The following is a 56,129-nucleotide window of genomic DNA, read 5'->3' on the forward strand; positions in this document are numbered from 1 at the left end:
TTCATTTAAAAAGGACAAGGATAATGTTTGATGTTCACGTTGTTTTAGATAATCAAATAGGACAATTAGCATTACTAGGAAAAACATTAGGTAATAAAGGTATTGGATTGGAAGGGGGAGGGATATTTACGGTTGGTGATGAATGCCATGCTCATTTTCTTGTTGAACAAGGAAAGGAAGCTAAAATAGCGCTAGAGCAAGCTGGACTGTTAGTACTTGCGATCCGGACACCATTAATTCGTAAGTTAAAACAGGAAAAACCGGGGGAACTTGGCGAAATAGCACGAGTATTGGCGGAGAATAACATTAATATTTTAGTGCAATACAGTGACCATGCTAACCAACTGATATTAATAACGGACAATGATAGTATGGCTGCATCTGTTACGCTCCCTTGGGCAATAAAGTGAACTTGCGATGGCTAATTTAATACGAAAAGAGGTTACCTTTGAGTCCTCAATAGCCGCGATAGGGGCGGCTATGTCTGACATTTCACGAGTTAAAATACTCAGTGCTTTGATGGATGGGCGAGCTTGGACGGCCACTGAGCTAAGTTCTGTGGCGAATATATCAGCTTCAACGGCGAGCAGTCATTTATCTAAATTATTAGATTGCCAGCTAATCACAGTAGTAGCTCAAGGCAAGCATCGTTATTTTCGGCTAGCAGGAAAAGATATTGCTGAATTGATGGAAAGTATGATGGGGATCTCCTTAAACCATGGCGTACATGCCAAAGTTTCCACGCCAGTGCATTTACGAAAAGCACGTACTTGCTATGATCATTTAGCTGGCGAAGTTGCCGTTAAGATCTATGATTCCCTTTGTCAACAGCAATGGATCACTGAAAATGGTTCAATGATCACATTAAGTGGTATTCAATATTTTCATGAAATGGGAATTGACGTTCCTTCCAAACATTCACGTAAAATCTGTTGTGCGTGTTTAGATTGGAGTGAACGCCGTTTCCATTTAGGTGGGTACGTTGGAGCCGCATTATTTTCGCTTTATGAATCTAAAGGGTGGTTAACTCGACATCTTGGTTACCGTGAAGTTACCATCACGGAAAAAGGTTATGCTGCTTTTAAGACCCACTTTCACATTTAAGTTGTTTTTCTAATCCGCATATGATCAATTCAAGGCCGAATAAGAAGGCTGGCTCTGCACCTTGGTGATCAAATAATTCGATAGCTTGTCGTAATAATGGCGGCATACTATCAGTAGTAGGTGTTTCCCTTTCTTCTTTAGCGACTTGATGCTCTTGATCTTCCAATACGCAACCTAAAGTAAAATGCCCCACAGCGCTGAGTGCATATAATGCATTCTCTAGTGAAAAACCTTGTTGGCATAAAAAGGCTAATTGATTTTCGAGAGTTTCATACTGTTTTTCTGTAGGCCGTGTACCTAAATGTACTTTTGCTCCATCGCGATGACTTAGTAAAGCACATCTAAAACTTTTAGCGTTATTACGTAAAAAATCTTGCCAGCTTTCCCCTTCTAAAGGGCAAAAGTGAGTATGGTGCCTATCTAACATCTCAATGGCTAAGGCGTCGAGCAAAGCCCGCTTATTTTTTACATGCCAATACAATGTAGGCTGCTCTACACCTAGCTTCTGGGCGAGTTTACGGGTTGTTAAACCTTCGATTCCGACCTCATTAAGCAGCTCTAATGCGCTGTTAATCACTTTACTTTTATCTAATCTAGACATCATTAATTCCTAATTTTTGTTGACACTCTATCATTGATAGAGTTATTTTACCACTCCCTATCAGTGATAGAGAAAAGTGAAATGAATAGTTCGACAAAGATCGCATTGGTAATTACGTTACTCGATGCCATGGGGATTGGCCTTATCATGCCAGTCTTGCCAACGTTATTACGTGAATTTATTGCTTCGGAAGATATCGCTAACCACTTTGGCGTATTGCTTGCACTTTATGCGTTAATGCAGGTTATCTTTGCTCCTTGGCTTGGAAAAATGTCTGACCGATTTGGTCGGCGCCCAGTGCTGTTGTTGTCATTAATAGGCGCATCGCTGGATTACTTATTGCTGGCTTTTTCAAGTGCGCTTTGGATGCTGTATTTAGGCCGTTTGCTTTCAGGGATCACAGGAGCTACTGGGGCTGTCGCGGCATCGGTCATTGCCGATACCACCTCAGCTTCTCAACGCGTGAAGTGGTTCGGTTGGTTAGGGGCAAGTTTTGGGCTTGGTTTAATAGCGGGGCCTATTATTGGTGGTTTTGCAGGAGAGATTTCACCGCATAGTCCCTTTTTTATCGCTGCGTTGCTAAATATTGTCACTTTCCTTGTGGTTATGTTTTGGTTCCGTGAAACCAAAAATACACGTGATAATACAGATACCGAAGTAGGGGTTGAGACGCAATCGAATTCGGTATACATCACTTTATTTAAAACGATGCCCATTTTGTTGATTATTTATTTTTCAGCGCAATTGATAGGCCAAATTCCCGCAACGGTGTGGGTGCTATTTACCGAAAATCGTTTTGGATGGAATAGCATGATGGTTGGCTTTTCATTAGCGGGTCTTGGTCTTTTACACTCAGTATTCCAAGCCTTTGTGGCAGGAAGAATAGCCACTAAATGGGGCGAAAAAACGGCAGTACTGCTCGGATTTATTGCAGATAGTAGTGCATTTGCCTTTTTAGCGTTTATATCTGAAGGTTGGTTAGTTTTCCCTGTTTTAATTTTATTGGCTGGTGGTGGGATCGCTTTACCTGCATTACAGGGAGTGATGTCTATCCAAACAAAGAGTCATCAGCAAGGTGCTTTACAGGGATTATTGGTGAGCCTTACCAATGCAACCGGTGTTATTGGCCCATTACTGTTTGCTGTTATTTATAATCATTCACTACCAATTTGGGATGGCTGGATTTGGATTATTGGTTTAGCGTTTTACTGTATTATTATCCTGCTATCGATGACCTTCATGTTAACCCCTCAAGCTCAGGGGAGTAAACAGGAGACAAGTGCTTAGTTATTTCGTCACCAAATGATGTTATTCCGCGAAATATAATGACCCTCTTGATAACCCAAGAGGGCATTTTTTACGATAAAGAAGATTTAGCTTCAAATAAAACCTATCTATTTTATTTATCTTTCAAGCTCAATAAAAAGCCGCGGTAAATAGCAATAAATTGGCCTTTTTTATCGGCAAGCTCTTTTAGGTTTTTCGCATGTATTGCGATATGCATAAACCAGCCATTGAGTAAGTTTTTAAGCACATCATCATCATAAGCTTTAAGTTGGTTCTCTTGGATCAATTTGCTGACAATGGCGTTTACCTTACCAGTAATGTATTCAAGGCTAATTTTTTCAAGTTCATTCCAACCAATGATAGGCATCACTTCTTGGATAGGGATAAGGTTTTTATTATTATCAATAATATAATCAAGATAATGTTCAAATATACTTTCTAAGGCAGACCAACCATTTGTTAAATCAGTTTTTGTTGTGATGTAGGCATCAATCATAATTAATTGCTGCTTATAACAGGCACTGAGTAATTGTTTTTTATTTTTAAAGTGATGATAAAAGGCACCTTTGGTCACCAACGCTTTTCCCGAGATCTCATCTATTGAAACAGCTTGATAGCCTTTTTCAACAAACAATATTCGTGCTGAGTTAACCAGTGATTGATAGGTACTCTTAAAATTTTCTTGTTGATGATTTTTATTTTCCATGATAGATTTAAAATAACATACCGTCAGTATGTTTATGGTATCATGATGATGTGGTCGTGACAATCTTAAGAACATTTAGGTTATTTTATGTATATTGAACAGCATTCTCGCTATCAAAATAAAGCTAATAACATCCAATTAAGATATGATGATAAGCAGTTTCATACAACGGTTATCAAAGATGTTCTATTATGGATTGAACATAATTTAGATCAGTCTTTACTGCTTGATGATGTGGCGAATAAAGCGGGTTATACCAAGTGGTATTTTCAGCGGCTGTTCAAAAAAGTAACAGGGGTCACACTGGCTAGCTATATTCGTGCTCGTCGTTTGACGAAAGCGGCTGTTGAGTTGAGGTTGACGAAAAAAACTATCCTTGAGATCGCATTAAAATATCAATTTGATTCCCAACAATCTTTTACACGTCGATTTAAGTACATTTTTAAGGTTACACCAAGTTATTATCGGCGTAATAAATTATGGGAATTGGAGGCAATGCACTGAGAGATCCCCTCATAATTTCCCCAAAGCGTAACCATGTGTGAATAAATTTTGAGCTAGTAGGGTTGCAGCCACGAGTAAGTCTTCCCTTGTTATTGTGTAGCCAGAATGCCGCAAAACTTCCATGCCTAAGCGAACTGTTGAGAGTACGTTTCGATTTCTGACTGTGTTAGCCTGGAAGTGCTTGTCCCAACCTTGTTTCTGAGCATGAACGCCCGCAAGCCAACATGTTAGTTGAAGCATCAGGGCGATTAGCAGCATGATATCAAAACGCTCTGAGCTGCTCGTTCGGCTATGGCGTAGGCCTAGTCCGTAGGCAGGACTTTTCAAGTCTCGGAAGGTTTCTTCAATCTGCATTCGCTTCGAATAGATATTAACAAGTTGTTTGGGTGTTCGAATTTCAACAGGTAAGTTAGTTGCTAGAACCCATGGCTCCTTTGCCGACGCTGAGTAGATTTTAGGTGACGGGTGGTGACAATGAGTCCGTGTCGAGCGCTGATTTTTTCGGCCTTTAGAGCGAGATTTATACAATAGAATTTGGCATGAGATTGGATTGCTTTTAGTCAGCCTCTTATAGCCTAAAGTCTTTGAGTGACTAGATGACATATCATGTAAGTTGCTGATAGGTTTCCAGTTTTCCGCTCCTAGGTCTGCATATTGTACTTTTCCTCTTACTCGACTTAACCAGTACCAACCCAGCTTCTCAACGGATTTATACCATGGCACTTTAAAGCCAGCATCACTGACAATGAGCGGTGTGGTGTTACTCGGTAGAATGCTCGCAAGGTCGGCTAGAAATTGGTCATGAGCTTTCTTTGAACATTGCTCTGAAAGCGGGAACGCTTTCTCATAAAGAGTAACAGAACGACCGTGTAGTGCGACTGAAGCTCGCAATACCATAAGTCGTTTTTGCTCACGAATATCAGACCAGTCAACAAGTACAATGGGCATCGTATTGCCCGAACAGATAAAGCTAGCATGCCAACGGTATACAGCGAGTCGCTCTTTGTGGAGGTGACGATTACCTAACAATCGGTCGATTCGTTTGATGTTATGTTTTGTTCTCGCTTTGGTTGGCAGGTTACGGCCAAGTTCGGTAAGAGTGAGAGTTTTACAGTCAAGTAATGCGTGGCAAGCCAACGTTAAGCTGTTGAGTCGTTTTAAGTGTAATTCGGGGCAGAATTGGTAAAGAGAGTCGTGTAAAATATCGAGTTCGCACATCTTGTTGTCTGATTATTGATTTTTCGCGAAACCATTTGATCATATGACAAGATGTGTATCCACCTTAACTTAATGATTTTTACCAAAATCATTAGGGGATTCATCAGCGCTTTGTCGGTATTGAGCGTGGCAGGCTTTTCCCAGTGCTTCAGGCCTCGCAGGGCCTTGCCCAGGAACCGCTTCGCTGCCTTGGCGCTGCGGGTCGGCGACAGGTAGAAATCGATCGTGTCGCCCCGCTTGTCGACTGCCCGGTACAGGTAGGTCCACTTGCCCCGCACCTTGACGTAGGTTTCATCCAGGCGCCAGCTCGGATCAAAGCCACGCCGCCAGAACCAGCGCAGCCGCTTCTCCATCTCCGGGGCGTAGCACTGGACCCAGCGATAGATCGTCGTATGGTCGACCGAAATGCCGCGTTCCGCCAGCATTTCCTCAAGGTCGCGATAGCTGATCGGGCACTGTTGCAAATAGTCGGTGGTGATAAACTTATCATCCCCTTTTGCTGATGGAGCTGCACATGAACCCATTCAAAGGCCGGCATTTTCAGCGTGACATCATTCTGTGGGCCGTACGCTGGTACTGCAAATACGGCATCAGTTACCGTGAGCTGCAGGAGATGCTGGCTGAACGCGGAGTGAATGTCGATCACTCCACGATTTACCGCTGGGTTCAGCGTTATGCGCCTGAAATGGAAAAACGGCTGCGCTGGTACTGGCGTAACCCTTCCGATCTTTGCCCGTGGCACATGGATGAAACCTACGTGAAGGTCAATGGCCGCTGGGCGTATCTGTACCGGGCCGTCGACAGCCGGGGCCGCACTGTCGATTTTTATCTCTCCTCCCGTCGTAACAGCAAAGCTGCATACCGGTTTCTGGGTAAAATCCTCAACAACGTGAAGAAGTGGCAGATCCCGCGATTCATCAACACGGATAAAGCGCCCGCCTATGGTCGCGCGCTTGCTCTGCTCAAACGCGAAGGCCGGTGCCCGTCTGACGTTGAACACCGACAGATTAAGTACCGGAACAACGTGATTGAATGCGATCATGGCAAACTGAAACGGATAATCGGCGCCACGCTGGGATTTAAATCCATGAAGACGGCTTACGCCACCATCAAAGGTATTGAGGTGATGCGTGCACTACGCAAAGGCCAGGCCTCAGCATTTTATTATGGTGATCCCCTGGGCGAAATGCGCCTGGTAAGCAGAGTTTTTGAAATGTAAGGCCTTTGAATAAGACAAAAGGCTGCCTCATCGCTAACTTTGCAACAGTGCCATGTGTACTACGCAGTTTTAGCTGTGGCTTTCACAGGAGCACGCTTACTTACGGCTTAGCGTGCTTTATTTTCCGTTTTCTGAGGCGATCCCTAGGAGCTCGGATCTCAGGACGAAGGTCTCCGCGAATGTCCGGTCGATCCGCGCGACGTCCCAGGCGGGCGTTCCCTTGGCGGACATCCACGCCGCAGCGTCGTGCATCAGCCGCACAACCTCGTCGATATCACCCGAGCAGGCGACCCGAACGTTCGGAGGCTCCTCGCTGTCCATTCGCTCCCCTGGCGCGGTATGAACCGCCGCCTCATAGTGCAGTTTGATCCTGACGAGCCCAGCATGTCTGCGCCCACCTTCGCGGAACCTGACCAGGGTCCGCTAGCGGGCGGCCGGAAGGTGAATGCTAGGCATGATCTAACCCTCGGTCTCTGGCGTCGCGACTGCGAAATTTCGCGAGGGTTTCCGAGAAGGTGATTGCGCTTCGCAGATCTCCAGGCGCGTGGGTGCGGACGTAGTCAGCGCCATTGCCGATCGCGTGAAGTTCCGCCGCAAGGCTCGCTGGACCCAGATCCTTTACAGGAAGGCCAACGGTGGCGCCCAAGAAGGATTTCCGCGACACCGAGACCAATAGCGGAAGCCCCAACGCCGACTTCAGCTTTTGAAGGTTCGACAGCACGTGCAGCGATGTTTCCGGTGCGGGGCTCAAGAAAAATCCCATCCCCGGATCGAGGATGAGCCGGTCGGCAGCGACCCCGCTCCGTCGCAAGGCGGAAACCCGCGCCTCGAAGAACCGCACAATCTCGTCGAGCGCGTCTTCGGGTCGAAGGTGACCGGTGCGGGTGGCGATGCCATCCCGCTGCGCTGAGTGCATAACCACCAGCCTGCAGTCCGCCTCAGCAATATCGGGATAGAGCGCAGGGTCAGGAAATCCTTGGATATCGTTCAGGTAGCCCACGCCGCGCTTGAGCGCATAGCGCTGGGTTTCCGGTTGGAAGCTGTCGATTGAAACACGGTGCATCTGATCGGACAGGGCGTCTAAGAGCGGCGCAATACGTCTGATCTCATCGGCCGGCGATACAGGCCTCGCGTCCGGATGGCTGGCGGCCGGTCCGACATCCACGACGTCTGATCCGACTCGCAGCATTTCGATCGCCGCGGTGACAGCGCCGGCGGGGTCTAGCCGCCGGCTCTCATCGAAGAAGGAGTCCTCGGTGAGATTCAGAATGCCGAACACCGTCACCATGGCGTCGGCCTCCGCAGCGACTTCCACGATGGGGATCGGGCGAGCAAAAAGGCAGCAATTATGAGCCCCATACCTACAAAGCCCCACGCATCAAGCTTTTGCCCATGAAGCAACCAGGCAATGGCTGTAATTATGACGACGCCGAGTCCCGACCAGACTGCATAAGCAACACCGACAGGGATGGATTTCAGAACCAGAGAAAGAAAATAAAATGCGATGCCATAACCGATTATGACAACGGCGGAAGGGGCAAGCTTAGTAAAGCCCTCGCTAGATTTTAATGCGGATGTTGCGATTACTTCGCCAACTATTGCGATAACAAGAAAAAGCCAGCCTTTCATGATATATCTCCCAATTTGTGTAGGGCTTATTATGCACGCTTAAAAATAATAAAAGCAGACTTGACCTGATAGTTTGGCTGTGAGCAATTATGTGCTTAGTGCATCTAACGCCGCCATAAACGGCGACAGGGTGGCGCGCCTATTGCGCATAAAATGGCGAAGCCATGCGCAACAGGCGCGGAATCTCTGGCGTCCGGTTTGATGGCTTTGTTATGCAAAGGACTAGTCTTCAATGACGTGTAAACCACGGCGCTTTAAGTCCTCCAACGAATCCAACATTCCCCTTATTAATTCAACAGGATGCCCCTCCCAGTCTTCAACAACGCCAACAATTCTCAAGGGTTCGCAGGTTCTATAGGACTGTGTTGGATTACCGGGAAATCTTTTGTTCGTAAGATTCGGATCGTCTTCGAACGGTCCTGTTGGCTCAACTATGTATATGTAGCCGCGACCCTCGAGGCCAGACAGTGACATAGCAAGTTCAGCTCCCCAAACTGCTGGCTCCATCAAGGCTGAAAAGTAGATGTGCTTAAGAATACGACCGTCCTCGAAATGAGAGATGAACCCTGTGGTTAGCAAGTCACCAATCGCCAAATTGGCTTTGGTTCCATGATAGAACGGTCCTTGCACCTGCTTGTAATTATCATGAGAGATGGGAATCCAATCTTTTACCATTTTAAGACCCTTAATTGTTGGGATTTGGCTGCATAACGCCTGAAATAAGCCGTGCCGCGAAGCGGCATCGGCTTGATTGAATTGTTAGACGGCAAACTCGAGCCAATACTTGTGCAGGCCAACAATATTAGACGAGCACAGCATGGGCATTGCCGCTTTGATCTTCTCCAGTGACCAATTCCACCACTCCATCTCCAGAAGCAATGAAATTTCCTCATCGGTGAAGCGTTTCTTAATCTTCTTAGCGGGATTGCCGCCAACGATAGCGTAAGGCTCCACATCTTTTGTCACCAACGAGCGGCTGCCTATCACCGCACCGTGCCCGATCTTGATTCCGGGCATGACCATTGCCTCAGAGCCGATCCAAACGTCATTGCCAATGACAGTATTACCTGCTTTTTGGAAGGCATCGAGTGCGCTTGAGAATGCAGGTTCTTCCTGCATATAAAAGAACGGGAAAGATGATGCCCAGTCGTACCGATGCCCCTGATTGCCAGCCATGATAAAGGAAGCCCCACTCCCGATAGAGCAGAAACTACCGATGATCAACTTATCAACGTCATCACGGTCCGGAAACAGATACCGTGCGCAGTCATCGAATGAGTGCCCATGATAGTAGCCAGAGTAATAGCTGTACCGCCCAACTTTGATATTGGGGTTCTTCACTTGCTCAGAAAGCAGCTTGCCTTTGAAGGGGCTATCAAAGTAGTTGGTCATAAGAGATCCCGCGGTCTGTGACTTTGCCGTCTAACGTTTGAAATAAGGGGCGCCGAGCGCCAGCGAGGGGAGCCAAAAGCTTGCTTTTGGCCGTCCCGACTTGATTGAAGGGTTGGGCGATTTTGCCATTAGATTTTTTATAAATTTAGTGTGTTTAGAATGGTGATCGCATTTTTCTTGGCTTTTATGCTTGATGTTAAATTCGACCCCAAGTTTCCTGTAAGTGCGGACACAAAAACATATTTATGTCCTGATTTGCTTATAATAAACCCTTCAAACCATCCGTTTTGTAAGGTTCTATTTGCTGTGAATCCTGCACCAGTTTTCCCATACAGTTTTGTACTATTATCCAGATCTTGTAGATACATGTTCTCTATGGTGTTTTCTATGGCTGAGTTTTTAACTGGGAGATTGTGATTAATAATTTTACGCAGGAATTGAATTTGTTCTTCTGGTGAAATTTTTAAGCTACTTTCGAGCCATGCTTCTGTTAATCCGTTGTTTCTTTCTTTATCTCCAGAGAAGTCTTGATTTCCATAATCAAAATCTTTGAGATAATTCTTGATTTTATTTAATCCAATTTTTTGGGTTATTTCTTGCGAAACCCAAACAACAGAAAATTGCATCCACGTCTTTGGTGTATGATTGCTGTTCCAGATCTCCATTCCTTTGGGGGTTTTATCCCATTTGAATATGGTTTTCTGATCTATTATTTCCGCATCAAATGCCATAAGTGATAATGCGATCTTGAAAGTTGAATCTGGTGCCATTTGCGTTGCACACTTTGCTTTATTGAATTGAGCAATTTCAGCGTTTGTGGATGCATCGTAAAGTAAAAAACAACCTTCAGTTCCTTCAAATAATGGAGATGCAACAGTAGAGATATCTGTTGATGCACTGGCGCTGCTGTAGATAATATTTGCAATTATTAAAAAAATAGCGAAGTTGATATGTATTGTGTTTTTCATAATAAGTATTGGTTTGGTAAAGGGCTTAATTTTAACGGCTAACAATTAATGAGGCTCCGGGTTCGCCCAACGTTTGACATGAGGGGCGGCCAAGGGCGCCAGCCCTTGGACGTCCCCCTCGATGGAAGGGTTAGGCATCACTGCGTGTTCGCTCGAATGCCTGGCGTGTTTGAACCATGTACACGGCTGGACCATATGGGGTGGTTACGGTACCTTGCCTCTCAAACCCCGCTTTCTCGTAGCATCGGATCGCTCGCAAGTTGCTCGGCGACGGGTCCGTTTGGATCTTGGTGACCTCGGGATCATTGAACAGCAACTCAACCAGAGCTCGAACCAGCTTGGTTCCCAAGCCTTTGCCCAGTTGTGATGCATTCGCCAGTAACTGGTCTATTCCGCGTACTCCTGGATCGGTTTCTTCTTCCCACCGTCCGTCCCCGCTTCCAAGAGCAACGTACGACTGGGCATACCCAATCGGCTCTCCATTCAGCATTGCAATGTATGGAGTGACGGACTCTTGCGCTAAAACGCTTGGCAAGTACTGTTCCTGTACGTCAGCAAGTGTCGGGCGTGCTTCTTCTCCGCCCCACCACTCGACGATATGAGATCGATTTAGCCACTCATAGAGCATCGCAAGGTCATGCTCAGTCATGAGGCGCAGTGTGACGGAATCGTTGCTGTTGGTCACGATGCTGTACTTTGTGATGCCTAACTTTGTTTTTGCGTTGCTCATGATGTCTAACTCCCAATTTGTGTAGGGCTTATTATGCACGCTTAAAGGCACTGTTGCAAAGTTAGCGATGAGGCAGCCTTTTGTCTTATTCAAAGGCCTTACATTTCAAAAACTCTGCTTACCAGGCGCATTTCGCCCAGGGGATCACCATAATAAAATGCTGAGGCCTGGCCTTTGCGTAGTGCACGCATCACCTCAATACCTTTGATGGTGGCGTAAGCCGTCTTCATGGATTTAAATCCCAGCGTGGCGCCGATTATCCGTTTCAGTTTGCCATGATCGCATTCAATCACGTTGTTCCGGTACTTAATCTGTCGGTGTTCAACGTCAGACGGGCACCGGCCTTCGCGTTTGAGCAGAGCAAGCGCGCGACCATAGGCGGGCGCTTTATCCGTGTTGATGAATCGCGGGATCTGCCACTTCTTCACGTTGTTGAGGATTTTACCCAGAAACCGGTATGCAGCTTTGCTGTTACGACGGGAGGAGAGATAAAAATCGACAGTGCGGCCCCGGCTGTCGACGGCCCGGTACAGATACGCCCAGCGGCCATTGACCTTCACGTAGGTTTCATCCATGTGCCACGGGCAAAGATCGGAAGGGTTACGCCAGTACCAGCGCAGCCGTTTTTCCATTTCAGGCGCATAACGCTGAACCCAGCGGTAAATCGTGGAGTGATCGACATTCACTCCGCGTTCAGCCAGCATCTCCTGCAGCTCACGGTAACTGATGCCGTATTTGCAGTACCAGCGTACGGCCCACAGAATGATGTCACGCTGAAAATGCCGGCCTTTGAATGGGTTCATGTGCAGCTCCATCAGCAAAAGGGGATGATAAGTTTATCACCACCGACTATTTGCAACAGTGCCGATAGTTTGGCTGTGAGCAATTATGTGCTTAGTGCATCTAACGCATAGTTGAGCGGCGGGCGCAGCCCGTCCGCTTGAACGCCGAGTTAGGCATCAGATGCCCTCGGCGCGGGTCGATGCACTTTTCGCACATGCCGCTCAACGCAAGATTCTCTCAATCGTTGCTTTGGCATATCGAACGAACGCGGCCGTCTCTTCGACGCGCATTGCTAGGTCGTCGTCCTCGCTACCCAGGTACGCCGCGCGTGCCTTGCAGATGAGGGGCCGATGCTCGGCAGGCAAACGCTCCGATACCCATGCGGCAGCAACGTCCTTAGGAGCAATGAGACCAGTTGAAGCGCTGTACCAAATGCGAGCAAGAGCAAGAACGACGTTCCGCTCGTCACCCTTCCAATCCGACTCTGCATTCCACTGGGCAATAGTGTCGAAAAGCGCCTTGGAGAAATGCTCCTTCGGCACCGGCTCGAAAAACGTGGCTGCGGATGGGCCTAGAAGCGCAAGGCTGTGTTGCCTCGCCTTGGTCAGCAAAATCGCAAGATCGTGATCCAGAACGGCAGGCTCGAACGTTCCGGAAAGGATGTCGTGGCGGAGCCACTCACCGAACTGAAGCTCACGCCGCGCCGGATAGCGCCAAGGCACTACTTCGCTTCGAGCGACAACAGTTAGCTCCAGCGGTCGCCATGTTCCGCCATCGCCTGGCGGTGATGAGACTTTCAGCAAATCGAGCATTAGCGCCTGCCGGAGCGAATCGTTAGGTGCGGCGCTGACGGTCACGAGCAAGTCTATGTCGCTGTCCGGCTTCAGCCCTCCATCGATCGCAGATCCGAACAGGTGGATTGTGTCCAGTGTCGCAGCCAGATGGCGCTCGATCACCGCGCGAGCGTGGGACAGCTGCTTGAAAACTTGTGCAGGGAAAAATTCACCCATGATGCCTAACGTTAAGTTCAGCGGCAGCTTTTAAGTTGCGGCTTTGTGGAATACTTTTGCGCAGCAAAACCACAAAGACGCGACTTAAAAGCTGTCCAAGGAGCGAAGCGACTGGTGCTGCAACGCATTGTTAGCCTTTTTTCCAAATCTGGTATGTATAATTTATATTAGACATAAAAAACTGTTCAAAAACCAAATTGAAATTCTCAGGCATTATAGGGAATTTGATATCACCTTCGACTTCAACGTGAACAGTAGACAAATGAATTATATCTGCTTTTTCAATAAGGCTATTATAGATTTGACCCCCGCCAGAGACATATACATGATCTGTAACTTTTGATAGCTCTTTCAAAGCATTTTCTATTGAAGGAAAAACTAGGACGTTTTCATTTGAGCTTGAAATTCCGTTCTTTGACACTACTGCATATTTGCGATTTGGAAGAACACCCATAGAGTCAAATGTTTTTCTTCCGACAAGGAGCCATTGATTATATGTGAGCGCTTTAAAGAGTAGTTGCTCACCTTTTACTGACCACGGGATATCAGGACCACTACCGATTACGCCATTTTCTGACACTGCAGAAATCAATGATATTTTCAATTTAACTCCCTTAATGGCTAACTTTGTTTTAGGGCGACTGCCCTGCTGCGTAACATCGTTGCTGCTCCATAACATCAAACATCGACCCACGGCGTAACGCGCTTGCTGCTTGGATGCCCGAGGCATAGACTGTACAAAAAAACAGTCATAACAAGCCATGAAAACCGCCACTGCGCCGTTACCACCGCTGCGTTCGGTCAAGGTTCTGGACCAGTTGCGTGAGCGCATACGCTACTTGCATTACAGTTTACGAACCGAACAGGCTTATGTCCACTGGGTTCGTGCCTTCATCCGTTTCCACGGTGTGCGTCACCCGGCAACCTTGGGCAGCAGCGAAGTCGAGGCATTTCTGTCCTGGCTGGCGAACGAGCGCAAGGTTTCGGTCTCCACGCATCGTCAGGCATTGGCGGCCTTGCTGTTCTTCTACGGCAAGGTGCTGTGCACGGATCTGCCCTGGCTTCAGGAGATCGGAAGACCTCGGCCGTCGCGGCGCTTGCCGGTGGTGCTGACCCCGGATGAAGTGGTTCGCATCCTCGGTTTTCTGGAAGGCGAGCATCGTTTGTTCGCCCAGCTTCTGTATGGAACGGGCATGCGGATCAGTGAGGGTTTGCAACTGCGGGTCAAGGATCTGGATTTCGATCACGGCACGATCATCGTGCGGGAGGGCAAGGGCTCCAAGGATCGGGCCTTGATGTTACCCGAGAGCTTGGCACCCAGCCTGCGCGAGCAGCTGTCGCGTGCACGGGCATGGTGGCTGAAGGACCAGGCCGAGGGCCGCAGCGGCGTTGCGCTTCCCGACGCCCTTGAGCGGAAGTATCCGCGCGCCGGGCATTCCTGGCCGTGGTTCTGGGTTTTTGCGCAGCACACGCATTCGACCGATCCACGGAGCGGTGTCGTGCGTCGCCATCACATGTATGACCAGACCTTTCAGCGCGCCTTCAAACGTGCCGTAGAACAAGCAGGCATCACGAAGCCCGCCACACCGCACACCCTCCGCCACTCGTTCGCGACGGCCTTGCTCCGCAGCGGTTACGACATTCGAACCGTGCAGGATCTGCTCGGCCATTCCGACGTCTCTACGACGATGATTTACACGCATGTGCTGAAAGTTGGCGGTGCCGGAGTGCGCTCACCGCTTGATGCGCTGCCGCCCCTCACTAGTGAGAGGTAGGGCAGCGCAAGTCAATCCTGGCGGATTCACTACCCCTGCGCGAAGGCCATCGGTGCCGCATCGAACGGCCGGTTGCGGAAAGTCCTCCCTGCGTCCGCTGATGGCCGGCAGCAGCCCGTCGTTGCCTGATGGATCCAACCCCTCCGCTGCTATAGTGCAGTCGGCTTCTGACGTTCAGTGCAGCCGTCTTCTGAAAACGACAATGGAGGTGGTAGCCGAGGGTGTGGAAACACCCGACTGCCTTGCGTGGTTGCGGCAGGCGGGTTGCGACACGGTGCAGGGTTTCCTGTTCGCCAGGCCGATGCCGGCGGCGGCCTTCGTCGGCTTCGTCAACCAATGGAGGAACACCACCATGAACGCCAATGAACCGAGCACCAGTTGCTGCGTGTGCTGCAAGGAAATCCCGCTCGATGCCGCCTTCACGCCGGAAGGGGCCGAGTACGTGGAGCATTTCTGCGGGCTGGAGTGCTATCAGCGCTTCCAGGCGCGGGCCAGCACTGCGACCGAAACCAGCGTCAAACCGGACGCTTGTGATTCGCCGCCGTCAGGTTGAGGCATACCCTAACCTGATGTCAGATGCCATGTGTAAATTGCGTCAGGATAGGATTGAATTTTGAATTTATTGACATATCTCGTTGAAGGTCATAGAGTCTTCCCTGACATTTTGCAGGGAATTCCATGACTGGACAGCGCATTGGGTATATCAGGGTCAGCACCTTCGACCAGAACCCGGAACGGCAACTGGAAGGCGTCAAGGTTGATCGCGCTTTTAGCGACAAGGCATCCGGCAAGGATGTCAAGCGTCCGCAACTGGAAGCGCTGATAAGCTTCGCCCGCACCGGCGACACCGTGGTGGTGCATAGCATGGATCGCCTGGCGCGCAATCTCGATGATTTGCGCCGGATCGTGCAAACGCTGACACAACGCGGCGTGCATATCGAATTCGTCAAGGAACACCTCAGTTTTACTGGCGAAGACTCTCCGATGGCGAACCTGATGCTCTCGGTGATGGGCGCGTTCGCCGAGTTCGAGCGCGCCCTGATCCGCGAGCGTCAGCGCGAGGGTATTGCGCTCGCCAAGCAACGCGGGGCTTACCGTGGCAGGAAGAAATCCCTGTCGTCTGAGCGTATTGCCGAACTGCGCCAACGTGTCGAGGCTGGCGAGCAAAAGACCAAGCTTGCTCGTGAATTCGGAATCAGTCGCGAAACCCTGTATCAATACTTGAGAACGGATCAGTAAATATGCCACGTCGTTCCATCCTGTCCGCCGCCGAGCGGGAAAGCCTGCTGGCGTTGCCGGACTCCAAGGACGACCTGATCCGACATTACACATTCAACGATACCGACCTCTCGATCATCCGACAGCGGCGCGGGCCAGCCAATCGGCTGGGCTTCGCGGTGCAGCTCTGTTACCTGCGCTTTCCCGGCGTCATCCTGGGCGTCGATGAACTACCGTTCCCGCCCTTGTTGAAGCTGGTCGCCGACCAGCTCAAGGTCGGCGTCGAAAGCTGGAACGAGTACGGCCAGCGGGAGCAGACCCGGCGCGAGCACCTGAGCGAGCTGCAAACCGTGTTCGGTTTCCGGCCCTTCACCATGAGCCATTACCGGCAGGCCGTCCAGATGCTGACCGAGCTGGCGATGCAAACCGACAAAGGCATCGTGCTGGCCAGCGCCTTGATCGGGCACCTGCGGCGGCAGTCGGTCATTCTGCCCGCCCTCAACGCCGTCGAGCGGGCGAGTGCCGAGGCGATCACCCGTGCTAACCGGCGCATCTACGACGCCTTGGCCGAACCACTGGCGGACGCGCATCGCCGCCGCCTCGACGATCTGCTCAAGCGCCGGGACAACGGCAAGACGACCTGGTTGGCTTGGTTGCGCCAGTCTCCGGCCAAGCCAAATTCGCGGCATATGCTGGAACACATCGAACGCCTCAAGGCATGGCAGGCACTCGATCTGCCTACCGGCATCGAGCGGCTGGTTCACCAGAACCGCCTGCTCAAGATTGCCCGCGAGGGCGGCCAGATGACACCCGCCGACCTGGCCAAATTCGAGCCGCAACGGCGCTACGCCACTCTCGTGGCGCTGGCCACCGTCACCGACGAAATCATCGACCTGCACGACCGCATCCTGGGTAAGCTGTTTAACGCTGCCAAGAATAAGCATCAGCAGCAGTTCCAGGCGTCAGGCAAGGCCATCAACGCCAAGGTACGTCTGTACGGGCGCATCGGTCAGGCGCTGATCGACGCCAAGCAATCAGGCCGCGATGCGTTTGCCGCCATCGAGGCCGTCATGTCCTGGGATTCCTTTGCCGAGAGCGTCACCGAGGCGCAGAAGCTCGCGCAACCCGATGACTTCGATTTCCTGCATCGCATCGGCGAGAGCTACGCCACCCTGCGCCGCTATGCACCGGAATTCCTTGCCGTGCTCAAGCTGCGGGCCGCGCCCGCCGCCAAAAACGTGCTTGATGCCATTGAGGTGCTGCGCGGCATGAACACCGACAACGCCCGCAAGCTGCCAGCCGATGCACCGACCGGCTTCATCAAGCCGCGCTGGCAGAAACTGGTGATGACCGACGCCGGCATCGACCGGCGCTACTACGAACTGTGCGCGCTGTCCGAGTTGAAGAACTCCCTGCGCTCGGGCGACATCTGGGTGCAGGGTTCACGCCAGTTCAAGGACTTCGAGGACTACCTGGTACCGCCCGAGAAGTTCACCAGCCTCAAGCAGTCCAGCGAATTGCCGCTGGCCGTGGCCACCGACTGCGAACAATATCTGCATGAGCGGCTGACGCTGCTGGAAGCACAACTTGCCACCGTCAACCGCATGGCGGCAGCCAACGACCTGCCGGATGCCATCATCACCGAGTCGGGCTTGAAGATCACGCCGCTGGATGCGGCGGTGCCCGACACCGCGCAGGCGCTGATAGACCAGACAGCCATGGTCCTGCCGCACGTCAAGATCACCGAACTGCTGCTCGAAGTCGATGAGTGGACGGGCTTCACCCGGCACTTCACGCACTTGAAATCGGGCGATCTGGCCAAGGACAAGAACCTGTTGTTGACCACGATCCTGGCCGACGCGATCAACCTGGGCCTGACCAAGATGGCCGAGTCCTGCCCCGGCACGACCTACGCGAAGCTCGCTTGGCTGCAAGCCTGGCATACCCGCGACGAAACGTACTCGACAGCGTTGGCTGAACTGGTCAACGCTCAGTTTCGGCATCCCTTTGCCGGGCACTGGGGCGATGGCACCACATCATCATCGGACGGACAGAATTTCCGAACCGCTAGCAAGGCAAAGAGCACGGGGCACATCAACCCAAAATATGGCAGCAGCCCAGGACGGACTTTCTACACCCACATCTCCGACCAATACGCGCCATTCCACACCAAGGTGGTCAATGTCGGCCTGCGCGACTCAACCTACGTGCTCGACGGCCTGCTGTACCACGAATCCGACCTGCGGATCGAGGAGCACTACACCGACACGGCGGGCTTCACCGATCACGTCTTCGCCCTGATGCACCTCTTGGGCTTCCGCTTCGCGCCGCGCATCCGCGACCTGGGCGACACCAAGCTCTACATCCCGAAGGGCGATGCCGCCTATGACGCGCTCAAGCCGATGATCGGCGGCACGCTCAACATCAAGCACGTCCGCGCCCATTGGGACGAAATCCTGCGGCTGGCCACCTCGATCAAGCAGGGCACGGTGACGGCCTCGCTGATGCTCAGGAAACTCGGCAGCTACCCGCGCCAGAACGGCTTGGCCGTCGCGCTGCGCGAGTTGGGCCGCATCGAGCGCACGCTGTTCATCCTCGACTGGCTGCAAAGCGTCGAGCTACGCCGCCGCGTGCATGCCGGGCTGAACAAGGGCGAGGCGCGCAATGCGCTGGCCCGTGCCGTGTTCTTCAACCGCCTTGGTGAAATCCGTGACCGCAGTTTCGAGCAGCAGCGCTACCGGGCCAGCGGCCTCAACCTGGTGACGGCGGCCATCGTGCTGTGGAACACGGTCTACCTGGAGCGTGCGGCGCATGCGTTGCGCGGCAATGGTCATGCCGTCGATGACTCGCTATTGCAGTACCTGTCGCCACTCGGCTGGGAGCACATCAACCTGACCGGTGATTACCTATGGCGCAGCAGCGCCAAGATCGGCGCGGGGAAGTTCAGGCCGCTACGGCCTCTGCAACCGGCTTAGCGTGCTTTATTTTCCGTTTTCTGAGACGACCCCTAGTTGTTTGCGGTCTTGCGTGGCAGGGAGCAGGCATCTTTAACTTGCCTTTCACAGTGATGCTATGGACTATCATTAGATTAATTATCGTGGTATCGCTTGTATTTATTACTGGAAAATTCGGTCTATCAAGAGAGTTTACTTTCCCCGCAGCAGCAGTAGGTTTAGCTTTTAGTTTATTCCCTGTCCTTGATCATATTGCGTTAGGTTATTCTGCTAAAAATTTCTATGAAACCACTAATTTTATGGGGCAAACGGTTCGGGAATTTGGTGCCAGTAAAATTACGGTCTGGTGGGGTTCGATTTATGCCAAAATAGCCTATGCTAGCCTTGCAGGTTTAATTGGATATGGTGTTAAGGTCGCCACTGATGATTAAAAAAGAAAAACCAACTTGAAGTTGGTTTTTTTGGCACTGTTGCAAATAGAGATTTGAGTCGATGATGTTCCCTTTAAAAAGTACTTAGAGACCGAAAACCCTGTTGATTAGACACACTTCACCCTGAGGCTGACCATAATAAAATGACGATGCTTGTCCTTTACGTAGTGCACGCATGACTTCAATACCTTTAATTGTGGCATAAGCCGTCTTCATAGATTTGAATCCTAATGTGGCCCTGATGATCCGCTTTAGCTTGCCATGATCACATTCAATCACGTTATTTTTATACTTAATCTGCCTGTGCTCAAGGTCTGGTGGACATTTACCTTCCCGTTTTAACCGTGATAAAGCACGTCCATATGTGGGTGCTTTATCCGTGTTGATCACTTGTGGAATTTGCCACTTCTTCACATTATTTAAAATTTTTCCAAGAAAACAATATGCTGATTTGGTATTACGTCTAGAAGAAAGATAAAAATCAATGGTATCGCCACGTTGATCGACTGCACGATACAGATAAGACCATCGTCCATTCACTTTTACATAGGTTTCATCAATATGCCACGAGCTCAGATCTGTAGGATTACGCCAATACCAGCGTAAACGTTTTTCTATTTCAGGAGCATAACGTTGAACCCAACGGTAAATAGTCGTGTGATCAACATTCACACCCCGTTCGGCCAGCATTTCCTGCAGTTCACGATAGCTAATGCCATATTTACAATACCAGCGCACAGCCCAAAGAATGATTTCGCCCTGAAAATGCCGACCATGGAAAGGATTCATATGCTGCACCTTTAGCTAAAACAGTCTTCAGCTTACCATTCGTGGTTATTTGCAACAGTGCCGCTGACGCACACCATCGCCCACCGGGTGGGTCGCTATCTGGAACGGCAAGGCCTGCTGGAACGGGATGTCGAAAACAGCTATCTGGCCTCGGATGCGGTGGATGACGACCCGATGACACCCCTGCTGGGGCACTCGATCACTTACCGTATCGCTGTCGGTTCACAGGCGGGGCGAAAGGTGTTCACTTTGCAAACTCTGCCGACCAGTGGTGATCCGTTCGGTGACGGGATTGGCAAGGTAGCCGGGTCCAGCCTGCACGCCGGCGTGGCGGCCAGGGCCGATGAACGCAAGAAGCTCGAACGGCTGTGCCGGTACATCAGCCGCCCGGCGGTATCCGAGAAGCGGCTGTCGTTAACACGAGGCGGCAACGTGCGCTACCAGCTCAAGACGCCGTACCGGGACGGCACCACGCACGTCATTTTCGAACCATTGGATTTCATTGCAAGGCTGGCCGCCCTGGTACCGAAGCCCAGAGTCAACCTAACCCGCTTCCACGGGGTGTTCGCACCCAACAGTCGGCACCGGGCGTTGGTCACGCCGGCAAAACGGGGCAGGGGCAACAAGGTCAGGGTGGCTGATGAACCGGCAACACCAGCACAACGGCGAGCGTCGATGACATGGGCGCAACGGCTCAAGCGTGTTTTCAATATCGACATCGAGACCTGCAGCGGCTGCGGCGGCGCCATGAAAGTCATCGCCTGCATTGAAGACCCTATAGTGATCAAGCAGATCCTTGATCACCTGAAGCACAAAGCCGAAACCAGCGGGACCAGGGCGTTACCCGAAAGCCGGGCGCCACCGGCTGAGCTGCTCCTGGGTCTGTTTGACTGACGAGCCTGAAGGCCAACGATACCAATCAAAATGCTGCGTTCACAGCGCCGCGGCAGGGATCCGCCGTGCTGGTTGTCGGAAAAGGAGCCGCTAGTGGGAAAGAGGAGGGTAAATTTTCAGCGTTGCTGGCTCCCCGTCAGCCGGATTGGGTTGCATCGCAGGGGTGTCGAAAGAGTCAACTGCGGTCCAAAGCTGTTGGACTTGGGTGAAAAGGGCGTTTATTCTTCCTATACGTGCCGCGTTCCAGGCGGCGACTATGAGGGCTATGTCGATGCCCATGTGCGCCGGCTGGAGGCGCTACGCCGGGCCGGTATCGTCGAGCGGATCGACGCCGACCAATGGCGCATCCCCGATGATCTGGTCAGCCGTGCCGCCGCCCATGACGCCGGCCGAGACAGTCAGGCCAGCGTTCGCGTCCTTTCCCCGGTCGATCTGAACAAACAGATCGGATCGGACGGCGCGACCTGGCTGGACCGGCGGCTGATCCACGGCGAGACGGCCGACCTTGCGCCAACCGGCTTCGGGCAACAAGTCCGCGAAGCCATGGACCAGCGCCGCGAGCACCATATCGAACAGGGCGACGCCACCCGCAGCCGGGACAGCCGCGTCTTCTACCGGCGCAACCTTCTCGCCATCCTGCGGGAGCGCGAGGTAGCCGGCGTCGGATCGGATATGGCTTTGAGTAAGGGCCTGCCGTTCCGCGCCGCCACGGACGGCGAGAGCGTCAGCGGCAAGTTTACCGGAACCGTGCATCTATCGAGCGGCAAGTTCGCCGTGGTCGAGAAATCCCATGAGTTCACCCTTGTCCCGTGGCGGCCGATCATCGACCGCCAACTCGGCCGCGAGGTTATGGGCATCGTGCAGGGCGGGTCGGTGTCGTGGCAGTTAGGGCGGCAGAGGGGGCTGGAACGCTGAGTGCGCCCATGCCGCATTGCGAAGCAAAAGATAATCTGATAAAATGTAGCAATTCATATTCGTAAGCGTGGAGTAATCAGATGGGAAATTCCAAGTCAGCAGACAAGTAAGCCGCAACAACCAGTATTGTTGTTGCGGCGCTCTGTAAGGCTAGTCTCATCTGATTGCTGACGAGCAGACGTCGCCCGGTATTCCTTAATCGAGGGTTGATTCGTCATGACCACCACACGCCCCGCGTGGGCCTATACGCTGCCGGCAGCACTGCTGCTGATGGCTCCTTTCGACATCCTCGCTTCACTGGCGATGGATATTTATCTCCCTGTCGTTCCAGCGATGCCCGGCATCCTGAACACGACGCCCGCTATGATCCAACTCACGTTGAGCCTCTATATGGTGATGCTCGGCGTGGGCCAGGTGATTTTTGGTCCGCTCTCAGACAGAATCGGGCGACGGCCAATTCTACTTGCGGGCGCAACGGCTTTCGTCATTGCGTCTCTGGGAGCAGCTTGGTCTTCAACTGCACCGGCCTTTGTCGCTTTCCGTCTACTTCAAGCAGTGGGCGCGTCGGCCATGCTGGTGGCGACGTTCGCGACGGTTCGCGACGTTTATGCCAACCGTCCTGAGGGTGTCGTCATCTACGGCCTTTTCAGTTCGATGCTGGCGTTCGTGCCTGCGCTCGGCCCTATCGCCGGAGCATTGATCGGCGAGTTCTTGGGATGGCAGGCGATATTCATTACTTTGGCTATACTGGCGATGCTCGCACTCCTAAATGCGGGTTTCAGGTGGCACGAAACCCGCCCTCTGGATCAAGTCAAGACGCGCCGATCTGTCTTGCCGATCTTCGCGAGTCCGGCTTTTTGGGTTTACACTGTCGGCTTTAGCGCCGGTATGGGCACCTTCTTCGTCTTCTTCTCGACGGCTCCCCGTGTGCTCATAGGCCAAGCGGAATATTCCGAGATCGGATTCAGCTTTGCCTTCGCCACTGTCGCGCTTGTAATGATCGTGACAACCCGTTTCGCGAAGTCCTTTGTCGCCAGATGGGGCATCGCAGGATGCGTGGCGCGTGGGATGGCGTTGCTTGTTTGCGGAGCGGTCCTGTTGGGGATCGGCGAACTTTACGGCTCGCCGTCATTCCTCACCTTCATCCTACCGATGTGGGTTGTCGCGGTCGGTATTGTCTTCACGGTGTCCGTTACCGCGAACGGCGCTTTGGCAGAGTTCGACGACATCGCGGGATCAGCGGTCGCGTTCTACTTCTGCGTTCAAAGCCTGATAGTCAGCATTGTCGGGACATTGGCGGTGGCACTTTTAAACGGTGACACAGCGTGGCCCGTGATCTGTTACGCCACGGCGATGGCGGTACTGGTTTCGTTGGGGCTGGTGCTCCTTCGGCTCCGTGGGGCTGCCACCGAGAAGTCGCCAGTCGTCTAACCGACGACTGGTAGCAGGCCCGCTCCGATGCGGCGCACTAACCATCGAAACCTCGTGAATGTCGGTATCCTGTCTGGCAGGATACCGCTCATTTCCCTTGTTCAGTTCATCGCCGTCGCCGAGCATCTGAATTTTCGGCATGCGGCCAAGGCACTTGGTATCAGCCAGTCGAGCGTCAGCGCGCGTGTGAAAGCGCTGGAGGATAACCTTGGTGTCCTGCTATTTGAGCGCCATGCGCGGGGCGTTCGGCTAACAGACGCAGGCAGGCACTTCATGGAGCGTGTCACGGCGGGTGTCGATCAACTCGATCACGCAGTGAAGACCGCGGAGTGACGGGCACTGGCTGGCAATGTCTAGCAACGGCAGGCATTTCGGCTGAGGGTAAAAGAACTTTCCGCTAAGCGATAGACTGTATGTAAACACAGTATTGCAAGGACGCGGAACATGCCTCATGTGGCGGCCAGGACGGCCAGCCGGGATCGGGATACTGGTCGTTACCAGAGCCACCGACCCGAGCAAACCCTTCTCTATCAGATCGTTGACGAGTATTACCCGGCATTCGCTGCGCTTATGGCAGAGCAGGGAAAGGAATTGCCGGGCTATGTGCAACGGGAATTTGAAGAATTTCTCCAATGCGGGCGGCTGGAGCATGGCTTTCTACGGGTTCGCTGCGAGTCTTGCCACGCCGAGCACCTGGTCGCTTTCAGCTGTAAGCGTCGCGGTTTCTGCCCGAGCTGTGGGGCGCGGCGGATGGCCGAAAGTGCCGCCTTGCTGGTTGATGAAGTACTGCCTGAACAACCCATGCGTCAGTGGGTGTTGAGCTTCCCGTTTCAGCTGCGTTTCCTGTTTGCCAGCCGGCCCGAGATCATGGGGTGGGTGCTGGGCATCGTTTACCGCGTCATTGCCACGCACCTGGTCAAGAAAGCGGGCCATACCCACCAAGTGGCCAAGACGGGCGCGGTCACCCTGATCCAGCGTTTTGGATCGGCGCTCAATCTGAATGTTCACTTCCACATGCTGTTTCTCGACGGTGTGTATGTCGAGCAATCCCACGGCTCAGCGCGTTTCCGCTGGGTCAAGGCGCCGACCAGCCCAGAGCTCACCCAGCTGACGCACACCATCGCCCACCGGGTGGGTCGCTATCTGGAACGGCAAGGCCTGCTGGAACGGGATGTCGAAAACAGCTATCTGGCCTCGGATGCGGTGGATGACGACCCGATGACACCCCTGCTGGGGCACTCGATCACTTACCGTATCGCTGTCGGTTCACAGGCGGGGCGAAAGGTGTTCACTTTGCAAACTCTGCCGACCAGTGGTGATCCGTTCGGTGACGGGATTGGCAAGGTAGCCGGGTCCAGCCTGCACGCCGGCGTGGCGGCCAGGGCCGATGAACGCAAGAAGCTCGAACGGCTGTGCCGGTACATCAGCCGCCCGGCGGTATCCGAGAAGCGGCTGTCGTTAACACGAGGCGGCAACGTGCGCTACCAGCTCAAGACGCCGTACCGGGACGGCACCACGCACGTCATTTTCGAACCATTGGATTTCATTGCAAGGCTGGCCGCCCTGGTACCGAAGCCCAGAGTCAACCTAACCCGCTTCCACGGGGTGTTCGCACCCAACAGTCGGCACCGGGCGTTGGTCACGCCGGCAAAACGGGGCAGGGGCAACAAGGTCAGGGTGGCTGATGAACCGGCAACACCAGCACAACGGCGAGCGTCGATGACATGGGCGCAACGGCTCAAGCGTGTTTTCAATATCGACATCGAGACCTGCAGCGGCTGCGGCGGCGCCATGAAAGTCATCGCCTGCATTGAAGACCCTATAGTGATCAAGCAGATCCTTGATCACCTGAAGCACAAAGCCGAAACCAGCGGGACCAGGGCGTTACCCGAAAGCCGGGCGCCACCGGCTGAGCTGCTCCTGGGTCTGTTTGACTGACGAGCCTGAAGGCCAACGATACCAATCAAAATGCTGCGTTCACAGCGCCGCGGCAGGGATCCGCCGTGCTGGTTGTCGGAAAAGGAGCCGCTAGTGGGAAAGAGGAGGGTAAATTTTCAGCGTTGCTGGCTCCCCGTCAGCCGGATTGGGTTGCATCGCAGGGGTGTCGAAAGAGTCAACTGCGGTCCAAAGCTGTTGGACTTGGGTGAAAAGGGCGTTTATTCTTCCTATACGTTGTCGGCAGCGGGCCAAAAAGGAATACGTCCATGCCCATCGAGGTGAAACCGGCTGTGAGCGCGGGTTCAAGCATATAGCCCGACAGGCGCGTATCCTTGCCGATCACGACACGATGGCGGTGGTCACCGCGACGAAAGACACGGCCAGCCGCCATGCCGACGCGCAAGGCGGTTTCCGCCGTCATCGCGCCTTCGTTGGCTTTGCCACGAATACCGTCTGTGCCGAAATATTTGCGCACCATAAGGTCGATTATCCTGTCGTCGGGTCGCCCTCAAAGGGGACATGCCTGCTGAACCGCGAATATAGAGAAATATCCCGAATGTGCAGTTAACGAATTCTTGCGGTTTCTTTCAGCGCCGCCAATACCGCCAGCCCGTCGCGCAAGGGGCGCGGCTCGTGTGTGCGGATGAAGTCAGCTCCACCTGCGGCGGCGGCAAGCTCTGCAGCGAGTGTCGCGGCCCCGACATCCCCCGGACCACGGCCTGTGAGCGCGCGCAGAAAGGATTTGCGCGAAACAGACAGAAGCACCGGCAAATCGAAGCGCAGCCGCAATTCATCGAACCGCGCCAGCACCGAGAGCGAGGTTTCGGGAGCAGCCCCCAGAAAAAACCCCATGCCGGGATCAAGGACAAGGCGGTTGCGTTTGATACCGGCACCCGTCAGCGCCGCGATGCGCGCGTCAAAGAACGCCGCAATGTGATCCATGATGTCGCCAGCGGGTGCCTCGCGCCGATCTGCCTGCCCGTCTTGCACCGAATGCATAACGACGAGTTTGGCAGATGATTTCGCCAATTGCGGATAGAACGCAGCGTCTGGAAAACCGCGAATATCATTGAGATAGGCCACACCACGCGACAAGGCATAGGCTTGCGTCGCGGGTTGATAACTGTCGAGCGAGACGGGAATGCCATCTGCCTTGAGCGCGTCCAGCACCGGCGCGATACGCGCGATTTCTGTGTCGGACGAAACAGGCGCGGCGTCGGGATTGCTGGATGCCGGACCGAGGTCGATCACATCTGCCCCCTCGGCCATCAGCTTACGCGCCTGCGCAATGGCTGCGTCTGGCGCCAGATACCGGCCTCCATCGGAGAAACTGTCCGAGGTTATGTTGACGATGCCGAAAATGATGAGCGATTTATTCATGGGGGCTTCTATAATAATCTCTGTACACGACAAAAATAGATAACTCATTGAAATAATGTCACAATAATTGTTTTCTAACGACGAATACTATGACACATCTCAATGAGTTATATCTTATCTTAAACAAATCTCTAAAATGGAACAAGTCACATTTAAAGTGCTTTGCGCTCATCATGCTTGTGATTATTTTAAAGCAAACATGTAATCTTTCTTCTGCATCTAAAGCCTTGCCCATCAAGTGTTTACCACAATCATTTTATCGACGTATGCAGCGCTTCTTTGCAGGTCAGTATTTTGATTATCGTCAAATTTCTCAGTTGATTTTCAATATGTTTTCATTCGACCAAGTGCAACTGACTTTAGATAGAACCAATTGGAAATGGGGAAAACGAAATATTAATATCCTGATGCTCGCAATCGTTTATCGTGGAATAGCGATACCTATCCTTTGGACATTGCTTAATAAACGTGGAAATTCAGATACGAAAGAGCGTATTGCTTTGATTCAACGCTTTATAGCCATTTTTGGTAAAGACCGTATTGTGAATGTGTTCGCAGACAGAGAGTTTATCGGTGAGCAGTGGTTTACATGGTTAATTGAACAAGACATCAACTTCTGCATTCGTGTTAAAAAAACTTCATTGTCACCAATCATTTAGGAAAGAATCATAAAATTAGTGATTTATTTCGCCATCTTAAAGTTGGTCAAATTGAATGTCGTAAACGACGGATTTTGGTTGGTCGGGTGAAACTATATATAAGTGCACTACAGTTAGAAAATGGAGAGCTTTTACTCGTCGTTTCTCCTCAGTTTAATGCCAATGCTATTCAGGATTATGCATTACGCTGGGAAATTGAAACCTTATTCAGTTGTCTCAAAGGACGCGGGTTTAATCTTGAAAATACGCGCTTGACAGACCCTAGACGAGTGAAAAAATTGATTGCGGTGTTAGCTATAAGCTTCTGTTGGTGTTACTTAACGGGTGAATGGCAACATAATCAAAAAAAAGCGATAAAAATAAAGAAGCATGGACGACTCTCAATGAGTTTATTTCGCTATGGTTTAGACTATGTTCAAATGGCGATTCAGCGTTTAATTGGTTTTGGGAAAAAAGAAGAGTTTAAGGAAATTTTGGCAATTTTAAGAAAGCAGAATCCTGATAGGATAAGGGTTCTGTGAAATTTGTCGTGTACAGAGTATAATAATAATAATCGAGCATGAGTCTCATACGGATGCTCGGGTCGAAAGGGAATCCCCAGGCGAGTAACCTGTTTGCGGTGATCCATTAGCTGCAGGAGCAGAAGAGCATACATCTGGAAGCAAAGCCAGGAAAGCGGCCTATGGAGCTGTGCGGCAGCGCTCAGTAGGCAATTTTTCAAAATATTGTTAAGCCTTTTCTGAGCATGGTATTTTTCATGGTATTACCAATTAGCAGGAAAATAAGCCATTGAATATAAAAGATAAAAATGTCTTGTTTACAATAAAGTGGGAGTAGTAATTTCGTTACTTTGTTTAGAATTTCTTCAGAAATATTTCTTAATAAATCGTGTTTTTCAACAAGCGTAAAATTACTTTCTAAAATCTCTTGTTGTTTAGCTCGAGTTTGGGTATAAGCCCCATAATAAAATTGACGAGGATCTTTAAGCACGTACCAATCTTTCATTTGGATTACAGTACGGCCCTTATCGTAAAGATCAAATTCAGGCTGCCATAAAGGTTTGTAATGAAAATTAATTTCTTCCTGAATATCGTAGGTCGCTTCTTGATAACGTGAAGCTGGTTTATCACCAAATCTTTTTTCAATATAAGCATAAGTATTTCTTAAAGGCTTAACTGAAGATGTTTTAATATCAATTTGCATATAAATCTTCCTGATTTTTTAATAAAGACTAGAGTTTTTATTCTCTAATACCGGCCTGTCCAAATCGCCACTTCATGCGGTCATATTCAATCTTTGCAAAATCATCCGTACTTAGGTGCTGTACTTGATGGTGTGCGCAGAATTCTTCAAAAGCCTTGACTGGCATAATCATTTCTACAGCTAACTCTGGATGGGGTCGTTTGCGGGAGGGGGCGGAATCCTACGCTAAGGCTTTGGCCAGCGATATTCTCCGGTGAGATTGATGTGTTCCCATCCGAGCGGCGAAACATGGGCCAAGAGATCGGGCGATAGCAGCTTTCCATCGCGTTTCTGGTTTGCAACGACCTCGCCGAGCTTCATGGTGTTCCAGAAGATGATGATGGCGGCGAGCAGATTCATGCCGGCGATGCGGTAATGCTGGCCTTCGGCGGAACGGTCGCGGATTTCACCGCGGCGGTGGAAGCTGATTGCCCGCTTCAGCGCATGATGAGCTTCGCCTTTGTTGAGCCCGATCTGGGCACGCCGTTGGAGTTCGGCATCCAGAATCCAGTCGATCATGAACAGGGTGCGCTCGACGCGACCGACTTCCCGCAGGGCTGTCGCGAGCTCGTTCTGCCGCGGATAGGAGGCGAGTTTCCGCAGAATCTGGCTTGGCGCGACGGTCCCGGCAGCAATGGTGGCGGCGATGCGCAGGATGTCGGGCCAATTGCGCTCGATCATGGCTTGGTTGACCTTTCCGCCGATCAACGCTCGCAGGTGCGCCGGGGCGGCCGACGGATTGAACGCGTAGAGCCGTTTGGATGGCAGGTCGCGGATGCGCGGAGCGAACCGGTAGCCGAGAATGGCACATGCGGCAAAGACGTGATCGGTGAAGCCGCCCGTGTCGGTGAACTGCTCGCGGATATGGCGTCCAGCATCGTTCATCAGCAGGCCATCGAGGATGTAAGGCGCTTCGCTTGCCGTTGCAGGAATCACCTGGGTTGCGAACGGCGCATATTGGTCGGAGACGTGGCTATAGGCTTTCAGGCCCGGGGTATTGCCATATTTCGCGTTGACCAGGTTCATGGCCTCACCTTGCTCTGTAGCGACGAAGAACTGTCCGTCGCTCGAAGCCGACGTGCCCATGCCCCAGAACCGGGCCATGGGTAACGCTGCCTGTGCCTCGACCACCATGGCCAGCGCCCGGTCATAGGCTTCGCCCTCGACATGCCACCGTCCAATGCGGATCAATTCCCAGAAGGTGTGGGTGTTTGTCGCATCCGCCATTTTGCGCAAGCCGAGGTTGATCCCTTCCGCCAAGATAACGTTCATTAGCCCGATCCGGTCAGCGCAGGGTGCTCCTGTGCGCAGATGGGTGAACGCTTCGGTGAAGCCGGTCGCCGCATCCACCTCCAGCAGGAGATCGGTGATGCGCGTGGGCGGGATCTGCTTGTAGAGATCGAGCACCAGATCTTCGGCGCCTGTCGGCGCGGCGGCTTCGAGTTTCTCGATATGCAGAACGCCGTTTTCAATCGACCCGCCCGGGATCGTGCCTGCGCGAGCGGCACGGCCAAGCTCGCGCAACCGCATGTCGAGGCGAGCTTGCCGGTCTGCCAGCCATTCCTCCGGCCGCAATGGCACAGCGAGACGACCGCCTTCCGCGATGGATTGTGCCGGAACGAGTGCGTGTTTCAGATCGCCATAGCGCCGGGACCTAGTAAGCCAGACATCTCCGGAGCGGAACGCATGGCCTTGTCGCAAATTCTTCAGGTTAACTCGATGTTGACCATGGGGAGAGAAGTTGCCGCTCCTGATATTGCGGAGCGAGCCGATGATTTTGAATACCATTGCCGAAAAGCTGAAGCGCCAGTCGAAGGATGATTTCAAGGGCAGGCATTTCGAGGCCTGGCTGATTGTACAGGCGGTTGCCTGGTACTTGCGCTACCCGCTCAGCTATCGTGACTTGGAAGAGATGTTTCGCGAGCGGGGCTTCGAGGTCGATCATAGCACGATCAACCGCTGGGTATTGGCTTATGCACCTGTCATCGAGAAACGGCTGCGGCAGTTTCGTCGACCCCATTGCGGCTCGGTCCGGATTGATGAGACCTATGTCAAGATCCGCGGCAAATGGCGCTATCTGTACCGAGCCATCGATAAGCATGGCAATCCGGTGGATTTCCTGCTGACCGCTAAGCGCGATCTCGACGCTGCCAAGCGGTTCTTCCGAAAGATGCTTAAAGATGAACCCTTGTTGTCGCCGAACAGGATTGGGACGGACGGGGCCAACACCTTCCCGTCAACGATCAAAACGTCGGTTGATGATGGGCTTCTCCATCCCGATCCCGTGCATTATGTGACCAAACATCTCCAGCAGGGGATTGAGAGCGACCATTTCCGGGTGAAGAAGAACATGCCGAAGATCGGCGGTTTCCAATCCTTTAACACGGCGCGGCGAACCATCGCGGGTTTCGAGGCGATGCTGTGGCTGCGGAAGGGCTTTGGCTTTTCAGGCGGCTGGACCGTCAATGACCAGAATGATTTGCTTGCGCGCCTCTTCGGACTGCAAAAGGTTAACAAAGCATGAAAATACCGGCCTTGGCTGGGTGATAGCTGCCTCCAAAAGTGTTTGCGACACGCCCGGAACAATTCAGCCACTGCACCCATGTTCCGAGTTGGTGTGGTTTGCGGATCGTATGCCGGCATCTCGTTGCGCAAGATCTGCACCCAATCGGCAGGCACGGGCGGCGATCTCCAATCTGCGGGATCAGTCAGATCACCCGAGTGCGTGGGCATGACAATCGTGCCCTGGGGACCAACACAATCCAGAAGGGCCTGAATCACTGCGACCGGCCCTCCCGCGACCCAGCCGAGCGAGCTTAGCGAACTGTGGACGAGAACTGTGCCACCAAGCGTAAGGCCGTTCTCTCGCATTTGCCTTGCTAGGCTCGCGCGAGTTGCTGGCTGAGGCGTTCTCGAAATCAGCTCTTGTTCGGTCGGCATCTACTCTATTCCTTTGCCCTCGGACGAGTGCTGGGGCGTCGGTTTCCACTATCGGCGAGTACTTCTACACAGCCATCGGTCCAGACGGCCGCGCTTCTGCGGGCGATTTGTGTACGCCCGACAGTCCCGGCTCCGGATCGGACGATTGCGTCGCATCGACCCTGCGCCCAAGCTGCATCATCGAAATTGCCGTCAACCAAGCTCTGATAGAGTTGGTCAAGACCAATGCGGAGCATATACGCCCGGAGCCGCGGCGATCCTGCAAGCTCCGGATGCCTCCGCTCGAAGTAGCGCGTCTGCTGCTCCATACAAGCCAACCACGGCCTCCAGAAGAAGATGTTGGCGACCTCGTATTGGGAATCCCCGAACATCGCCTCGCTCCAGTCAATGACCGCTGTTATGCGGCTATTGTCCGTCAGGACATTGTTGGAGCCGAAATCCGCGTGCACGAGGTGCCGGACTTCGGGGCAGTCCTCGGCCCAAAGCATCAGCTCATCGAGAGCCTGCGCGACGGACGCACTGACGGTGTCGTCCATCACAGTTTGCCAGTGATACACATGGGGATCAGCAATCGCGCATATGAAATCACGCCATGTAGTGTATTGACCGATTCCTTGCGGTCCGAATGGGCCGAACCCGCTCGTCTGGCTAAGATCGGCCGCAGCGATCGCATCCATGGCCTCCGCGACCGGCTGCAGAACAGCGGGCAGTTCGGTTTCAGGCAGGTCTTGCAACGTGACACCCTGTGCACGGCGGGAGATGCAATAGGTCAGGCTCTCGCTGAATTCCCCAATGTCAAGCACTTCCGGAATCGGGAGCGCGGCCGATGCAAAGTGCCGATAAACATAACGATCTTTGTAGAAACCATCGGCGCAGCTATTTACCCGCAGGACATATCCACGCCCTCCTACATCGAAGCTGAAAGCACGAGATTCTTCGCCCTCCGAGAGCTGCATCAGGTCGGAGACGCTGTCGAACTTTTCGATCAGAAACTTCTCGACAGACGTCGCGGTGAGTTCAGGCTTTTTCATATCTCATTGCCCCCGGACGAGCGTCTGCTCCGCCATTCGCCGTCCGCCGTGCCAATCGGATCAGCCGTCCAAATGCGGGATTTTCGTTAGTCGGAGGCCAAACGGCATTGAGCGTCAGCATATCATCAGCGAGCTGAAGAAAGACAATCCCCGATCCGCTCCACGTGTTGCCCCAGCAATCAGCGCGACCTTGCCCCTCCAACGTCATCTCGTTCTCCGCTCATGAGCTCAGCCAATCGACTGGCGAGCGGCATCGCATTCTTCGCATCCCGCCTCTGGCGGATGCAGGAAGATCAACGGATCTCGGCCCAGTTGACCCAGGGCTGTCGCCACAATGTCGCGGGAGCGAATCAACCGAGCAAAGGCATGACCGACTGGACCTTCCTTCTGAAGGCTCTTCTCCTTGAGCCACCTGTCCGCCAAGGCAAAGCGCTCACAGCAGTGGTCATTCTCGAGATAATCGACGCGTACCAACTTGCCATCCTGAAGAATGGTGCAGTGTCTCGGCACCCCATAGGGAACCTTTGCCATCAACTCGGCAAGATGCAGCGTCGTGTTGGCATCGTGTCCCACGCCGAGGAGAAGTACCTGCCCATCGAGTTCATGGACACGGGCGACCGGGCTTGCAGGCGAGTGAGGTGGCAGGGGCAATGGATCAGAGATGATCTGCTCTGCCTGTGGCCCCGCTGCCGCAAAGGCAAATGGATGGGCGCTGCGCTTTACATTTGGCAGGCGCCAGAATGTGTCAGAGACAACTCCAAGGTCCGGTGTAACGGGCGACGTGGCAGGATCGAACGGCTCGTCGTCCAGACCTGACCACGAGGGCATGACGAGCGTCCCTCCCGGACCCAGCGCAGCACGCAGGGCCTCGATCAGTCCAAGTGGCCCATCTTCGAGGGGCCGGACGCTACGGAAGGAGCTGTGGACCAGCAGCACACCGCCGGGGGTAACCCCAAGGTTGAGAAGCTGACCGATGAGCTCGGCTTTTCGCCATTCGTATTGCACGACATTGCACTCCACCGCTGATGACATCAGTCGATCATAGCACGATCAACGGCACTGTTGCAAATAGTCGGTGGTGATAAACTTATCATCCCCTTTTGCTGATGGAGCTGCACATGAACCCATTCAAAGGCCGGCATTTTCAGCGTGACATCATTCTGTGGGCCGTACGCTGGTACTGCAAATACGGCATCAGTTACCGTGAGCTGCAGGAGATGCTGGCTGAACGCGGAGTGAATGTCGATCACTCCACGATTTACCGCTGGGTTCAGCGTTATGCGCCTGAAATGGAAAAACGGCTGCGCTGGTACTGGCGTAACCCTTCCGATCTTTGCCCGTGGCACATGGATGAAACCTACGTGAAGGTCAATGGCCGCTGGGCGTATCTGTACCGGGCCGTCGACAGCCGGGGCCGCACTGTCGATTTTTATCTCTCCTCCCGTCGTAACAGCAAAGCTGCATACCGGTTTCTGGGTAAAATCCTCAACAACGTGAAGAAGTGGCAGATCCCGCGATTCATCAACACGGATAAAGCGCCCGCCTATGGTCGCGCGCTTGCTCTGCTCAAACGCGAAGGCCGGTGCCCGTCTGACGTTGAACACCGACAGATTAAGTACCGGAACAACGTGATTGAATGCGATCATGGCAAACTGAAACGGATAATCGGCGCCACGCTGGGATTTAAATCCATGAAGACGGCTTACGCCACCATCAAAGGTATTGAGGTGATGCGTGCACTACGCAAAGGCCAGGCCTCAGCATTTTATTATGGTGATCCCCTGGGCGAAATGCGCCTGGTAAGCAGAGTTTTTGAAATGTAAGGCCTTTGAATAAGACAAAAGGCTGCCTCATCGCTAACTTTGCAACAGTGCCCACCAAAGCGAGGTGAGCATGGCGACGGAGGCTCTGTTGCAAAGATTGGCGGCAGTCAGAGGTAGGCTGTCGCTCTGCGCCGATCAGGCGGCTGCTGCGAAATGGTGGTTGAGCATGCCCATGGCCTCCGTCAGCGCCGAGGGCCCAATGCCAAAAGCTCTCTCCACAAGGCGCACCTCGCCCCTGATGCCGGGCTGCAGGCACCAGGGGCGAGCCTGTCCTTTGCGCAGGGCTCGCATGACTTCGAATCCCTTGATCGTGGCATAGGCCGTGGGGATCGATTTGAAACCGCGCACCGGCTTGATCAGTATCTTGAGCTTTCCGTGATCGGCCTCGATCACGTTATTGAGATACTTCACCTGCCGGTGGGCCGTCTCCCGGTCCAGCTTTCCTTCGCGCTTCAATTCGGTGATCGCTGCACCATAGCTCGGCGCTTTGTCGGTATTGAGCGTGGCAGGCTTTTCCCAGTGCTTCAGGCCTCGCAGGGCCTTGCCCAGGAACCGCTTCGCTGCCTTGGCGCTGCGGGTCGGCGACAGGTAGAAATCGATCGTGTCGCCCCGCTTGTCGACTGCCCGGTACAGGTAGGTCCACTTGCCCCGCACCTTGACGTAGGTTTCATCCAGGCGCCAGCTCGGATCAAAGCCACGCCGCCAGAACCAGCGCAGCCGCTTCTCCATCTCCGGGGCGTAGCACTGGACCCAGCGATAGATCGTCGTATGGTCGACCGAAATGCCGCGTTCCGCCAGCATTTCCTCAAGGTCGCGATAGCTGATCGGATAGCGACAATACCAGCGCACCGCCCACAGGATCACATCACCCTGGAAATGGCGCCACTTGAAATCCGTCATCGTTCCGTCCGTCCAATCTCCGCCAAGCATGCTCAAGCTTCACGATTTTTGCAACAGAGCCCACACGAGTATTGAGCATAGTCGAGATTGGTGCAGATCACTTCTGATATTGAACTGTCAGGAGCTGGCTGCACAACAGCCATTACGCCCAATCAACTGGTGCAGTCGTCTTCTGAAAATGACATTTGGTATCTCTCATAAACGGATGTTTTTGAGAGAACTATCTTCGGCCTTCACACGCACGAAAGGCGGCGAAGCTCCGCCGTTAATCCGTCCGCCGGAGATCTCGCCCAGGCAGGCTGAAGGCCGAGCAAGCCTGACAGGCCCGAAAAGCCCGGCACGGGCGTCGGCGGCGATGACGGCGGCGGCATTATCCAGGGTTGATGATGGAAGTGGAGGATATCGACAACCTCTCGCGCAACCAAGACATCGCGGTCGGACTGCAAGTGATCTTGAAGCCACGGGCCCGTCCCACCCCGACATGGACCTCGATGCCCGAACGGACGTTAGATTTCGAGTTCTAGGCGTTCTGCGATGAAGGTTGGATCCCAGCCGGGATTGAAAGTGTCGACGTGGGTGAATCCGAGCCGCTCGTATAGGCCACGCAGGTTCGGGTGGCAGTCGAGCCGCAGCTTGGCGCACCCCTGCGTTCGCGCGGCATGGCGGCAAGCCTCGATCAGCGCGGAGCTGACACCCCGGCCCGCATGTGTCCGTCGCACCGCGAGCTTGCGCAGATATGCGGCCTCCCCCTTGAGGGCGTCGGGCCAGAACTCGGGATCCTCGGCCGACAAGGTGCAACAGCCGACGATGCCGTCGCTGCAACTCGCGACTAGGAGCTCGGATCTCAGGACGAAGGTCTCCGCGAATGTCCGGTCGATCCGCGCGACGTCCCAGGCGGGCGTTCCCTTGGCGGACATCCACGCCGCAGCGTCGTGCATCAGCCGCACAACCTCGTCGATATCACCCGAGCAGGCGACCCGAACGTTCGGAGGCTCCTCGCTGTCCATTCGCTCCCCTGGCGCGGTATGAACCGCCGCCTCATAGTGCAGTTTGATCCTGACGAGCCCAGCATGTCTGCGCCCACCTTCGCGGAACCTGACCAGGGTCCGCTAGCGGGCGGCCGGAAGGTGAATGCTAGGCATGATCTAACCCTCGGTCTCTGGCGTCGCGACTGCGAAATTTCGCGAGGGTTTCCGAGAAGGTGATTGCGCTTCGCAGATCTCCAGGCGCGTGGGTGCGGACGTAGTCAGCGCCATTGCCGATCGCGTGAAGTTCCGCCGCAAGGCTCGCTGGACCCAGATCCTTTACAGGAAGGCCAACGGTGGCGCCCAAGAAGGATTTCCGCGACACCGAGACCAATAGCGGAAGCCCCAACGCCGACTTCAGCTTTTGAAGGTTCGACAGCACGTGCAGCGATGTTTCCGGTGCGGGGCTCAAGAAAAATCCCATCCCCGGATCGAGGATGAGCCGGTCGGCAGCGACCCCGCTCCGTCGCAAGGCGGAAACCCGCGCCTCGAAGAACCGCACAATCTCGTCGAGCGCGTCTTCGGGTCGAAGGTGACCGGTGCGGGTGGCGATGCCATCCCGCTGCGCTGAGTGCATAACCACCAGCCTGCAGTCCGCCTCAGCAATATCGGGATAGAGCGCAGGGTCAGGAAATCCTTGGATATCGTTCAGGTAGCCCACGCCGCGCTTGAGCGCATAGCGCTGGGTTTCCGGTTGGAAGCTGTCGATTGAAACACGGTGCATCTGATCGGACAGGGCGTCTAAGAGCGGCGCAATACGTCTGATCTCATCGGCCGGCGATACAGGCCTCGCGTCCGGATGGCTGGCGGCCGGTCCGACATCCACGACGTCTGATCCGACTCGCAGCATTTCGATCGCCGCGGTGACAGCGCCGGCGGGGTCTAGCCGCCGGCTCTCATCGAAGAAGGAGTCCTCGGTGAGATTCAGAATGCCGAACACCGTCACCATGGCGTCGGCCTCCGCAGCGACTTCCACGATGGGGATCGGGCGAGCAAAAAGGCAGCAATTATGAGCCCCATACCTACAAAGCCCCACGCATCAAGCTTTTGCCCATGAAGCAACCAGGCAATGGCTGTAATTATGACGACGCCGAGTCCCGACCAGACTGCATAAGCAACACCGACAGGGATGGATTTCAGAACCAGAGAAAGAAAATAAAATGCGATGCCATAACCGATTATGACAACGGCGGAAGGGGCAAGCTTAGTAAAGCCCTCGCTAGATTTTAATGCGGATGTTGCGATTACTTCGCCAACTATTGCGATAACAAGAAAAAGCCAGCCTTTCATGATATATCTCCCAATTTGTGTAGGGCTTATTATGCACGCTTAAAAATAATAAAAGCAGACTTGACCTGATAGTTTGGCTGTGAGCAATTATGTGCTTAGTGCATCTAACGCCGGAGTTAAGCCGCCGCGCGTAGCGCGGTCGGCTTGAACGAATTGTTAGACATCATTTACCAACTGACTTGATGATCTCGCCTTTCACAAAGCGAATAAATTCTTCCAAGTGATCTGCGCGTGAGGCCAAGTGATCTTCTTTTTGTCCCAGATAAGCTTGCTTAGCTTCAAGTAAGACGGGCTGATACTGGGCAGGTAGGCGTTTTATTGCCCAGTCGGCAGCGACATCCTTCGGCGCGATTTTGCCGGTTATTGCGCTGTACCAAATGCGGGACAACGTAAGCACTACATTTCGCTCATCGCCGGCCCAGTCGGGCTGCGAGTTCCATAGCTTCAAGGTTTCCCTCAGCGCCTCGAATAGATCCTGTTCAGGAACCGGGTCAAAGAATTCCTCCGCTGCCGGACCTACCAAGGCAACGCTATGTTCTCTTGCTTTTGTAAGCAGGATAGCTAGATCAATGTCGATCATGGCTGGCTCGAAGATACCCGCAAGAATGTCATTGCGCTGCCATTCTCCAAATTGCAGCTCGCGCTTAGCCGGATAACGCCACGGGATGATGTCGTCATGCACGACAAGGGTGACTTCTATAGCGCGGAGCGTCTCGCTCTCGCCAGGGAAAGCCGAAGCCTCCATAAGGTCATTGAGCAATGCTCGCCGCGTCGTTTCATCAAGCTTTACGGCCACAGTAACCAACAAATCAATATCGCTGTATGGCTTCAGGCCGCCATCCACTGCGGAGCCGTACAAATGCACGGCCAGCAACGTTGATTCCAGATGGCGCTCAATGACGCTTAGCACCTCTGATAGTTGGTTCGAAATTTCGATGGTCACCGCTACCCTCATGATGTCTAACTTTGTTTTAGGGCGACTGCCCTGCTGCGTAACATCGTTGCTGCTCCATAACATCAAACATCGACCCACGGCGTAACGCGCTTGCTGCTTGGATGCCCGAGGCATAGACTGTACAAAAAAACAGTCATAACAAGCCATGAAAACCGCCACTGCGCCGTTACCACCGCTGCGTTCGGTCAAGGTTCTGGACCAGTTGCGTGAGCGCATACGCTACTTGCATTACAGCTTACCAACCGAACAGGCTTATGTCCACTGGGTTCGTGCCTTCATCCGTTTCCACGGTGTGCGTCACCCGGCAACCTTGGGCAGCAGCGAAGTCGAGGCATTTCTGTCCTGGCTGGCGAACGAGCGCAAGGTTTCGGTCTCCACGCATCGTCAGGCATTGGCGGCCTTGCTGTTCTTCTACGGCAAGGTGCTGTGCACGGATCTGCCCTGGCTTCAGGAGATCGGAAGACCTCGGCCGTCGCGGCGCTTGCCGGTGGTGCTGACCCCGGATGAAGTGGTTCGCATCCTCGGTTTTCTGGAAGGCGAGCATCGTTTGTTCGCCCAGCTTCTGTATGGAACGGGCATGCGGATCAGTGAGGGTTTGCAACTGCGGGTCAAGGATCTGGATTTCGATCACGGCACGATCATCGTGCGGGAGGGCAAGGGCTCCAAGGATCGGGCCTTGATGTTACCCGAGAGCTTGGCACCCAGCCTGCGCGAGCAGCTGTCGCGTGCACGGGCATGGTGGCTGAAGGACCAGGCCGAGGGCCGCAGCGGCGTTGCGCTTCCCGACGCCCTTGAGCGGAAGTATCCGCGCGCCGGGCATTCCTGGCCGTGGTTCTGGGTTTTTGCGCAGCACACGCATTCGACCGATCCACGGAGCGGTGTCGTGCGTCGCCATCACATGTATGACCAGACCTTTCAGCGCGCCTTCAAACGTGCCGTAGAACAAGCAGGCATCACGAAGCCCGCCACACCGCACACCCTCCGCCACTCGTTCGCGACGGCCTTGCTCCGCAGCGGTTACGACATTCGAACCGTGCAGGATCTGCTCGGCCATTCCGACGTCTCTACGACGATGATTTACACGCATGTGCTGAAAGTTGGCGGTGCCGGAGTGCGCTCACCGCTTGATGCGCTGCCGCCCCTCACTAGTGAGAGGTAGGGCAGCGCAAGTCAATCCTGGCGGATTCACTACCCCTGCGCGAAGGCCATCGGTGCCGCATCGAACGGCCGGTTGCGGAAAGTCCTCCCTGCGTCCGCTGATGGCCGGCAGCAGCCCGTCGTTGCCTGATGGATCCAACCCCTCCGCTGCTATAGTGCAGTCGGCTTCTGACGTTCAGTGCAGCCGTCTTCTGAAAACGACAAACGATGTCAGAATAGAGTTAAATTTCCTATTGATTGACATATTCCGTCAAAGGTAATAGATTTCATCCTGACACTTTTGCCTTTGGAGGCATCTTGCAAGGTCAACGCATCGGCTATGTCCGCGTCAGCAGCTTCGACCAGAACCCGGAACGGCAATTGGAGGGTGTTCAGGTGGCGCGGGTGTTCACCGACAAGGCTTCTGGCAAGGACACCCAGCGTCCCGAGCTGGAAAGGCTGCTGGCCTTCGTCCGCGAGGGCGACACCGTGGTGGTGCATAGCATGGACAGGCTGGCACGCAACCTTGATGACCTGCGCCGCATCGTCCAAGGGCTGACACAACGGGGCGTGCGCATGGAGTTCGTCAAAGAAGGGCTGAAGTTCACCGGCGAGGACTCACCGATGGCCAATCTGATGCTGTCGGTCATGGGAGCCTTCGCTGAGTTCGAGCGCGCCCTGATCCGCGAACGTCAGCGCGAGGGAATCGTGCTGGCCAAGCAGCGCGGTGCCTACCGGGGACGAAAGAAATCGCTGAACAGCGAACAAATTGCCGAGTTGAAACGGCGAGTTGCGGCAGGCGACCAAAAAACCTTGGTGGCCCGTGACTTCGGCATCAGCCGCGAAACCTTGTACCAGTACCTGCGGGAAGACTGACCATGCCACGCCGCTCAATCCTGTCCGCCACCGAGCGCGAAAGCCTGCTGGCACTGCCAGATGCCAAAGACGAACTGATACGGCACTACACGTTCAACGAAACCGACCTGTCGGTGATCCGTCAGCGTCGCGGCGCCGCGAATCGATTGGGCTTCGCTGTGCAGCTTTGCTACTTGCGATTCCCTGGCACCTTTTTGGGCGTCGATGAGCCTCCGTTTCCGCCCCTGTTGCGCATGGTGGCCGCGCAACTCAAGATGCCAGTGGAAAGTTGGAGCGAGTACGGCCAGCGCGAACAGACACGGCGGGAGCACTTGGTCGAGCTGCAAACGGTTTTTGGGTTCAAGCCCTTCACCATGAGCCACTATCGGCAAGCCGTGCATACATTGACCGAGCTGGCCTTGCAGACCGACAAAGGCATCGTGCTGGCGAGCGCACTTGTCGAGAATCTGCGGCGGCAGAGCATTATCCTGCCCGCCATGAATGCCATCGAGCGCGCAAGCGCCGAGGCCATCACCCGTGCCAACCGACGCATTTACGCGGCGCTGACCGATTCTTTGTTATCACCCCACCGTCAGCGCCTGGACGAACTTCTCAAGCGCAAGGACGGCAGTAAAGTGACGTGGCTGGCATGGCTGCGCCAGTCGCCTGCCAAACCGAACTCTCGCCACATGCTCGAACATATTGAGCGCCTGAAATCCTGGCAAGCACTTGATCTGCCCGCAGGCATCGAGCGGCAGGTTCACCAGAACCGCCTGCTCAAAATCGCTCGTGAAGGTGGCCAGATGACGCCTGCTGATCTGGCAAAGTTCGAGGTGCAACGACGCTATGCCACGCTGGTAGCGCTGGCCATCGAAGGCATGGCCACCGTCACCGATGAAATCATCGACCTTCACGATCGCATCATCGGCAAGCTGTTCAACGCGGCCAAGAACAAGCATCAGCAGCAGTTCCAGGCTTCCGGCAAGGCGATCAACGACAAGGTGCGGATGTATGGGCGCATCGGTCAAGCGTTGATTGAGGCCAAGCAAAGCGGCAGCGATCCGTTCGCCGCCATCGAGGCCGTTATGCCCTGGGACACCTTCGCCGCCAGCGTCACCGAAGCGCAAACATTGGCGCGGCCTGCCGACTTTGATTTCCTGCACCACATCGGTGAAAGCTATGCCACGCTACGCCGCTACGCGCCGCAGTTCCTGGGCGTGCTCAAATTGCGGGCTGCGCCCGCCGCCAAGGGTGTGCTCGATGCCATCGACATGCTGCGCGGCATGAACAGCGACAGCGCGCGCAAGGTGCCCGCCGATGCGCCAACCGCATTCATCAAGCCGCGCTGGGCAAAGCTGGTTCTGACCGACGACGGCATCGACCGGCGTTACTACGAGTTATGCGCCCTGTCGGAGCTGAAGAACGCGCTGCGCTCCGGTGATGTCTGGGTGCAGGGTTCTCGCCAGTTCAAGGACTTCGACGAATACCTGGTGCCGGTCGAGAAGTTCGCCACTTTGAAGCTGGCCAGCGAATTGCCGCTGGCAGTGGCCACCGACTGCGACCAATACCTGCATGACCGGTTGGAATTGTTGGAGGCGCAACTCGCCACAGTCAACCGCATGGCTGCGGCCAACGACTTACCGGATGCCATCATCACCACCGCGTCAGGCCTGAAGATCACGCCGCTGGACGCGGCAGTACCAGACGCCGCGCAAGCCATGATCGACCAGACAGCTATGCTGCTGCCGCACCTCAAAATCACCGAGTTGCTGATGGAGGTCGATGAATGGACGGGCTTCACCCGCCACTTCACACACCTGAAGACCAGCGACACGGCCAAGGACAAAACCTTGCTGTTGACGACGATCCTGGCCGACGCGATCAACCTGGGTCTGACCAAAATGGCCGAGTCCTGCCCTGGCACCACCTACGCCAAGCTGTCTTGGCTGCAAGCCTGGCACATCCGCGATGAAACCTATTCGACGGCGCTGGCCGAGCTGGTGAATGCGCAGTTTCGGCAACCCTTCGCCGGCAACTGGGGTGACGGCACCACGTCATCGTCGGACGGCCAGAACTTCAGAACCGGCAGCAAAGCAGAAAGCACTGGTCATATCAACCCGAAGTATGGAAGCAGTCCAGGACGGACTTTCTACACCCATATCTCCGACCAGTACGCGCCCTTCAGTGCCAAGGTGGTCAACGTGGGCATTCGTGATTCAACTTACGTGCTTGATGGCCTGCTGTACCACGAGTCGGACTTGCGCATCGAGGAACACTACACCGACACGGCAGGCTTCACCGATCACGTGTTTGGCTTGATGCATTTGCTGGGATTTCGCTTCGCGCCGCGTATCCGTGACTTGGGCGAAACCAAGCTATTCATCCCCAAGGGCGATGCCGCCTATGACGCGCTCAAGCCGATGATTAGCAGCGACAGGCTGAACATCAAGCAAATACGCGCCCATTGGGATGAAATTCTGCGGCTGGCCACCTCCATCAAGCAAGGCACGGTAACGGCTTCGCTGATGCTGCGCAAACTCGGCAGCTACCCGCGCCAGAACGGCTTGGCCGTGGCGTTGCGCGAGCTGGGGCGCATCGAGCGCACGCTGTTCATTTTGGATTGGCTGCAAAGCGTGGAGCTGCGCCGCCGCGTCCATGCGGGGCTGAATAAGGGCGAGGCGCGCAACGCGCTGGCCAGGGCGGTCTTCTTCTACCGATTGGGTGAAATCCGCGACCGCAGTTTTGAGCAGCAGCGCTACCGGGCCAGCGGCCTCAATCTGGTGACGGCGGCCATCGTGTTGTGGAACACGGTATATCTGGAGCGTGCCACCAGTGCTTTGCGTGGCAACGGCACGGCGCTGGACGACACATTGTTGCAATATCTGTCGCCGCTGGGGTGGGAGCACATCAACCTGACCGGCGATTACCTATGGCGCAGCAGCGCCAAGGTCGGTGCGGGGAAGTTTAGGCCATTGCGACCGCTGCCACCGGCTTAGCGTGCTTTATTTTCCGTTTTCTGAGACGACCCCATAAAGGCGTGTTCAAAAATCTCATCAGAGATTCGAAAGAATGAAGTAGATGTTCAATATCCAGACTAAAAAGGCCGCATACGCGGCCTGTATGAGTTAGCCAATGTTGCGATGGTCAATGAGGTATTTCACTCTGTCATGGTGAGTGTTTCTGGCACTGTTGCAAATAGAATCGTGAAGCTGAGCTTTTCCGCTCAAAGTGGATTAAAGTCCGAATACTCTATTCACGAGGCGCACTTCTCCTAACGGTTGGCCATAGTAAAAATGTTCTGCTTGACCTTTGCGAAGCGCACGCATCACCTCAATTCCTTTAATGGTCGCATGTGCTGTTTTAATTGATTTAAACCCTAAGGTGGGATTTATCACGCGCTTCAATTTTCCATGATCACATTCAATGACATTATTGTGAAATTTGATTTGTCGATGTTCTACATGTGTAGGGCATTTTCCTTCTTCTTTGAGAAGGTTAAGCGCTCGGCCATAAGGTGCGGCTTTATCTGTATTGATAACCCTGGGGATTTGCCATTTTTTAACGCGATTGAATATTTTTCTTAAAAATCGATAAGCTGCCTTGGTATTACGACGAGGCGAGAGATAAAATTCAATGGTGTACCCTCGACTATCGACAGCTCGGTAAAGGTACGTCCATTTCCCATTCACTTTGATATAAGTTTCGTCTAAATGCCAATTGTTGAGGTCGGAGGGATTACACCAATACCAACGTAACCGCTTTTCTATTTCTGGTGCATAACGTTGAACCCAGCGATAGATTGTCGTGTGATCTACATTTACACCGCGCTCAGCCAACATTTCCTGAAGTTCTCGGTAACTGATACCGTATTTGCAGTACCAACGTACAGCCCAAAGAATGATAATACCAGTGAAATGACGACCTTTAAATGCATTCACCAAACGGACCTCAGTAATGAAATAGTTAATTTAGCATACCGGCTACTTAAACTTTGCAACAGTGCCCTACCCACTCACTCATACCATCACCTTTGCCAGATTCTCCGCAATCGCCTGATTAAGCTTTGCCTCTTCTTCTAATTGTGCTTCAAACTCGGCTTTTAGTAGGGTAAAACGCTCTTTAAAATCAAAATCATCCTCTTCATCAGCAAGACCTACATAACGACCTGGTGTGAGCACATAATCCAGTTCAGCCACTTTTTCGATAGCGACAGAGGCACAAAAACCCGCGACATCTTCATATTCGCCATTTTTATTACGCCAATTATGATAGGTATCTGAAATCAGTTTAATATCTTCATCCGATAACACTTTAGTGCGGCGGTTAATTAAATGACCCAGATTTCGTGCATCAATAAACAAAATTTCATCACTACGATCTTGATACACCGAAGAGTTATTACGATCACGGCGCATAAACCATAGCGCAGCAGGAATTTGCGTATTTAGGAACAACTTAGCGGGCAAGTTAACTATGCAATCAATCACATTCGCATCTTTCACTAATGCGGCTCGAATATCGCCTTCACCCGATGTTTTCGAAGTTAGCGCCCCTTTAGCCAGTACCACACCCGCTTGCCCTTTCGGTGACAAGTGATATAAAAAGTGCTGCATCCACGCAAAGTTTGCATTCCCTGCTGGTGGCGCACCGTATTGCCAGCGGGCATCTTTACGTAATTGTTCACCAGACCAATCAGAGACGTTGAACGGCGGGTTCGCAATAATAAAATCCGCACGTAAATCTTTATGGGCATCATTTAAAAACGAGCCTTCATTGTTCCATTTTACTTGCTCAGAGTTAATACCCCGAATAGCCAAGTTCATTTTCGCCAAACGCCATGTGGTTTGGTTAGACTCTTGACCATAAATGGAAATGTTATCAATATTCCCTTGGTGGGATTCAACAAATTTTTCTGATTGAACAAACATACCGCCAGAGCCACAGCACGGGTCAAAAATACGTCCTTCATAAGGCTCTAGCATGTTAACCAGTAAGGAAACAATTGATTTCGGTGTATAGAACTGACCGCCTTGTTTACCTTCTGCTAACGCAAACTCACCTAAGAAATATTCAAAAACATGACCTAGTACATCCGCAGAGCGTGATTTAGCATCACCTAAAGCGATATCACCCACAAGGTCAATTAACTCGCCAAGTACCGTTGCATCAAGGTTTTGACGTGCATAAACTTTTGGCAATACCCCTTTTAATTGTGGGTTATCTTCTTCGATGGCTTCCATAGCGTCATCGACTAATTTACCGATATTGGGCTGTTTTGCATTATTGAGTAAATTTGTCCAACGTGCTTTTTCAGGCACAAAAAACACATTGTAAGCAAGGTATTCATCGCTATCTTCGGGATCTGCCCCTGCAAACTCGCCTTGTCCCGCTTTAAGCTTTTCATAGTGAGACTCAAACGAATCAGAAATATACTTTAAGAATATTAATCCCAGCACAACATGCTTGTATTCTGCTGCATCAATATTCTTACGCAATTTATCAGCGGCTTTCCACAGGATAACTTCTAACGGTTCAGATTTGGTTTCTTTCGGTTTTTTAGCCATTATTCCATTACTTACATCAGTAAAAATAATGGAACTATTGTTACCTATTTATAGCCAAAAATCTAATAGAACAGGCTGATAACTTGTGATAATTATCAAAAGGATGGATTATCAGTAAATGTCATATTTAATACTTCAACACTGCTTTCAAATTATGAGTATTAGATATAATTGGAGCAGTCCTAGATAACTAAGATCATCTAGGATAGTTCCATGAGAAAAAGTAGACTCAGTCAATACAAACAAGAACGGTTACTTGAACTGTTTATTGCAGGCGCCACTGCTCGTATTGCCGCATAGTTGATTGGTGTCCACAGAAATACAGCCGCTTACTATTATTATTAATTCACAGTTTAATATATCATACCAAACTCCCCATATGATCCGCCCACTTCTGCAACCACACTTTGCATTCACTCTCATAACCATATAAATCATACGTTCCTTCGATACCACTACGTGAATGCCCAAGTATCGCCTCCCCCACTTCATTGGGGCAACCTAGTTTAGCTAGCCCAGTACGTACTGTTCGACGTAAATCATGAGGTGACCAATCAGGGATATCTAGCATCTTGCCTTCTTTGCGTAAACGCCACGCACATTCTGTTAGATATTTTTGTTGAATCGGCAACTTGGTTACTTGAGATGGGAAAAGATATTTATCGGAGTTCATGCGCATTGATTTCAAGTAGGTGACTGCTTGCTCGGGTAATTGCACGTATCGTTCAATTCCTGTCTTGGTTTCTTTCAAATGAATAGTTCCTTTTTCAAGATCCACATCATCCCAAGCCATTGCGCACACTTCACCAGTTCGGCAACCCGTCCAAAGCGTCAGACGGAAAACATTTTTCACAACATTGGTATAAGCAGAACTAGGTAACCATGCTAAAAATTTTTTGAGTTCATTATCATCTAGATAACGAGTACCTTTATTACTGGTTAGCTTAAACTTAGCTTGCTGCAAGCTCGATTTTGCCAATAAAGCGGGGTTAGCAAAATTATCATCAAAATACTCTAGACCGATTGCAAACTCATAGGCTGCTGACAATTCACGTAATACATTACCTGCTTGAACCTTAGCACCTCGCCCATTAATTTCACGTACAAGCTCTATCACATCTTTTCGGGTCACCTCATGCGCCATAAGCTCACCTAAAACACGTACAACATCGGCTTCAAGCATGCGACGAACTTCCTTTTGCCCTTTCTTCTTTCTTGAACCAGAAATAATTTTACCGTCTTTGCCTTTACGATCTTCGATATGATCAACTAAATAAAGCTCAACAAGTTCTTTTACTGTTAACTGTGTTTTTTGCGGCTGGAGTTGTTCTTGTTTTTTATATTGCTTTTCTTCTTTTAGCTCAGTGACAGGGCATCGACCTAATTGACGTAACTGTTTCAACTCTTGTAACTTAACTCTCGCTTCACTTAATGAAGTTTGAGGAAAATTACCGATCTTTAGCTGTACAAGTTTGTGTGTAACTGGGCTAGTATAACGGTAGAAAAATGTCTTAATGCCTGTTGCGCCACAAAATACACGTAAACCTGTATTTTCACCTGTATCAGACCTATCTTTACTGTTAGGTTTCATTGCCTCAATGGCTTTCGTTGATAAGGGTTTTGCTGGCTGCTTTTGGCTCATAAGTGTTACCTTGTTTAGCGCTGACTATAAGATAATTAAAGATTTTTAGTGAAAAGTGTAGGTTATCAGTTTTGTTATGCCCATTATACCATATCACCACTAACAACCTACACTTTAACCTACACTTATATATGGGATTCTGTGGTATTTTATAAGATATAATGAGATCTTATGAGACAATGAAAAAACATAGAATCAAGTTAATTCAATAAGTTAATATAGATAACCCCATGACTGACAGCCAAAATTTCGAATCCCACACACCAATGATGCAGCAGTACTTAAAACTCAAAGCACAACATCCCGATATTTTGCTGTTTTATCGTATGGGGGATTTTTACGAACTGTTCTTTGATGATGCTAAAAAAGCGTCTCAGTTATTGGATATTTCTCTCACCAAGCGTGGTCAATCTGCCGGTCAACCTATCCCGATGGCAGGCGTTCCTCACCATGCAGCTGAAAACTATTTAGCACGGTTGGTACAGATGGGAGAATCTGTCGCCATTTGCGAACAAATTGGAGATCCTGCCACCAGCAAAGGCCCTGTTGAACGCCAAGTGGTACGTATTGTGACACCGGGTACTATTACCGATGAAGCATTACTCAATGAACGCCAAGACAACTTACTGGCAGCGGTATGGCAAGAGTCTCAAGGCTATGGTTTTGCGACCTTAGATATCGCATCGGGTCGTTTTATCATCAGTGAAATTGATGATGAAGAATCATTAAAAGCCGAGCTTCAGCGTACCCGTCCAGCGGAATTACTCTATCCTGAGGATTTCGCTAGCATGTCATTGATTGAACTTAATAAAGGCTTACGCCGCCGCCCATTATGGGAATATGAATTAGACACGGCAAAACAGCAATTAAACCTGCAATTTGGTACCAAAGATTTAATCGGTTTTGGCGTTGAAAATGCGCACAAAGCCTTACGCGCAGCGGGTTGTTTGCTGCAATATGTGAAAGATACTCAACGAACTGCGTTACCGCATATTCGTAGCATTATCATGGAAAAACAACAAGATAATGTAATTTTAGATGCGGCAACTCGCCGCAATTTAGAACTAACCCAAAACCTTGCAGGGGGCACCGAAAATACCCTTGCCGCGATTCTAGACAAATGTGTCACCCCAATGGGGAGCCGTATGCTAAAACGCTGGCTTCATACCCCATTGCGTAACCTCACTGTGCTAAACAACCGCCAGCAAGCCATTGGCGCACTGCAACAATACGGCTTTGAGCTACAGCCGTTCCTTCGCCAAATCGGTGACTTAGAGCGAGTACTCGCTCGTCTTGCATTACGCTCAGCGCGTCCTCGCGACTTAACCCGCATGCGCCATGCATTCCAGCAATATCATGATATTCACCAAATTCTAGCGCAATCAGATTGCGGCTACCTCGGTGCGCTAACGCAACGTATTGGTCAATTCGATGAACTGCAAAGCTTGCTCGAAAAGGCGATTGTTGATGCCCCTCCAGTTTTAGTTCGTGATGGTGGCGTCATTGCCACTGGTTACAACAGCGAACTCGATGAATGGAGAGCACTAGCGGATGGTGCAACAGATTACCTAGACCGCTTAGAAATTCGTGAGCGTGAAAAACTGGGTATCGATACCCTAAAAGTGGGCTATAACGCGGTACACGGTTACTACATTCAAGTGAGTCGTGGACAAAGCCACCTCACGCCAATTCATTATGTTCGTCGCCAAACGCTGAAAAATGCGGAGCGCTACATTATCCCTGAATTGAAAGAGTATGAAGATAAAGTACTGACATCAAAAGGCAAAGCGCTAGCTATCGAAAAAGCCTTGTATGATGAACTGTTTGATATGCTGCTACCGCATTTAGCCGCGTTACAAACCAGTGCCGAAGCGCTGGCTGAGTTGGATGTCCTCTCCACCCTCGCAGAGCGCGCAGACACCCTTGGTTACGCCTGCCCTCAATTAACAGACAAACCCGGCATTCAAATTACTGAAGGTCGTCACCCTGTTGTGGAGCAAGTGCTTAGTGAGCCTTTTATTTCTAACCCGCTGTCTCTTTCTCCACAGCGCCGCTTGCTGATCATTACGGGTCCCAATATGGGCGGTAAGAGTACCTATATGCGTCAAACGGCTCTGATCACCTTACTGGCTTATATCGGCAGTTTTGTGCCAGCGAGTAAAGCCGTCATTGGGCCTATTGACCATATTTTTACGCGCGTTGGTGCATCTGATGACCTCGCATCTGGGCGTTCGACCTTTATGGTGGAGATGACCGAAACAGCCAATATCCTGCACAATGCGACTGAGCACAGCTTAGTGCTAATGGATGAAATTGGCCGCGGTACATCTACCTATGATGGGCTTTCTTTAGCGTGGGCGTGTGCTGAAAACTTAGTTAATCGCATCAAAGCGATGACCTTATTTGCGACTCACTATTTTGAATTAACTACCTTACCGGAAAAACTGGAAGGTGCAGTCAATATTCACCTCGATGCAATTGAACACGGTGATACCATCGCCTTTATGCACAATGTGCAAGATGGCGCGGCGAGCAAGAGTTACGGTTTAGCTGTTGCATCACTGGCTGGCGTCCCAAAAGAAGTGATCAAACGCGCAAAACAAAAACTCAAAGAGCTGGAAGTTATCTCCAATAATGCCAATGGGAGTCATGTAGATAGCGCTCAACTGAGCTTCTTAGAGACAGTGGAAGAGGAGCCATCTCCAGTATTAGCCGCTTTAGAGGAAATCGACCCTGACAAGCTGACTCCACGCCAAGCTCTTGATTGGCTATATCGTTTAAAGGAAATGGATAAGTAGCATGGATGAGTATGCTGAATTATTAGCGCCGATTAAGCAATTTTTGCAGTGTGAAACCCCTGAGACGTGGATATATAAAGCCAGTCAACCTGAAAATTTGCCGACGATTTTGAAAGATCACCTGCTGTGTGAATTAAAAGCGGCGCAAAGTGCCATGTTTTTAATTCGCAAATATGCAGTGGATAAAGAAAGTGCGGCAATTTTATTAGAGTGGTTCAAACCCTATGAAGCCTTTGCGTATGACCGCATTGGTGATGTTCATACATTGAAAAATAAGAACCAAATTTCAAAACAGATCTTAGCGAAGAAGCAGTCGCCGTATAGCCAAGACTTGATTGATAAAATGGTGTTGTTAATCAAAGAAGAACTGCACCATTTTTACCAAGTACTAGAAATTATGCATCAACGGGACATTGCGTATGATGGGATCACCGCAGGTCGTTACGCAAAAGGGTTATTCAGCCATTTAGACCCTCATGACCCGAAAACCTTGGTGGATAAACTCATTATTGGGGCTTATATTGAAGCGCGCTCTTGTGAGCGGTTTGCCAAATTGGCGCCGCACTTGGATGAGCAACTTGCCAATTTTTATACCTCATTACTACGTTCAGAAGCACGCCATTATCAGGATTATCTGCAACTTGCTCAGTTGATTAGTAAAACAGATATTACTGAGCGTGTGCGTTTTTATGGGGAAGTTGAAGCGCAATTAATTTCAACACCAGATAATGATTTTAAATTCCATAGCGGCGTACCGATTAATTAATTCCACCGACTAAAAAGAAAAGCCCCTGTTATCAACGATAACAGGGGCTTTATGTTGTTTAACACGGCAGATTACATATTAAATAACGCTTCCAACGTTAAATCTTCACCTTGTAAAATATCTTTTAAACGTCTTAAACCTTCTACCTGAATTTGACGAACTCTTTCACGAGTGAGCCCAATTTCGCGCCCAACCTCTTCCAGAGTTTCCGCTTCATATCCCAACAAACCAAAACGACGCGCTAAGACTTCACGTTGCTTCGGATTGAGTTCATATAACCACTTAACGATATTTTCTTTTAAGTTGTTATCTTGGATAGTGTTTTCAGGCCCTGAATCATTATCATCCGATAATACTTCCAGCAGTGACTTCTCAGAATCCCCTGCGATAGGCGTATCAACCGATGTAATGCGCTCATTTAAGCGAAGCATTCGGCTGACATCTTCAACAGGTTTATCTAATTGCTCAGCTATCTCTTCAGGACTTGGCTCGTGATCGAGCTTTTGAGCAAGTTCACGGGCTGTACGAAGGTAAATATTGAGTTCTTTGACGATATGAATCGGTAGGCGGATTGTTCGGGTTTGATTCATGATGGCGCGTTCAATCGTTTGACGGATCCACCAAGTCGCATACGTTGAAAAACGAAATCCTTTTTCAGGATCAAACTTTTCAACTGCACGAATCAACCCGAGATTTCCTTCTTCGATCAGATCGAGTAAGGCAAGACCTCGGTTGTTATAACGGCGAGATATTTTTACCACTAAGCGAAGGTTGCTTTCTATCATACGCTGACGCGATGCCACATCCCCCCGAAGGGCTCTACGGGCATAGAAAACTTCTTCCTCTGCTGTGAGGAGTGGAGAGAATCCAATTTCACTGAGATAAATTTGGGTTGCATCCAAAACACGTTGACTCGCGCTTTGGAGTAATTCCGTGTCTTCATCCAGTTCTGAAACTAGATCCTCTTCTTTGAATTGACTCTCATCAAATGCTTCATCCATCGCATTTTCATCGAGGTCATTATACAACTCGTTAACTTTCAGCGAACTTTGGCTCATCAGTCACTCCGACCCAAGATAATGAGGACGGAATGTGACACTCCGCCCAGTTTATCGCTGCGGTAAGTAACGCAACGGGTTTACTGATTTTCCCTTATAACGAATTTCAAAATGTAAACGAACAGAACTTGTTCCTGTACTACCCATCGTGGCTATTTTTTGACCTTCAGCAACATCCTGTTGGTCACGCACAAGTAACGTATCGTTATGTGCGTAGGCACTTAAGTAGTCATCGTTATGTTTTATTATTATGAGATTTCCATATCCGCGCAGTGCATTACCAGCATATACGACTTTACCAGGCGCAGCTGCAATAACAGATTGACCGCGAGAACCAGCAATATCAACACCTTTGTTTCCGCCTTGTGCATCAGAGAAGCCTTCAATCATCTTCCCATCTGCTGGCCAACGCCATTTAATTGACGAATTGTTGGTGCTACTTCCGGTTGTTGCTGTTGCAGTCGTAGTAGTTGGGCTCGCTGTTGTCGTTGAAACCGTTGAGGCTGGTTTCTTGTTATTCGGCAACATCTTACCTGAATTTTGCCCACTACTATTTTCAGGATACCCATTAGTTGATTGAATATCAACCGGGCGCTGTTGACTATTTGATGCCAATTGTGTGCTCGAGTTCACATTTGTATTACCAATATTTATCACCTGACCTACATTCAGACTGTATGGTTCAGAAATATTGTTTTTCGATGCTAATTCACGGAAATCATTACCCGTTATATAGGCAATATAAAACAGAGTATCACCGCGCTGAACGGTGTAAGTGTTTCCGTTATAACTCCCTTTAGAAATGCGGCCGTAGTCTCGGTTATAAACAATACGTCCATCGCTGCTGGTTGAAACCGGTCTAGAGGCATTATTTCCCATCGAACTATTAGACGACAAATTAGGTCTGTCTGAAGGCATCGCCGTACTCATTCCAGTATTGGATGGAGGATTCGGCACCGTTCTTGGTGCAGATTGTTGGCTAGATGAACCTCCATCATTCACACTCGAAATCGGTGCTGCGGGATGATAAGGCGTTGAGCATCCTGCTAATAAAGCACCGCTAAATGAAAAGATAACCGCCCATCGAATTCTGTTTATTGGGCTAACAATTTTCATATTTCTTCTCCCGTGAAGAAAAATCTGAGCTGATACTAAAGGGTTAGAATGCAATTAATGCTTATTGAATATTAGTATCTTAAAATATTTCGCTTATTAAAGCAGAAATATAAAATAATGGACAAGTTAAATGTATCAAAAGTATAACAAATTGAGATTATCACTTAACAGTTTGAGTGAAATAGCCCATTAACTCAAAATAACTTAAAGGGCTATTAGCTCAAATCACCGGCAACAAGAGGGACAAAACGCACTTTTTCAATCACATTCGTGTGATAATCATTACCGCGACGGGTAATTAATTTCAGAGCCTGATCTTTGTCACCGACAGGGAGCACTAGGCGTCCTCCATCTTTTAACTGCTTAAGTAACAATGACGGAATTTCGCTAGGGGCGGCGGTGACAATTATCCCATCAAAAGGACCTTTTGATTGCCAGCCTTCCCAGCCATCACCGTGGCGAGTAGAAATATTATGTAAATCTAACAACTTAAAGCGACGTTTTGCCGTCCATTGCAAGCTTTTGACTCTTTCGACTGAATACACATGTTCACAAAGATGAGCCAAAACCGCAGTTTGATACCCAGAGCCCGTACCAATCTCCAACACATGGTCCGTCGGTTTGACCGCCAATAATGCGGTCATTTTTGCAACAATATACGGCTGTGAAATGGTCTGCCCATGACCAATGGGTAATGGGATATTTTCGTAGGCTTTATGAGAGAGCGCTTCGTCAACAAACCGTTCGCGAGGAACTAGCGCGAGCGCGTCTAATAGGCGCTCATCGTGAATTCCCTGTTGGCGCAACTGTGCCAGCAGTTCTTTCATGAGCCCAATTTTCATTTTGCCTTCACTCCTGACTTATCTAGCCACTCTTCTAATACTGACTGAGTTTTATAAGACGTTAAATCCACTTGTAACGGTGTTATTGAAACATAGCCATTTTGTACAGCTTCAAAATCCGTGCCCGGACCTGCATCACGAATTTCCCCGACTGGCCCTAACCAATACAGCATATTACCGCGAGGATCTTCCAGATTATAAACTTCAGATGCCGCATGACGGCTACCGCAGCGGGTGACTTTAATCCCTTTTAGCTCATCATAAGGAATATCTGGCACATTGATATTTAAGATATTGCCCGCTCGCAAAGGATTTTTTTGCAACATAGTGAGGATATCGCATGTCACCTTGGCCGCCGTTTCATAATGCACATCACCATCTAATGAAACCGCAATAGAAGGTAAACCTAAGTGACGCCCTTCTGTTGCCGCCGCAACGGTACCTGAATAAATCACATCGTCCCCAAGATTTGGGCCGCAGTTGATTCCAGACACCACAATATCAGGGCGAGGGCGCACGACTTTATTCACCCCGATATACACACAATCCGTCGGTGTACCTTCTTGAACAGCGAGGTCACCATTATTTAATGTTTGAATTTTTAATGGTCTATCCAACGTTAATGCGTTTGAAGCGCCACTACGGTTACGGTCGGGTGCAATCACCTGCACATGATAATGTTGACGTAATGCCGCCGCCAGCGTTTGTATTCCAGGCGCCGTTACCCCATCATCGTTACTCAATAATATATTCAGCATCCACACAATCCTGATTAATAATTTCGCGTACAACACTCGTGGCAAAACTGCCTGAATTCAGGAAGAAGCACAGCTTTACGGTTGACGAATCTAACCACTGCCATTGCAGATTTTGCGGCTTAACCAGTACAGCTCGTCTCGCTGGAGAAACTCGCTCACTTTTCATTAGTGCCATAAATGGCTGATAATCTTGTAAACAGTGAGTCTCGAAAGCAAGGGCATCATCTTGGGTGCCTAAATCGCCATCTCCGGGAAGCGGCGCTGTCACACTTAGCTCAGTAGATTGTAAACGCGCTTGCAGAGAATCTAACTCTTCTAGCGTCGCCACAAACCAGCTACCACGTCCAGTTAATTGCAGTGCATCTCCCAACATAGCGTGTTGCTGTGTATGATTTGCAATTCGCGCACTGGCGATATCATTAAACATAGCACTCCGCGCAGCAGAGAGATAAAAACTGCGTTTATTTCGTTCACGTACTGTAATTTCTTGATTTGCCCAGCGGCGAGCTTGAACCAAATTTTGCCCATCCCGGCCAAAACGTTGTTCACCAAAATAGTTTGGAACACCTAAATCAGCCACTTTTTGTAAGCGTTGTTCTACATCATCGGTGTCCGTAATATCCCGCAATGTCACTTCGAATTGATTCCCTTTTAGAGAGCCAATTCGTAATTTGCGTTTCTGGCGAGTGACCGCTAATACACGGCACCCTTCAAGCTGCCAAGCCGAAAAATCGGGCGTATCTTTACCCGGCATTTGCAGACAAAACCACTGCTCCGTCACCGCATGTCTATCTTTCAATCCCGCGTAACTGACGGCTCTAGCGGAGACCTTAGCAAACTTTGCTAGCTGTT

General features: G+C 51.5%; 54 protein-coding genes and 8 pseudogenes (2 of these 62 cut by a window edge). 25 read left to right on the forward strand and 37 right to left on the reverse strand.

The window, feature by feature from the left end:
- The 3 genes in view from LDO51_RS01720 to LDO51_RS01730 are tightly spaced (at most 7 nt apart) and all read left to right on the forward strand, a layout consistent with a single transcriptional unit that may run on beyond the window.
- Window positions 1-31, forward strand: the 3' portion of a protein-coding gene (locus LDO51_RS01720; protein ID WP_000562370.1) for an antibiotic biosynthesis monooxygenase family protein. It extends 290 nt beyond the left edge of the window; 31 of the gene's 321 nt are visible here — the last part of the coding sequence; its start codon lies off the left edge, out of view; it ends in the stop codon at window positions 29-31.
- Window positions 24-410, forward strand: a complete 387-nt coding sequence (locus tag LDO51_RS01725; protein ID WP_000460651.1) for a hypothetical protein — start codon at window positions 24-26, stop codon at window positions 408-410. Before LDO51_RS01720 ends, LDO51_RS01725 begins: the two co-directional genes overlap by 8 nt.
- A gap of 7 nt (window positions 411-417) precedes the next feature.
- On the forward strand, window positions 418-1,104 hold the full coding sequence (locus LDO51_RS01730; RefSeq protein ID WP_001284954.1) for an ArsR/SmtB family transcription factor: 687 nt from the start codon (window positions 418-420) through the stop codon (window positions 1,102-1,104).
- On the opposite strand, the gene tetR(B) is transcribed toward LDO51_RS01730, so the two are convergent.
- Window positions 1,082-1,705 carry a tetracycline resistance transcriptional repressor TetR(B) gene (tetR(B), locus tag LDO51_RS01735; protein WP_000088605.1) on the reverse strand — a complete coding sequence of 208 codons (624 nt, stop codon included), beginning with the start codon at window positions 1,703-1,705 and terminating at the stop codon, window positions 1,082-1,084. The genes LDO51_RS01730 and tetR(B) overlap by 23 nt on opposite strands.
- Before the next feature lie 81 nt (window positions 1,706-1,786).
- On the opposite strand from tetR(B), the gene tet(B) reads away from it, so the two are divergent.
- Window positions 1,787-2,992: a tetracycline efflux MFS transporter Tet(B) gene (tet(B), locus tag LDO51_RS01740; RefSeq protein ID WP_001089072.1), complete on the forward strand. Its 1,206-nt coding sequence runs from the start codon at window positions 1,787-1,789 to the stop codon at window positions 2,990-2,992.
- 112 nt (window positions 2,993-3,104) lie between these two features.
- Here tet(B) and tetC read toward each other — a convergent pair whose 3' ends face one another.
- Window positions 3,105-3,698 carry a tetracyline resistance-associated transcriptional repressor TetC gene (gene tetC / locus LDO51_RS01745; RefSeq protein WP_000428546.1) on the reverse strand — a complete coding sequence of 198 codons (594 nt, stop codon included), beginning with the start codon at window positions 3,696-3,698 and terminating at the stop codon, window positions 3,105-3,107.
- 87 nt (window positions 3,699-3,785) lie between these two features.
- On the opposite strand from tetC, the pseudogene LDO51_RS01750 reads away from it, so the two are divergent.
- Window positions 3,786-4,181 (forward strand): annotated as a pseudogene (locus LDO51_RS01750) (helix-turn-helix domain-containing protein); the annotation flags it as partial.
- Between the two features lie 30 nt (window positions 4,182-4,211).
- Here the strand turns inward: LDO51_RS01750 and LDO51_RS01755 are convergent.
- Together LDO51_RS01755 and LDO51_RS01760 are read right to left on the reverse strand one after the other, a co-directional pair.
- Entirely contained in the window at window positions 4,212-5,420 is a 1,209-nt protein-coding gene (locus LDO51_RS01755) for an IS4-like element ISVsa5 family transposase (RefSeq protein ID WP_001339197.1), read from the reverse strand.
- A 107-nt stretch (window positions 5,421-5,527) separates the two neighbouring features.
- Window positions 5,528-5,869 (reverse strand): annotated as a pseudogene (locus LDO51_RS01760) (IS6-like element IS6100 family transposase); the annotation flags it as partial.
- 65 nt (window positions 5,870-5,934) lie between these two features.
- Between LDO51_RS01760 and LDO51_RS01765 the strand changes: the two are divergent.
- The gene (locus LDO51_RS01765) at window positions 5,935-6,639 is read left to right on the forward strand and encodes an IS6-like element IS26 family transposase (RefSeq protein WP_001067855.1); all 705 of its coding nucleotides are present in this window, start codon (window positions 5,935-5,937) and stop codon (window positions 6,637-6,639) included.
- Between the two features lie 117 nt (window positions 6,640-6,756).
- On the opposite strand, the gene LDO51_RS01770 is transcribed toward LDO51_RS01765, so the two are convergent.
- The 10 genes from LDO51_RS01770 to dfrA17 form a co-directional block, all read right to left on the reverse strand.
- A complete protein-coding gene (locus LDO51_RS01770) occupies window positions 6,757-6,960 on the reverse strand; it encodes a hypothetical protein (RefSeq protein ID WP_000376616.1) in 204 nt (67 codons plus the stop codon).
- 127 nt (window positions 6,961-7,087) lie between these two features.
- Window positions 7,088-7,927 (reverse strand): sulfonamide-resistant dihydropteroate synthase Sul1, encoded by an 840-nt coding sequence (gene sul1 / locus LDO51_RS01775; RefSeq protein WP_000259031.1) that lies wholly within the window; start codon window positions 7,925-7,927, stop codon window positions 7,088-7,090.
- Window positions 7,921-8,268, reverse strand: a complete 348-nt coding sequence (locus LDO51_RS01780) for a quaternary ammonium compound efflux SMR transporter QacE delta 1 (RefSeq protein WP_000679427.1) — start codon at window positions 8,266-8,268, stop codon at window positions 7,921-7,923. Before LDO51_RS01780 ends, sul1 (LDO51_RS01775) begins: the two co-directional genes overlap by 7 nt.
- Before the next feature lie 222 nt (window positions 8,269-8,490).
- The gene (locus tag LDO51_RS01785; RefSeq protein WP_001749986.1) at window positions 8,491-8,943 is read right to left on the reverse strand and encodes an NAD(+)--rifampin ADP-ribosyltransferase Arr-3; all 453 of its coding nucleotides are present in this window, start codon (window positions 8,941-8,943) and stop codon (window positions 8,491-8,493) included.
- Between the two features lie 84 nt (window positions 8,944-9,027).
- A complete protein-coding gene (locus LDO51_RS01790) occupies window positions 9,028-9,660 on the reverse strand; it encodes a type B-3 chloramphenicol O-acetyltransferase CatB3 (RefSeq protein WP_000186237.1) in 633 nt (210 codons plus the stop codon).
- A 137-nt stretch (window positions 9,661-9,797) separates the two neighbouring features.
- Window positions 9,798-10,628 (reverse strand): oxacillin-hydrolyzing class D beta-lactamase OXA-1, encoded by an 831-nt coding sequence (locus tag LDO51_RS01795; protein ID WP_001334766.1) that lies wholly within the window; start codon window positions 10,626-10,628, stop codon window positions 9,798-9,800.
- 130 nt (window positions 10,629-10,758) lie between these two features.
- A complete protein-coding gene (locus LDO51_RS01800) occupies window positions 10,759-11,313 on the reverse strand; it encodes a fluoroquinolone-acetylating aminoglycoside 6'-N-acetyltransferase AAC(6')-Ib-cr5 (protein WP_063840321.1) in 555 nt (184 codons plus the stop codon).
- A gap of 143 nt (window positions 11,314-11,456) precedes the next feature.
- Complete coding sequence (locus LDO51_RS01805) at window positions 11,457-12,161, reverse strand: IS6-like element IS26 family transposase (RefSeq protein WP_001067855.1); 705 nt, start codon at window positions 12,159-12,161, stop codon at window positions 11,457-11,459.
- 201 nt (window positions 12,162-12,362) lie between these two features.
- On the reverse strand, window positions 12,363-13,151 hold the full coding sequence (locus LDO51_RS01810; RefSeq protein WP_000503573.1) for an ANT(3'')-Ia family aminoglycoside nucleotidyltransferase AadA5: 789 nt from the start codon (window positions 13,149-13,151) through the stop codon (window positions 12,363-12,365).
- Between the two features lie 130 nt (window positions 13,152-13,281).
- Window positions 13,282-13,755, reverse strand: a complete 474-nt coding sequence (gene dfrA17 / locus LDO51_RS01815) for a trimethoprim-resistant dihydrofolate reductase DfrA17 (RefSeq protein WP_001389366.1) — start codon at window positions 13,753-13,755, stop codon at window positions 13,282-13,284.
- 157 nt (window positions 13,756-13,912) lie between these two features.
- Between dfrA17 and intI1 (LDO51_RS01820) the strand changes: the two genes are divergently transcribed.
- From intI1 (LDO51_RS01820) to LDO51_RS01840, 5 genes and pseudogenes are all read left to right on the forward strand, one after another.
- Window positions 13,913-14,926 (forward strand): class 1 integron integrase IntI1, encoded by a 1,014-nt coding sequence (intI1, locus tag LDO51_RS01820; RefSeq protein WP_000845048.1) that lies wholly within the window; start codon window positions 13,913-13,915, stop codon window positions 14,924-14,926.
- Window positions 14,927-15,128: 202 nt separating this feature from the next.
- A pseudogene (locus LDO51_RS01825) lies at window positions 15,129-15,479 on the forward strand (DUF3330 domain-containing protein); the annotation flags it as partial.
- 125 nt (window positions 15,480-15,604) lie between these two features.
- On the forward strand, window positions 15,605-16,165 hold the full coding sequence (locus LDO51_RS01830; protein ID WP_000147567.1) for a recombinase family protein: 561 nt from the start codon (window positions 15,605-15,607) through the stop codon (window positions 16,163-16,165).
- A 2-nt stretch (window positions 16,166-16,167) separates the two neighbouring features.
- On the forward strand, window positions 16,168-19,119 hold the full coding sequence (locus LDO51_RS01835) for a Tn3-like element TnAs3 family transposase (protein WP_015344976.1): 2,952 nt from the start codon (window positions 16,168-16,170) through the stop codon (window positions 19,117-19,119).
- On the forward strand, window positions 19,053-19,529 hold the full coding sequence (locus tag LDO51_RS01840; protein ID WP_223171565.1) for a hypothetical protein: 477 nt from the start codon (window positions 19,053-19,055) through the stop codon (window positions 19,527-19,529). Before LDO51_RS01835 ends, LDO51_RS01840 begins: the two co-directional genes overlap by 67 nt.
- Before the next feature lie 84 nt (window positions 19,530-19,613).
- Here the strand turns inward: LDO51_RS01840 and LDO51_RS01845 are convergent, their stop codons facing one another.
- Entirely contained in the window at window positions 19,614-20,318 is a 705-nt protein-coding gene (locus tag LDO51_RS01845; protein WP_001067784.1) for an IS6-like element IS1006 family transposase, read from the reverse strand.
- Between the two features lie 63 nt (window positions 20,319-20,381).
- Between LDO51_RS01845 and LDO51_RS01850 the strand changes: the two are divergent.
- The 5 genes and pseudogenes from LDO51_RS01850 to LDO51_RS01870 form a co-directional block, all read left to right on the forward strand.
- Window positions 20,382-21,212 (forward strand): annotated as a pseudogene (locus LDO51_RS01850) (IS91-like element ISCR2 family transposase); the annotation flags it as partial.
- Window positions 21,213-21,242: 30 nt separating this feature from the next.
- Window positions 21,243-22,127 (forward strand): DUF3363 domain-containing protein, encoded by an 885-nt coding sequence (locus tag LDO51_RS01855; protein WP_001447541.1) that lies wholly within the window; start codon window positions 21,243-21,245, stop codon window positions 22,125-22,127.
- A 216-nt stretch (window positions 22,128-22,343) separates the two neighbouring features.
- Window positions 22,344-23,558: a chloramphenicol/florfenicol efflux MFS transporter FloR gene (gene floR, locus LDO51_RS01860; RefSeq protein WP_000214119.1), complete on the forward strand. Its 1,215-nt coding sequence runs from the start codon at window positions 22,344-22,346 to the stop codon at window positions 23,556-23,558.
- Window positions 23,559-23,585: 27 nt separating this feature from the next.
- Window positions 23,586-23,891, forward strand: a complete 306-nt coding sequence (locus tag LDO51_RS01865) for a LysR family transcriptional regulator (RefSeq protein WP_001255015.1) — start codon at window positions 23,586-23,588, stop codon at window positions 23,889-23,891.
- 111 nt (window positions 23,892-24,002) lie between these two features.
- Window positions 24,003-25,496 carry an IS91-like element ISCR2 family transposase gene (locus LDO51_RS01870; protein WP_001120888.1) on the forward strand — a complete coding sequence of 498 codons (1,494 nt, stop codon included), beginning with the start codon at window positions 24,003-24,005 and terminating at the stop codon, window positions 25,494-25,496.
- A 175-nt stretch (window positions 25,497-25,671) separates the two neighbouring features.
- Here the strand turns inward: LDO51_RS01870 and LDO51_RS19595 are convergent, their stop codons facing one another.
- Both LDO51_RS19595 and sul2 read right to left on the reverse strand, forming a co-directional pair.
- Window positions 25,672-25,974 (reverse strand): phosphoglucosamine mutase, encoded by a 303-nt coding sequence (locus LDO51_RS19595; RefSeq protein WP_000251875.1) that lies wholly within the window; start codon window positions 25,972-25,974, stop codon window positions 25,672-25,674.
- Window positions 25,975-26,060: 86 nt separating this feature from the next.
- The gene (gene sul2, locus LDO51_RS01880) at window positions 26,061-26,876 is read right to left on the reverse strand and encodes a sulfonamide-resistant dihydropteroate synthase Sul2 (protein ID WP_001043260.1); all 816 of its coding nucleotides are present in this window, start codon (window positions 26,874-26,876) and stop codon (window positions 26,061-26,063) included.
- Between the two features lie 89 nt (window positions 26,877-26,965).
- Here sul2 and LDO51_RS01885 point away from each other — a divergent pair.
- Window positions 26,966-28,056 (forward strand): IS4-like element ISAba1 family transposase gene (locus LDO51_RS01885; protein ID WP_085940648.1). Its coding sequence is split into 2 segments (ribosomal slippage): window positions 26,966-27,506 and window positions 27,506-28,056, totalling 1,092 coding nucleotides; the frame shifts between segments, so codons are not numbered across the junction.
- Between the two features lie 196 nt (window positions 28,057-28,252).
- Here LDO51_RS01885 and LDO51_RS19600 read toward each other — a convergent pair.
- From LDO51_RS19600 to LDO51_RS01900, 3 genes and pseudogenes are all read right to left on the reverse strand, one after another.
- Window positions 28,253-28,738 carry a hypothetical protein gene (locus LDO51_RS19600; protein ID WP_006581703.1) on the reverse strand — a complete coding sequence of 162 codons (486 nt, stop codon included), beginning with the start codon at window positions 28,736-28,738 and terminating at the stop codon, window positions 28,253-28,255.
- 37 nt (window positions 28,739-28,775) lie between these two features.
- Window positions 28,776-28,910 (reverse strand): phenol hydroxylase subunit, encoded by a 135-nt coding sequence (locus LDO51_RS19865; RefSeq protein WP_223231885.1) that lies wholly within the window; start codon window positions 28,908-28,910, stop codon window positions 28,776-28,778.
- A gap of 53 nt (window positions 28,911-28,963) precedes the next feature.
- Window positions 28,964-30,463 (reverse strand): annotated as a pseudogene (locus LDO51_RS01900) (Tn3 family transposase); the annotation flags it as partial.
- A gap of 85 nt (window positions 30,464-30,548) precedes the next feature.
- On the opposite strand from LDO51_RS01900, the gene LDO51_RS01905 reads away from it, so the two are divergent.
- The gene (locus LDO51_RS01905; RefSeq protein ID WP_000602738.1) at window positions 30,549-31,301 is read left to right on the forward strand and encodes an IS6 family transposase; all 753 of its coding nucleotides are present in this window, start codon (window positions 30,549-30,551) and stop codon (window positions 31,299-31,301) included.
- Window positions 31,302-31,411: 110 nt separating this feature from the next.
- On the opposite strand, the pseudogene LDO51_RS19870 reads toward LDO51_RS01905, so the two are convergent.
- The 4 genes and pseudogenes from LDO51_RS19870 to aac(3)-IVa form a co-directional block, all read right to left on the reverse strand.
- Window positions 31,412-31,717, reverse strand: a pseudogene (locus tag LDO51_RS19870) (AAC(3) family N-acetyltransferase); the annotation flags it as partial.
- Between the two features lie 5 nt (window positions 31,718-31,722).
- On the reverse strand, window positions 31,723-32,748 hold the full coding sequence (gene aph(4)-Ia / locus LDO51_RS01915; protein ID WP_225576147.1) for an aminoglycoside O-phosphotransferase APH(4)-Ia: 1,026 nt from the start codon (window positions 32,746-32,748) through the stop codon (window positions 31,723-31,725).
- Window positions 32,735-32,956 (reverse strand): hypothetical protein, encoded by a 222-nt coding sequence (locus LDO51_RS19605; protein WP_000171321.1) that lies wholly within the window; start codon window positions 32,954-32,956, stop codon window positions 32,735-32,737. The genes aph(4)-Ia and LDO51_RS19605 overlap by 14 nt, the downstream gene beginning before the upstream one ends.
- 20 nt (window positions 32,957-32,976) lie before the next feature.
- Window positions 32,977-33,753: an aminoglycoside N-acetyltransferase AAC(3)-IVa gene (gene aac(3)-IVa / locus LDO51_RS01925; protein WP_001199192.1), complete on the reverse strand. Its 777-nt coding sequence runs from the start codon at window positions 33,751-33,753 to the stop codon at window positions 32,977-32,979.
- 113 nt (window positions 33,754-33,866) lie between these two features.
- On the opposite strand from aac(3)-IVa, the gene LDO51_RS01930 reads away from it, so the two are divergent.
- Window positions 33,867-34,571: an IS6-like element IS26 family transposase gene (locus LDO51_RS01930; RefSeq protein ID WP_001067855.1), complete on the forward strand. Its 705-nt coding sequence runs from the start codon at window positions 33,867-33,869 to the stop codon at window positions 34,569-34,571.
- A gap of 135 nt (window positions 34,572-34,706) precedes the next feature.
- Here the strand turns inward: LDO51_RS01930 and LDO51_RS01935 are convergent, their stop codons facing one another.
- From LDO51_RS01935 to LDO51_RS01960, 5 genes and pseudogenes are all read right to left on the reverse strand, one after another.
- Entirely contained in the window at window positions 34,707-35,471 is a 765-nt protein-coding gene (locus LDO51_RS01935; protein WP_001389365.1) for an IS6-like element IS6100 family transposase, read from the reverse strand.
- Between the two features lie 506 nt (window positions 35,472-35,977).
- Entirely contained in the window at window positions 35,978-36,478 is a 501-nt protein-coding gene (locus LDO51_RS01945; RefSeq protein ID WP_225576148.1) for a GNAT family N-acetyltransferase, read from the reverse strand.
- A 127-nt stretch (window positions 36,479-36,605) separates the two neighbouring features.
- Window positions 36,606-37,445 carry a sulfonamide-resistant dihydropteroate synthase Sul1 gene (sul1, locus tag LDO51_RS01950; protein ID WP_000259031.1) on the reverse strand — a complete coding sequence of 280 codons (840 nt, stop codon included), beginning with the start codon at window positions 37,443-37,445 and terminating at the stop codon, window positions 36,606-36,608.
- Window positions 37,439-37,786: a quaternary ammonium compound efflux SMR transporter QacE delta 1 gene (locus LDO51_RS01955; RefSeq protein ID WP_000679427.1), complete on the reverse strand. Its 348-nt coding sequence runs from the start codon at window positions 37,784-37,786 to the stop codon at window positions 37,439-37,441. The genes sul1 (LDO51_RS01950) and LDO51_RS01955 overlap by 7 nt, the downstream gene beginning before the upstream one ends.
- Before the next feature lie 116 nt (window positions 37,787-37,902).
- A pseudogene (locus tag LDO51_RS01960) lies at window positions 37,903-38,741 on the reverse strand (AadA family aminoglycoside 3''-O-nucleotidyltransferase).
- A 145-nt stretch (window positions 38,742-38,886) separates the two neighbouring features.
- On the opposite strand from LDO51_RS01960, the gene intI1 (LDO51_RS01965) reads away from it, so the two are divergent.
- From intI1 (LDO51_RS01965) to LDO51_RS01975, 3 genes are all read left to right on the forward strand, one after another.
- Window positions 38,887-39,900, forward strand: a complete 1,014-nt coding sequence (intI1, locus tag LDO51_RS01965; protein ID WP_000845039.1) for a class 1 integron integrase IntI1 — start codon at window positions 38,887-38,889, stop codon at window positions 39,898-39,900.
- A 296-nt stretch (window positions 39,901-40,196) separates the two neighbouring features.
- On the forward strand, window positions 40,197-40,754 hold the full coding sequence (locus LDO51_RS01970; RefSeq protein WP_001162012.1) for a recombinase family protein: 558 nt from the start codon (window positions 40,197-40,199) through the stop codon (window positions 40,752-40,754).
- 2 nt (window positions 40,755-40,756) lie between these two features.
- Window positions 40,757-43,729: a Tn3 family transposase gene (locus LDO51_RS01975; protein ID WP_001138073.1), complete on the forward strand. Its 2,973-nt coding sequence runs from the start codon at window positions 40,757-40,759 to the stop codon at window positions 43,727-43,729.
- 237 nt (window positions 43,730-43,966) lie between these two features.
- On the opposite strand, the gene LDO51_RS01980 is transcribed toward LDO51_RS01975, so the two are convergent.
- Together LDO51_RS01980 and LDO51_RS01985 are read right to left on the reverse strand one after the other, a co-directional pair.
- Window positions 43,967-44,671, reverse strand: a complete 705-nt coding sequence (locus LDO51_RS01980) for an IS6 family transposase (protein ID WP_104872945.1) — start codon at window positions 44,669-44,671, stop codon at window positions 43,967-43,969.
- 78 nt (window positions 44,672-44,749) lie between these two features.
- Window positions 44,750-46,297 carry a type I restriction-modification system subunit M gene (locus LDO51_RS01985; RefSeq protein ID WP_096865147.1) on the reverse strand — a complete coding sequence of 516 codons (1,548 nt, stop codon included), beginning with the start codon at window positions 46,295-46,297 and terminating at the stop codon, window positions 44,750-44,752.
- 213 nt (window positions 46,298-46,510) lie between these two features.
- Between LDO51_RS01985 and LDO51_RS01990 the strand changes: the two are divergent.
- Window positions 46,511-46,594, forward strand: a pseudogene (locus tag LDO51_RS01990) (IS1595 family transposase); the annotation flags it as partial.
- A gap of 64 nt (window positions 46,595-46,658) precedes the next feature.
- Here LDO51_RS01990 and LDO51_RS01995 read toward each other — a convergent pair.
- Complete coding sequence (locus LDO51_RS01995; protein WP_096865146.1) at window positions 46,659-47,939, reverse strand: tyrosine-type recombinase/integrase; 1,281 nt, start codon at window positions 47,937-47,939, stop codon at window positions 46,659-46,661.
- 230 nt (window positions 47,940-48,169) lie between these two features.
- On the opposite strand from LDO51_RS01995, the gene mutS reads away from it, so the two are divergent.
- The gene (mutS, locus tag LDO51_RS02000; RefSeq protein WP_225576149.1) at window positions 48,170-50,737 is read left to right on the forward strand and encodes a DNA mismatch repair protein MutS; all 2,568 of its coding nucleotides are present in this window, start codon (window positions 48,170-48,172) and stop codon (window positions 50,735-50,737) included.
- Between the two features lies 1 nt (window position 50,738).
- A complete protein-coding gene (gene miaE, locus LDO51_RS02005) occupies window positions 50,739-51,503 on the forward strand; it encodes a tRNA isopentenyl-2-thiomethyl-A-37 hydroxylase MiaE (RefSeq protein WP_225576150.1) in 765 nt (254 codons plus the stop codon).
- Between the two features lie 71 nt (window positions 51,504-51,574).
- Here miaE and rpoS read toward each other — a convergent pair whose 3' ends face one another.
- The 5 genes from rpoS to truD all read right to left on the reverse strand — a co-directional run.
- Window positions 51,575-52,561 carry an RNA polymerase sigma factor RpoS gene (gene rpoS, locus LDO51_RS02010; RefSeq protein ID WP_108478377.1) on the reverse strand — a complete coding sequence of 329 codons (987 nt, stop codon included), beginning with the start codon at window positions 52,559-52,561 and terminating at the stop codon, window positions 51,575-51,577.
- Window positions 52,562-52,612: 51 nt separating this feature from the next.
- A complete protein-coding gene (gene nlpD / locus LDO51_RS02015; protein WP_225576151.1) occupies window positions 52,613-53,677 on the reverse strand; it encodes a murein hydrolase activator NlpD in 1,065 nt (354 codons plus the stop codon).
- A 215-nt stretch (window positions 53,678-53,892) separates the two neighbouring features.
- On the reverse strand, window positions 53,893-54,519 hold the full coding sequence (locus LDO51_RS02020; RefSeq protein WP_225576152.1) for a protein-L-isoaspartate(D-aspartate) O-methyltransferase: 627 nt from the start codon (window positions 54,517-54,519) through the stop codon (window positions 53,893-53,895).
- Window positions 54,516-55,277, reverse strand: coding sequence for a 5'/3'-nucleotidase SurE (gene surE, locus LDO51_RS02025; RefSeq protein ID WP_225576153.1), 762 nt, complete (start codon window positions 55,275-55,277; stop codon window positions 54,516-54,518). Before surE ends, LDO51_RS02020 begins: the two co-directional genes overlap by 4 nt.
- Window positions 55,255-56,129, reverse strand: the 3' portion of a protein-coding gene (truD, locus tag LDO51_RS02030; RefSeq protein ID WP_225576154.1) for a tRNA pseudouridine(13) synthase TruD. The gene runs 175 nt beyond the window's last position; 875 of the gene's 1,050 nt are visible here — the last part of the coding sequence; its start codon lies beyond the right edge, outside the window — the gene reads right to left on this strand; the stop codon is at window positions 55,255-55,257. The genes surE and truD overlap by 23 nt, the downstream gene beginning before the upstream one ends.

The sequence above is a fragment of the Providencia alcalifaciens genome (assembly GCF_020271745.1).
In the GTDB taxonomy this organism is placed as follows: Bacteria; Pseudomonadota; Gammaproteobacteria; order Enterobacterales; family Enterobacteriaceae; genus Providencia; species Providencia alcalifaciens_B.

Excerpts from the sequence above, each read along its gene's own strand:
- sul1 (WP_000259031.1), bottom strand. The coding sequence starts at position 7,927 with ATGGTGACGGTGTTCGGCATTCTGAATCTCACCGAGGACTCCTTCTTC.
- LDO51_RS01995 (WP_096865146.1), bottom strand. The coding sequence starts at position 47,939 with ATGAGCCAAAAGCAGCCAGCAAAACCCTTATCAACGAAAGCCATTGAG.
- LDO51_RS01765 (WP_001067855.1), top strand. The coding sequence starts at position 5,935 with ATGAACCCATTCAAAGGCCGGCATTTTCAGCGTGACATCATTCTGTGG.
- LDO51_RS01810 (WP_000503573.1), bottom strand. The coding sequence starts at position 13,151 with ATGGGTGAATTTTTCCCTGCACAAGTTTTCAAGCAGCTGTCCCACGCT.
- LDO51_RS01945 (WP_225576148.1), bottom strand. The coding sequence starts at position 36,478 with ATGGACAGCGAGGAGCCTCCGAACGTTCGGGTCGCCTGCTCGGGTGAT.
- LDO51_RS01795 (WP_001334766.1), bottom strand. The coding sequence starts at position 10,628 with ATGAAAAACACAATACATATCAACTTCGCTATTTTTTTAATAATTGCA.
- floR (WP_000214119.1), top strand. The coding sequence starts at position 22,344 with ATGACCACCACACGCCCCGCGTGGGCCTATACGCTGCCGGCAGCACTG.
- LDO51_RS01785 (WP_001749986.1), bottom strand. The coding sequence starts at position 8,943 with ATGGTAAAAGATTGGATTCCCATCTCTCATGATAATTACAAGCAGGTG.
- tetC (WP_000428546.1), bottom strand. The coding sequence starts at position 3,698 with ATGGAAAATAAAAATCATCAACAAGAAAATTTTAAGAGTACCTATCAA.
- LDO51_RS01935 (WP_001389365.1), bottom strand. The coding sequence starts at position 35,471 with ATGACGGATTTCAAGTGGCGCCATTTCCAGGGTGATGTGATCCTGTGG.
- intI1 (WP_000845048.1), top strand. The coding sequence starts at position 13,913 with ATGAAAACCGCCACTGCGCCGTTACCACCGCTGCGTTCGGTCAAGGTT.
- LDO51_RS01855 (WP_001447541.1), top strand. The coding sequence starts at position 21,243 with ATGCTGCGTTCACAGCGCCGCGGCAGGGATCCGCCGTGCTGGTTGTCG.
- LDO51_RS01870 (WP_001120888.1), top strand. The coding sequence starts at position 24,003 with ATGCCTCATGTGGCGGCCAGGACGGCCAGCCGGGATCGGGATACTGGT.
- LDO51_RS01845 (WP_001067784.1), bottom strand. The coding sequence starts at position 20,318 with ATGAATCCTTTCCATGGTCGGCATTTTCAGGGCGAAATCATTCTTTGG.
- LDO51_RS01755 (WP_001339197.1), bottom strand. The coding sequence starts at position 5,420 with ATGTGCGAACTCGATATTTTACACGACTCTCTTTACCAATTCTGCCCC.
- sul2 (WP_001043260.1), bottom strand. The coding sequence starts at position 26,876 with ATGAATAAATCGCTCATCATTTTCGGCATCGTCAACATAACCTCGGAC.
- intI1 (WP_000845039.1), top strand. The coding sequence starts at position 38,887 with ATGAAAACCGCCACTGCGCCGTTACCACCGCTGCGTTCGGTCAAGGTT.
- LDO51_RS19595 (WP_000251875.1), bottom strand. The coding sequence starts at position 25,974 with ATGGTGCGCAAATATTTCGGCACAGACGGTATTCGTGGCAAAGCCAAC.
- rpoS (WP_108478377.1), bottom strand. The coding sequence starts at position 52,561 with ATGAGCCAAAGTTCGCTGAAAGTTAACGAGTTGTATAATGACCTCGAT.
- sul1 (WP_000259031.1), bottom strand. The coding sequence starts at position 37,445 with ATGGTGACGGTGTTCGGCATTCTGAATCTCACCGAGGACTCCTTCTTC.
- LDO51_RS01805 (WP_001067855.1), bottom strand. The coding sequence starts at position 12,161 with ATGAACCCATTCAAAGGCCGGCATTTTCAGCGTGACATCATTCTGTGG.
- LDO51_RS01830 (WP_000147567.1), top strand. The coding sequence starts at position 15,605 with ATGACTGGACAGCGCATTGGGTATATCAGGGTCAGCACCTTCGACCAG.
- mutS (WP_225576149.1), top strand. The coding sequence starts at position 48,170 with ATGACTGACAGCCAAAATTTCGAATCCCACACACCAATGATGCAGCAG.
- LDO51_RS01770 (WP_000376616.1), bottom strand. The coding sequence starts at position 6,960 with ATGGACAGCGAGGAGCCTCCGAACGTTCGGGTCGCCTGCTCGGGTGAT.
- LDO51_RS01905 (WP_000602738.1), top strand. The coding sequence starts at position 30,549 with ATGATTTTGAATACCATTGCCGAAAAGCTGAAGCGCCAGTCGAAGGAT.
- miaE (WP_225576150.1), top strand. The coding sequence starts at position 50,739 with ATGGATGAGTATGCTGAATTATTAGCGCCGATTAAGCAATTTTTGCAG.
- LDO51_RS02020 (WP_225576152.1), bottom strand. The coding sequence starts at position 54,519 with ATGAAAATTGGGCTCATGAAAGAACTGCTGGCACAGTTGCGCCAACAG.
- LDO51_RS01865 (WP_001255015.1), top strand. The coding sequence starts at position 23,586 with ATGCGGCGCACTAACCATCGAAACCTCGTGAATGTCGGTATCCTGTCT.
- LDO51_RS01835 (WP_015344976.1), top strand. The coding sequence starts at position 16,168 with ATGCCACGTCGTTCCATCCTGTCCGCCGCCGAGCGGGAAAGCCTGCTG.
- LDO51_RS01730 (WP_001284954.1), top strand. The coding sequence starts at position 418 with ATGGCTAATTTAATACGAAAAGAGGTTACCTTTGAGTCCTCAATAGCC.
- LDO51_RS19865 (WP_223231885.1), bottom strand. The coding sequence starts at position 28,910 with ATGATTATGCCAGTCAAGGCTTTTGAAGAATTCTGCGCACACCATCAA.
- nlpD (WP_225576151.1), bottom strand. The coding sequence starts at position 53,677 with ATGAAAATTGTTAGCCCAATAAACAGAATTCGATGGGCGGTTATCTTT.
- LDO51_RS01955 (WP_000679427.1), bottom strand. The coding sequence starts at position 37,786 with ATGAAAGGCTGGCTTTTTCTTGTTATCGCAATAGTTGGCGAAGTAATC.
- LDO51_RS01975 (WP_001138073.1), top strand. The coding sequence starts at position 40,757 with ATGCCACGCCGCTCAATCCTGTCCGCCACCGAGCGCGAAAGCCTGCTG.
- LDO51_RS01780 (WP_000679427.1), bottom strand. The coding sequence starts at position 8,268 with ATGAAAGGCTGGCTTTTTCTTGTTATCGCAATAGTTGGCGAAGTAATC.
- LDO51_RS01985 (WP_096865147.1), bottom strand. The coding sequence starts at position 46,297 with ATGGCTAAAAAACCGAAAGAAACCAAATCTGAACCGTTAGAAGTTATC.
- LDO51_RS01725 (WP_000460651.1), top strand. The coding sequence starts at position 24 with ATGTTTGATGTTCACGTTGTTTTAGATAATCAAATAGGACAATTAGCA.
- surE (WP_225576153.1), bottom strand. The coding sequence starts at position 55,277 with ATGCTGAATATATTATTGAGTAACGATGATGGGGTAACGGCGCCTGGA.
- LDO51_RS01840 (WP_223171565.1), top strand. The coding sequence starts at position 19,053 with ATGGCGCAGCAGCGCCAAGATCGGCGCGGGGAAGTTCAGGCCGCTACG.
- LDO51_RS01930 (WP_001067855.1), top strand. The coding sequence starts at position 33,867 with ATGAACCCATTCAAAGGCCGGCATTTTCAGCGTGACATCATTCTGTGG.
- LDO51_RS01790 (WP_000186237.1), bottom strand. The coding sequence starts at position 9,660 with ATGACCAACTACTTTGATAGCCCCTTCAAAGGCAAGCTGCTTTCTGAG.
- LDO51_RS19605 (WP_000171321.1), bottom strand. The coding sequence starts at position 32,956 with ATGACGTTGGAGGGGCAAGGTCGCGCTGATTGCTGGGGCAACACGTGG.
- LDO51_RS19600 (WP_006581703.1), bottom strand. The coding sequence starts at position 28,738 with ATGCAAATTGATATTAAAACATCTTCAGTTAAGCCTTTAAGAAATACT.